Origin of the sequence: Rhodanobacter sp. Root179 (genome assembly GCF_001428465.1) — a bacterium.
Lineage (GTDB): Bacteria > Pseudomonadota > Gammaproteobacteria > Xanthomonadales > Rhodanobacteraceae > Rhodanobacter.
On record NZ_LMHR01000055.1, the window covers coordinates 1 to 42342 of the forward strand.

Annotated in this window: 40 protein-coding genes and 1 tRNA gene; 27 read left to right on the forward strand and 14 right to left on the reverse strand. The window is 65.8% G+C overall.

The window, feature by feature from the left end; translation table 11 throughout:
- A partial coding sequence (locus tag ASD82_RS18040) for a hypothetical protein (protein ID WP_235580631.1) occupies positions 1-189 on the reverse strand: 189 nt, incomplete at its 3' end.
- 77 nt (positions 190-266) lie between these two features.
- Between ASD82_RS18040 and ASD82_RS04165 the strand changes: the two genes are divergently transcribed.
- The gene (locus ASD82_RS04165; RefSeq protein WP_056715871.1) at positions 267-950 is read left to right on the forward strand and encodes a rhomboid family intramembrane serine protease; all 684 of its coding nucleotides are present in this window, start codon (positions 267-269) and stop codon (positions 948-950) included.
- Positions 951-954: 4 nt separating this feature from the next.
- On the opposite strand, the gene ASD82_RS04170 is transcribed toward ASD82_RS04165, so the two are convergent.
- Together ASD82_RS04170 and ASD82_RS04175 are read right to left on the reverse strand one after the other, a co-directional pair.
- Complete coding sequence (locus ASD82_RS04170; RefSeq protein WP_056715874.1) at positions 955-1683, reverse strand: glutamine amidotransferase; 729 nt, start codon at positions 1681-1683, stop codon at positions 955-957.
- Positions 1684-1707: 24 nt separating this feature from the next.
- The gene (locus ASD82_RS04175; protein ID WP_056715875.1) at positions 1708-3528 is read right to left on the reverse strand and encodes a GspE/PulE family protein; all 1821 of its coding nucleotides are present in this window, start codon (positions 3526-3528) and stop codon (positions 1708-1710) included.
- A gap of 93 nt (positions 3529-3621) precedes the next feature.
- Between ASD82_RS04175 and glyQ the strand changes: the two genes are divergently transcribed.
- Positions 3622-4545, forward strand: coding sequence for a glycine--tRNA ligase subunit alpha (gene glyQ / locus ASD82_RS04180; RefSeq protein ID WP_056715876.1), 924 nt, complete (start codon positions 3622-3624; stop codon positions 4543-4545).
- The gene (gene glyS / locus ASD82_RS04185; protein WP_056715877.1) at positions 4542-6689 is read left to right on the forward strand and encodes a glycine--tRNA ligase subunit beta; all 2148 of its coding nucleotides are present in this window, start codon (positions 4542-4544) and stop codon (positions 6687-6689) included. The genes glyQ and glyS overlap by 4 nt, the downstream gene beginning before the upstream one ends.
- 52 nt (positions 6690-6741) lie before the next feature.
- Here glyS and ASD82_RS04190 read toward each other — a convergent pair whose 3' ends face one another.
- The gene (locus ASD82_RS04190; protein WP_056715885.1) at positions 6742-7314 is read right to left on the reverse strand and encodes a helix-turn-helix transcriptional regulator; all 573 of its coding nucleotides are present in this window, start codon (positions 7312-7314) and stop codon (positions 6742-6744) included.
- A 957-nt stretch (positions 7315-8271) separates the two neighbouring features.
- On the opposite strand from ASD82_RS04190, the gene ASD82_RS04195 reads away from it, so the two are divergent.
- Positions 8272-11316: a TonB-dependent receptor gene (locus ASD82_RS04195; RefSeq protein ID WP_082542837.1), complete on the forward strand. Its 3045-nt coding sequence runs from the start codon at positions 8272-8274 to the stop codon at positions 11314-11316.
- A gap of 256 nt (positions 11317-11572) precedes the next feature.
- The gene (locus ASD82_RS04200) at positions 11573-13447 is read left to right on the forward strand and encodes an MFS transporter (protein ID WP_056715890.1); all 1875 of its coding nucleotides are present in this window, start codon (positions 11573-11575) and stop codon (positions 13445-13447) included.
- A 9-nt stretch (positions 13448-13456) separates the two neighbouring features.
- Here the strand turns inward: ASD82_RS04200 and ampE are convergent, their stop codons facing one another.
- The 9 genes from ampE to ASD82_RS04245 all read right to left on the reverse strand — a co-directional run bounded on the left by ampE (position 13457) and on the right by ASD82_RS04245 (position 19289).
- A complete protein-coding gene (ampE, locus tag ASD82_RS04205; protein WP_056715894.1) occupies positions 13457-14326 on the reverse strand; it encodes a regulatory signaling modulator protein AmpE in 870 nt (289 codons plus the stop codon).
- 72 nt (positions 14327-14398) lie between these two features.
- Positions 14399-15091: a hypothetical protein gene (locus tag ASD82_RS18045; RefSeq protein WP_235580632.1), complete on the reverse strand. Its 693-nt coding sequence runs from the start codon at positions 15089-15091 to the stop codon at positions 14399-14401.
- Positions 15092-15157: 66 nt separating this feature from the next.
- On the reverse strand, positions 15158-16132 hold the full coding sequence (gene nudC, locus ASD82_RS04215) for an NAD(+) diphosphatase (protein ID WP_056715896.1): 975 nt from the start codon (positions 16130-16132) through the stop codon (positions 15158-15160).
- Between the two features lie 11 nt (positions 16133-16143).
- Entirely contained in the window at positions 16144-16512 is a 369-nt protein-coding gene (gene erpA, locus ASD82_RS04220; RefSeq protein WP_007806944.1) for an iron-sulfur cluster insertion protein ErpA, read from the reverse strand.
- Between the two features lie 46 nt (positions 16513-16558).
- Positions 16559-16996 carry a polymer-forming cytoskeletal protein gene (locus tag ASD82_RS04225; RefSeq protein WP_056715899.1) on the reverse strand — a complete coding sequence of 146 codons (438 nt, stop codon included), beginning with the start codon at positions 16994-16996 and terminating at the stop codon, positions 16559-16561.
- Complete coding sequence (locus ASD82_RS04230; RefSeq protein WP_056715902.1) at positions 16983-17738, reverse strand: DUF6776 family protein; 756 nt, start codon at positions 17736-17738, stop codon at positions 16983-16985. Before ASD82_RS04230 ends, ASD82_RS04225 begins: the two co-directional genes overlap by 14 nt.
- Before the next feature lie 101 nt (positions 17739-17839).
- On the reverse strand, positions 17840-18310 hold the full coding sequence (gene bfr, locus ASD82_RS04235; protein ID WP_056715904.1) for a bacterioferritin: 471 nt from the start codon (positions 18308-18310) through the stop codon (positions 17840-17842).
- Between the two features lie 133 nt (positions 18311-18443).
- Positions 18444-18641 carry a (2Fe-2S)-binding protein gene (locus tag ASD82_RS04240; RefSeq protein WP_040673053.1) on the reverse strand — a complete coding sequence of 66 codons (198 nt, stop codon included), beginning with the start codon at positions 18639-18641 and terminating at the stop codon, positions 18444-18446.
- Positions 18642-18731: 90 nt separating this feature from the next.
- The gene (locus ASD82_RS04245; protein WP_056715907.1) at positions 18732-19289 is read right to left on the reverse strand and encodes an RNA pyrophosphohydrolase; all 558 of its coding nucleotides are present in this window, start codon (positions 19287-19289) and stop codon (positions 18732-18734) included.
- A gap of 179 nt (positions 19290-19468) precedes the next feature.
- Between ASD82_RS04245 and ASD82_RS04250 the strand changes: the two genes are divergently transcribed.
- The 14 genes from ASD82_RS04250 to glmU all read left to right on the forward strand — a co-directional run bounded on the left by ASD82_RS04250 (position 19469) and on the right by glmU (position 30693).
- Positions 19469-19545: transfer RNA gene (locus tag ASD82_RS04250), tRNA-Met, on the forward strand.
- 221 nt (positions 19546-19766) lie between these two features.
- Positions 19767-20123, forward strand: a complete 357-nt coding sequence (gene queD / locus ASD82_RS04255; protein WP_056715912.1) for a 6-carboxytetrahydropterin synthase QueD — start codon at positions 19767-19769, stop codon at positions 20121-20123.
- Between the two features lie 264 nt (positions 20124-20387).
- Positions 20388-20774 (forward strand): phasin family protein, encoded by a 387-nt coding sequence (locus ASD82_RS04260; RefSeq protein WP_056715913.1) that lies wholly within the window; start codon positions 20388-20390, stop codon positions 20772-20774.
- 260 nt (positions 20775-21034) lie between these two features.
- Positions 21035-21400 (forward strand): ATP synthase subunit I, encoded by a 366-nt coding sequence (locus tag ASD82_RS04265; protein WP_056715914.1) that lies wholly within the window; start codon positions 21035-21037, stop codon positions 21398-21400.
- Positions 21401-21403: 3 nt separating this feature from the next.
- Positions 21404-22222: a F0F1 ATP synthase subunit A gene (gene atpB, locus ASD82_RS04270; RefSeq protein ID WP_056715915.1), complete on the forward strand. Its 819-nt coding sequence runs from the start codon at positions 21404-21406 to the stop codon at positions 22220-22222.
- 68 nt (positions 22223-22290) lie between these two features.
- Positions 22291-22584 (forward strand): F0F1 ATP synthase subunit C, encoded by a 294-nt coding sequence (gene atpE / locus ASD82_RS04275; protein WP_007807016.1) that lies wholly within the window; start codon positions 22291-22293, stop codon positions 22582-22584.
- A gap of 104 nt (positions 22585-22688) precedes the next feature.
- Positions 22689-23159: a F0F1 ATP synthase subunit B gene (locus ASD82_RS04280; RefSeq protein WP_056715917.1), complete on the forward strand. Its 471-nt coding sequence runs from the start codon at positions 22689-22691 to the stop codon at positions 23157-23159.
- Positions 23160-23162: 3 nt separating this feature from the next.
- The gene (locus tag ASD82_RS04285) at positions 23163-23696 is read left to right on the forward strand and encodes a F0F1 ATP synthase subunit delta (protein WP_056715920.1); all 534 of its coding nucleotides are present in this window, start codon (positions 23163-23165) and stop codon (positions 23694-23696) included.
- A gap of 149 nt (positions 23697-23845) precedes the next feature.
- Positions 23846-25396 (forward strand): F0F1 ATP synthase subunit alpha, encoded by a 1551-nt coding sequence (gene atpA, locus ASD82_RS04290; protein WP_056715921.1) that lies wholly within the window; start codon positions 23846-23848, stop codon positions 25394-25396.
- Between the two features lie 127 nt (positions 25397-25523).
- Positions 25524-26441 (forward strand): F0F1 ATP synthase subunit gamma, encoded by a 918-nt coding sequence (gene atpG / locus ASD82_RS04295; protein ID WP_056715922.1) that lies wholly within the window; start codon positions 25524-25526, stop codon positions 26439-26441.
- An 83-nt stretch (positions 26442-26524) separates the two neighbouring features.
- Positions 26525-27937: a F0F1 ATP synthase subunit beta gene (gene atpD / locus ASD82_RS04300; protein WP_056715925.1), complete on the forward strand. Its 1413-nt coding sequence runs from the start codon at positions 26525-26527 to the stop codon at positions 27935-27937.
- 124 nt (positions 27938-28061) lie between these two features.
- A complete protein-coding gene (locus ASD82_RS04305; RefSeq protein ID WP_056715927.1) occupies positions 28062-28487 on the forward strand; it encodes a F0F1 ATP synthase subunit epsilon in 426 nt (141 codons plus the stop codon).
- Positions 28488-28723: 236 nt separating this feature from the next.
- Positions 28724-29254 carry a hypothetical protein gene (locus ASD82_RS04310; protein WP_056715930.1) on the forward strand — a complete coding sequence of 177 codons (531 nt, stop codon included), beginning with the start codon at positions 28724-28726 and terminating at the stop codon, positions 29252-29254.
- A gap of 71 nt (positions 29255-29325) precedes the next feature.
- Entirely contained in the window at positions 29326-30693 is a 1368-nt protein-coding gene (glmU, locus tag ASD82_RS04315; protein ID WP_056715932.1) for a bifunctional UDP-N-acetylglucosamine diphosphorylase/glucosamine-1-phosphate N-acetyltransferase GlmU, read from the forward strand.
- Positions 30694-30733: 40 nt separating this feature from the next.
- On the opposite strand, the gene ASD82_RS04320 is transcribed toward glmU, so the two are convergent.
- Positions 30734-31726: a hypothetical protein gene (locus ASD82_RS04320; protein WP_056715935.1), complete on the reverse strand. Its 993-nt coding sequence runs from the start codon at positions 31724-31726 to the stop codon at positions 30734-30736.
- Positions 31727-31818: 92 nt separating this feature from the next.
- On the opposite strand from ASD82_RS04320, the gene ASD82_RS04325 reads away from it, so the two are divergent.
- The 8 genes from ASD82_RS04325 to ASD82_RS04360 all read left to right on the forward strand — a co-directional run.
- Positions 31819-32088, forward strand: a complete 270-nt coding sequence (locus ASD82_RS04325) for a phosphopantetheine-binding protein (RefSeq protein ID WP_056715942.1) — start codon at positions 31819-31821, stop codon at positions 32086-32088.
- Positions 32089-32190: 102 nt separating this feature from the next.
- Positions 32191-32907 carry a hypothetical protein gene (locus tag ASD82_RS04330; protein WP_056715943.1) on the forward strand — a complete coding sequence of 239 codons (717 nt, stop codon included), beginning with the start codon at positions 32191-32193 and terminating at the stop codon, positions 32905-32907.
- Complete coding sequence (locus ASD82_RS04335; RefSeq protein WP_056715944.1) at positions 32904-33209, forward strand: hydroxymyristoyl-ACP dehydratase; 306 nt, start codon at positions 32904-32906, stop codon at positions 33207-33209. The genes ASD82_RS04330 and ASD82_RS04335 overlap by 4 nt, the downstream gene beginning before the upstream one ends.
- On the forward strand, positions 33206-34162 hold the full coding sequence (locus ASD82_RS04340) for an acyltransferase (protein WP_056715947.1): 957 nt from the start codon (positions 33206-33208) through the stop codon (positions 34160-34162). The genes ASD82_RS04335 and ASD82_RS04340 overlap by 4 nt, the downstream gene beginning before the upstream one ends.
- On the forward strand, positions 34116-34745 hold the full coding sequence (locus ASD82_RS04345; protein ID WP_304437861.1) for a LolA-related protein: 630 nt from the start codon (positions 34116-34118) through the stop codon (positions 34743-34745). Before ASD82_RS04340 ends, ASD82_RS04345 begins: the two co-directional genes overlap by 47 nt.
- Before the next feature lie 2 nt (positions 34746-34747).
- Positions 34748-37066: an MMPL family transporter gene (locus ASD82_RS04350; protein ID WP_200950211.1), complete on the forward strand. Its 2319-nt coding sequence runs from the start codon at positions 34748-34750 to the stop codon at positions 37064-37066.
- Complete coding sequence (locus ASD82_RS04355; RefSeq protein WP_056715956.1) at positions 37050-37514, forward strand: hypothetical protein; 465 nt, start codon at positions 37050-37052, stop codon at positions 37512-37514. Before ASD82_RS04350 ends, ASD82_RS04355 begins: the two co-directional genes overlap by 17 nt.
- Before the next feature lie 415 nt (positions 37515-37929).
- Positions 37930-42342, forward strand: a 4413-nt coding sequence (locus tag ASD82_RS04360) for an autotransporter-associated beta strand repeat-containing protein (protein WP_200950212.1), incomplete at its 3' end; no start/stop codon positions are given.

The window sequence follows — 42342 nt, forward strand, 5'->3', positions numbered from 1 at the left end:
CAGGTCACCGCCAGGGGCTTTATCCTGAAACACCCTCACCGGAAACGGTGGGGGTTTTTCTTTGGTGCTGTTGCGGTGGCGACCGCAGGTCGCGAACCGCAACAGGTCACCGCCAGGGGCTTTATCCTCCAAGGCCTCCCCATCGGGGAGGCCTTCGTCTTTGTGGCGTTTGAAGGATTGTTCTTCCATGTGGATCACCGTTGCCGGGCCAATCCATCGCCTATGATGAACCTCCTTCAGTCAGCGCCTCACGCCAGGAGCGGCTCTTGTTCATTCATGTGGAAACGCGGCGCCGTCCCCGCTGGCATTGGGCCACTCTCCTGGTGGTTTCGTTTTGCGTCTTGTGCTTTGTGGTTCTGGCGCTGACGCCGCCAGCGCAGCGGATCTCGTTGCTGCTTGAATGGGGCACGATTCCGGCGAACATCTTCGATCCCCACGAGGCGCTGCTGCCGCAGCTGACCGATCCGGCCCTGTTGCGGCTGTTCACCGCACTGTTCATTCACGTCACCTGGCTGCACTTGCTGAGCAACCTGCTCTTCCTGGTGATCTTCGGATTGCCTGGAGAGCGCGCACTGGGATCGTTTCGCTTCCTGCTTCTGTTCGTGGTGGGCGGCATCGTGGCGAATCTGATTGGCGCACTGTCGCTCGCCGGCGTGCGGCTGCCAATCATCGGCTGCAGCGGAGCCGTCTCGGCCGTGGTCGGCACCTACGTGGCACTGTTCCCGCGGGCGCGGCTGGGGCTGGTGCTGCCACTGGGTCTTTATCTGGAATTTGTCCGGGTCCCCGCTTTTCTGCTGATCGGCATCTGGGTGTTGCTGCAACTGCTGTTCAGCTATGCCGGACCCAGCTACGGCGCCTACGTGTGGTGGGCGCACATCGGCGGGTTCCTGTTTGGCGTGATGTTCGCCCTGTTTGCACGCGAAGGCATAGCGCGTCGCCTGCGGGGCTGATGCTTCAGAACGCGCCGCCATTCTGCAGATGGGTGTTGGCGAACTGGCGCAACAGGCGCCGAGCGAGCGGCGTGGCGCCGACTTCGCCGAACACGCGTTTCGGATCGCTGCCTTCGCGATGCATGTCGGAGTGCTTGCGCCGGATGTAGGCGCGCATCACTTCGGCGTTGAACTCCGGATGGAACTGCACACTCAGCGCGTGCGGACCATAACGCAGCCACTGATGCGGGTCCCTGGCCGAGCGGGCGAGCACGGCTGCTTCCGCTGGTGCTTCAAGCACGCTTTGTTCGTGCGTGGTAAGCGCCCGAAAGTGTGGTGGAAGGCCGTGAGCCAGCGAGTCGCGCTTGCCGGCGTCGGTGAGCTCGATGAGCTGGGTACCTATTTCGCGCCCGCCTGGAAGGTAACCCACCGTGCCGCCCAAGGCATGGGCCATCAACTGATGGCCATAGCACACGCCGAACAGTGGCAGGCTGACATCCATGGCATCGCGGATCCACCCCGCGGTGAGTTCGCTCCAGTGCGCCCGTTCGGTGACCATGGCTGCCGAACCCGTGATGATGGCTCCGGCGACTTCTTTCGGCGGGGGCAGGGCTTCGCCATTGGCGACATCGACAACTTGCAGCTGCCGTGGCTGCAGGCCGGCGCTCAGGCGGAACCAGTGCGGAAAGTCGCCGTGGCGGGCACGGATGGGATCCGGGGCACGGCCGGTGCGGATGATCAGGACGGGTTTCATGCAGGGATGAGGCTCGGGTTGTAGTCAGGGCTGTCCGTCTTCGAACGCGTCGATCGGCGGCAGCACGGTGAGGATTTCCTGCACGGTGGTCAGACCCGCCGCCACCTGGTCGGCGGCGGAGATGCGCAACGGGCGCATCCCCTCGGAAAGGGCGGCCTGGCCGAACCCGCTCAGGTCGAATTGGGCCGAAATCATCCCGCGCAGGCGGGGCGACAGTTTCAGCATCTCGTAAATGCCGGTGCGGCCGAGAAAGCCGGTATTGCGACATTCCAGACATCCGACAGGCTGGAACACCTGCGCCGGAAGTGGCAAATCCCAGCCATGGACGAGTACGTTCCAGGCGTGGGGGTCCTGCACGCTGGCCCGCTTGCAATGCGGGCAGAGGGTGCGCACCAGTCGCTGCGCCACCACTCCGGTAAGGGTCGACTGGATCAGATAGTGAGGAACGCCCAGGTCGAGCAGGCGCGTGATCGCGCTCGGCGCATCGTTGGTATGCAGCGTGGACAGCACCAGATGCCCGGTCAGCGAAGCCTGCACGGCCATTTGGGCAGTCTCCAGGTCGCGGATCTCGCCGATCATGATGATGTCCGGGTCCTGTCGCAGCAGGGTCCTGACGCCGGCCGCGAAATCCAGGTCGATCGCCGCATGCACCTGCATCTGGTTGAACTCCGGCGAGACCATCTCGATCGGATCTTCCACGGTGCACACGTTGAGCTCGGGCGTGGCCAGATGCTTCAGCGTGGAATACAGCGTGGTGGTCTTGCCCGAGCCGGTCGGCCCGGTGACCAGCACGATGCCGTGCGGTCGTTCGACCATGCTTCGCCAGTTCGCACCCTCGACAGGCGAGAAGCCCAGTTGCGCGAAGTCCTTCACCACCAGGTCGGGATCGAAGATGCGCATCACCACCTTCTCGCCGAACGCGGTGGGCATGTTCGAGATGCGCAACTCGACTTCGCGTCCGGAGGAAGAGCGTGTCTTGATGCGGCCGTCCTGCGGGCGGCGCTTCTCGGCGACGTCCATGCGCGCCAGGATCTTGATTCGGGCGGTGACTGCGGTCATCACCGGCGAGGGCAGCTCGAAAACCTTCTGCATGATGCCGTCGATGCGGAAGCGGATATGGCCCGTTTCGCGGCGCGGCTCCAGGTGGATGTCGGAGGCCCGCTGCTCGAACGCGTACTGCAGCAGCCAGTCGACGATATGCACCACGTGGCGATCGTCCGCACCGACTTCGCCGCTCTTGCCCAGTTCGACCAGTTGCTCGAAGTTGAGGATGGCCGACGAGGCGTCGCTGCCGTTCTTGGCATCCTGCGCCAGCTGGATCGAGCGCTGGACGCCGTAGAACTCCTGCAGGTAGCGATTGATGTCGATGGGACTGGCCACCACCCGCCGGATGTCCCGGCGCAGCATCTGGCTCAGGTCCGGTGCCCAGCCCGACTCGAACGGTTCGCAGGTGGCGAACGTCACTTCGCCGGGTGCGGCCGCGATCGGCAGGATGCGATGCCGCTTGGCATAGGCCTGGCTGACCACCTGGGTCGCCGCCGCGACATTGATCTTCATCGGGTCGATCTTCAGATACGGCAGCCCGGCATGGCCGGCCAACCATTCGGTCAGGCCTTCCAGACTCAACGGACGGCCCGGATCGCGCTGGTTGATCAGTTTGGCGTTGGCGATCACCACCAGCGGATGCAGCTCCACCGTGCTGCGACCGGCCCGGTTGCCGATGCGAACCTGCTTGGCGTCGTCGGCCAGCAGGTAGCCATCCACGACCAGGGCTGCCAGCAGTTCGTCCAGCTCCAATCGACCCCGGCGGCCAAGCAGTGAAGCGATTTGCGGTGAAGCGGCCATCCGGCGGTATCCCCCATGCATTTCCGGGCGCAGCCCAGTGCGAAAGCAAGCTGCAGCTATACTAACGCGCTTTAATCCAGGTCACGGAAAGCCATGTCCGCACGCACCTTCCAGGATGTGATCCAGACCCTCAACCGCTATTGGGCGGCGCAGGGCTGTGTGCTGTTGCAGCCGCTCGATACCGAGGTCGGCGCCGGCACCTTCCATCCCGCCACCTTCCTCCGGGCGCTGGGTCCGGAACCCTGGGCGGCCGCCTATGTGCAACCGTCGCGTCGTCCCACCGATGGTCGCTACGGCCAGAATCCCAATCGCCTGCAGCACTACTATCAGTATCAGGTGGTGATGAAGCCCAATCCCGAGAACATCCTGGAGTTGTACATCGGCTCGCTCAGGGAGCTGGGGCTGGATCCGCTGGTGCATGACCTGCGCTTCGTCGAGGACAACTGGGAGTCGCCCACGCTCGGTGCCTGGGGGCTCGGCTGGGAAGTCTGGTTGAACGGCATGGAAGTGACCCAGTTCACCTACTTCCAGCAGGCCGGCGGCCTGGAGTGTCGTCCGGTCACCGGCGAGATCACCTACGGCCTGGAACGGCTGGCCATGTATCTGCAGAACGTGGACAACGTCTACGACCTGATCTGGACCGATGGCCCGCGCGGCACGGTGACCTACGGCGACGTGTTCCATCAGAACGAGGTCGAGCAGAGCACCTACAACTTCGAACACGCCAACGTGCCCGAGTTGTTGCGCTGGTTCGATGTCTGCGAGGCCACCGCCAATCAGCTGATCGCCGCCAACCTGCCCTTGCCGGCGTACGAGCAGGTGATGAAGGCCAGCCATACCTTCAATCTTCTCGATGCGCGCCGTGCGATCAGCGTCACCGAGCGCCAGCGCTACATCCTGCGCGTACGCACGTTGTCGCGCGGCGTCGCCGAAACCTATGTGGCGCAACGCGAGAAACTCGGCTTCCCGGGTCTGAAGCAGACTCCCATTGCGGGCCACAAGGAGCAGGCTGCATGAGCGCCGCCAAGTCACTGCTGATCGAGCTGGGTACGGAAGAATTGCCGCCGAAGGCGCTCGACGAATTGTCCGCCGCGTTCCAGCGCGGGATCTGCGACGGATTGGCCAGGCGCAGCATCGGCGCCGCGCTTGACCAGGCGCAAGCCTATGCCTCGCCACGTCGTTTGGCCGTCCATATCCCCGCTGTGGTCGTGGCCCAGCCGGAGCAGGCGATCGAGCGCCGGGGTCCTGCGCTGAGCGCCGCGCTGGATGCCGAAGGCCAGCCTTCGAAAGCCCTGCTGGGGTTTGCACAGTCGTGCGGCGTCGGTGTGGACGAGCTGGAGAAACTTGAAACGGACAAGGGCAGCTGGTTTGTCTGGCGCAGCGTGAAGCCGGGCCAGCCGGTGGCGGCGTTGCTGCCGGAAATCGTCGACGAGGCGCTGAAGGCATTGCCGATCCCGCGCCCGATGCGCTGGGCCGATCACGATTACAGTTTCGTGCGACCAGCCCATTGGCTGGTGATCCTGCACGGGGCCGAGATCATCGATGGCGAAGTTCTGGGGCTGCGCAGCGGGCGCAAGTCACGCGGTCATCGCTTCATGCACCCGCAACCGGTGCACGTGGCCGATGCCGACGGCTGGCTGGATGCCATGCGTGCCTGCAACGTGCTGGCCGATCCTCGCGAGCGACGCCAGCGCATCCAGGACCAGATCCAACAGGTGGCGGGCGCCACCGGCGGGGTACCCCGACTGGACGACGCCCTGCTTGACGAACTGGCCAACCTCACCGAATGGCCGGTGGCGATCGCCTGCACCTTCGAACGCGAGTTCCTCGCCGTACCGCCCGAGGCGCTGGTCACCACCATGGTGGGGAACCAGAAGTTCGTTCCGGTGTTCGACGCCAGCGGCAACCTCACCGAGTATTTCATCGGCATCGCCAACGTCGAAAGCACGAACCCTTCCGAGATCCGCAAGGGTTACGAGCGCGTGATCCGGCCGCGCTTCGCCGACGCCAAGTTCTTCTGGGATGAAGACCTGAAGACTCCGCTGGCCAGCTACCAGGAGCAGCTCAAGGGAGTCACCTATCAGCAGGCGTTGGGCAGCCTGTGGGACAAGAGCGTGCGCGTGGCGGAACTGGCGCGGATCATCGCCAACCGGACCGGTGTCGACGCCGGCGCGGCCACGCGGGCGGCCAGCCTGGCCAAGTGCGACCTGCTGACCCGCATGGTCGGTGAGTTCCCCGAATTGCAGGGTGTGATGGGGCGCTACTACGCCAGCCACGACGGCGAACCCGCGGTCGTGGCCGAGGCGCTGGACAGCTATTACCAGCCACGCTTCGGCGGTGATCGCATTGCCGCGGACAAGCTGGGCCAGGTGCTGGCGGTGGCCGAACGGTTCGATACCCTGGCGGGCATCTTTGCCGTCGGCATGAAGCCCGGCGGCAACAAGGACCCGTTCGCCCTGCGCCGCGCCGCGCTGGGCCTGGCGCGCACCCTGATCGAAGGTGGCCTGGAGCTGGACTTGCGCGGAAGCTTCATCGAGGCACTGGAGCTGATCCCTGATGCAGCCCTCGCTGCAGGTCTCAAGCCAGGCAAGGACGGCAAGCCGCCGACACTCAACGCCGCCCAGCGGCGCGCCATCCTGCTCGATGAACTGTACGACTTCGTGCTCGATCGGCTGCGTGGCTATTACGCCGAGCAAGGCTTCGACCATAACCAGTTCGAGGCCGTGCTAGCGGTGCAGCCTGCCAGCCTGGCCGACTTCGATCGGCGCTTGCGGGCTGTTGCCGAGTTCGGTCGCCGCGCCGAGGCGATGAGTCTGGCTGCCGCCAACAAACGCGTTGGCAACATCCTGCGCAAGCAGGCCGAAGAGGCGGGCGCACCGTCGATCGGGCGGATCGTGGACCCGGCCCGCTTCGAAACCGACGCGGAACGCGAGTTGGCCGATGCCCTGGCCTCGGCGCAACGCGACAGCGCCGCTGCGCTGGATGCCGGAGACTATGCCGCTGTCCTGGCGCGCCTGTCCCATCTGCAGGCGCCCGTCGATGCATTCTTCGAGAGCGTGCTGGTGAATGCCGACGACCCCGCCGTGCGCGCCAACCGCCTGGCGCTGCTCAACCAGTTGAAGACGCAGTTCGGCGCGATCGCCGATATCGCGTTGCTTTGAAGGCGCTATAAAAAAAGCATGACAGCCGAGGGCTGTCATGCTTTTTATAGGATCAGGCCGCCTCGCGAACCTTGCGGATGCGCTCACCAAGTTGCTGGTTGAACGCCACCATGGCTTGAGGATCCACGTGCGAACCACTGGGACCCAGAATTTCATAGAGCTGGGTAAGCAGGTCGGCATTGTCTGTCAACGAAAGCTGGCTATCGGCCAGGCTCAGCTCCGACTGCAGGACACTTACCGCGGTATTCAACCGCTGCGCGTCTACCTTGTTCTCGACCAAGGCACCCGAAGGCTGTGTTGGATTCTGTAGCCGGTGTGAGATGACCCCTTCTGAATTGCGCTGTTCTTCATAAGGCGCCGAGTTCGCCTCGGTCTGCAAGCCGCCCTCGCCAGCCACCAGCCAGACCAGCGAGATTCCCAAGGTACGTGCCAGTGTGACGCAGCGTGCGCGAGAAGGGTCCGTATTGCCATCACGCCAGCTGCGCACGACGCCCTCTGAGAAACCACACATTCTTGCGATTGCCGTAGCACTGCCAACATGTTGTATGAGCAATTTGATCCGGTCGGAGAACGACGACGTGGCTGTTGTCTCGGTTGCCTGAACTGCAGTGATTTGCGTTTTCATGAGAAGCCCGACTTGGATGTGGGGGGAGGGTCTTTCTTCTATTTTCTATGAAATCAACGGGGTAAGTTTAGTGTGGAAGCGTGTGAAAGTGCGAATGTTCACCGTTCTGCCGCTCAACTCCCGGAGGTTGCTTGCAGTAGCTTCAACAATGCCTGGGTCAACGCTTCTGTGCAGCACCCTTCGAGTTGTACACGCTGTTGTACATGCATCACAGACAGCGATCGTACGCAAAAATTTCACGGGCATGATCGACGCGGATCCAGCCCCGGGGCGCCGCTGGTACGCACATCCCGTATCAGCCTCGGCTGGCCTTCGACCACGGAGCGTGTGCGGGAATGGCGTGGGTGCGGTGCTTCGCCCCAACCGTGGAAAACGTGTGGGAATTGTCCCCCGCATACAGAACCCATGCGTGGACAGGCTCACATATCGAGGATGACTTCAGTTGTAGTCGTAGTTGCCTGGCTCAGTCAGCCACTGTCCATGCTTCATGCAAGGCCGCCATCGGTCGATGCCACGTGTCCGAAGTCGTTGATATTTGCGAAATAGCAGGCGTTTTTGCGGAAGATCCACGCTCTCCCGGTCGGGGCAAACGCGACAAGTCTTCCGAAGAGCGTCTTCAGACGGCTCCGTGCGCCAGACCCATGCGCAAGAGTATGGTGGTGGAAATTTCTGCGCACGCAAGTTTTCACCACAAGAAATTGTTGACAAAATGTTATGGGCGCAGGTAGCGTCCGTAGTCGGGAGGTATCGCTGCACCCGGCAACGATGCGGTGATATGAGCCGCTCCAAGGTTTTCGCAAAGTGTTTCGAAGGGCATCGAAGCAGCAATCCTTGAGAAAGTGTCAGCAGCTTCTTGCGACATGACGATCAAAACGTTTTGTCGGTGATCGGTCATTTTTTAACATTGCCGACTTTTTGGCAGTCCGTTCTTTGGGTAAGTATGGGGAGACTATTCAAATGAAACTTCGTAACACGAGTAATCGTATTCACCTGCGCCGCTCGGCCTTGGCAATCGGCTTGGCGTTGAGCCTGGTCGGCGGCTCAGCCGTTGCGCAGTCACGCTCCGCTGGCTCCATTTTCGGCGACGCCGCTGCGGGCAGCCAGATCAAGATCGTCAATACCGATACGGGACAGACCCGTACGATCACGGCAGACGCCAAGGGGCGTTTCCGCGCGAGCGAGCTGCAGATTGGCAACTACACCGTTACCGCCAGCAATAACGGCGAAGAGACGGGCGGAAGCCGTAGCGTCTACGTCGGCGCCGCCGGTGGTACCGAAGTCGACTTCGTCGCCCAGGAATTGGGTGCCGTGACGGTGTCGGCCAACCAGCTGCCGTCGATCGACGTCAGCCGGGTAGATACCTCCACCGAACTGAGCGCGACCATCCTGCGGAACGTTCCGGTGGCACGTGACATCACCCAGGCCGCTGTCCTTGCACCCAGCGTCATCCCGGCGGACTCGCGCTACGGCAACTCGGTGTCCTTCGGTGGCGCAGCTGCTTCCGAAAACGCCTACTACATCAATGGCTATCCGGTCACCAACGCGCTGACCAACATCGGCTCCACCACCTTGCCATTTGACGCCATCCAGTCGGAACAGGTGCTCACCGGCGGTTACAGCGCCCGTTACGGCCGCTCCACCGGTGGCGTGATCAGCGTGGTGACCAAGTCGGGCAGCAACGAATGGAAATTCGGCGCCACGGCCACTTGGACTCCGGAAAGCCTCCGCGCAGGTCGCCGCAACATCTATTACGCCAACGATACGGGCGCATCGAGTGCCGGCCTGCTGTATTCGGATCGCGGCACCATCAGCGACAACAGCCTGACCTACGGCGCCTACGCTGCCGGTCCGCTGATCAAGGATCGCCTGTTCGTCTACGTCAGCGGTGAGTGGACCGATCGCAATTACGATGCAGGTTCCGTCCGCGGCGGTAGCCCGACCCAGGGCTACACCGAAAGTGAGTACAAGAGCCCGCGCTGGCTGGCCAAGATCGACTGGAACATCAACGACAGCAACATGCTCGAATTCACCGCGATCTCTGACAAGACCGGCCAGAGCGTGGACAACTTCGCGTGGAATTTCGCCGACAGCACCCACGGCACCAACAAGACCGGTGGCTACCGCTACAAGGATGGCGGCGAGACCTACATCGGCAAGTTTACGAGCTACCTGACCGACAACCTGACCCTGTCGGCGATGTACGGCAAGCAGGACAACGTGCACTATTCCTCGCCGTTCGGCTACAACCCGAACGATGTCGCCGTCACCGACTCCCGTCCGGCCCACTCCGCCAATCCGGTCACCGGCCTCCAGCCGTACACCACGCTTTCCGATCCGGAAGCCTATGACAAGACCGACGGTTATCGCGTCGACTTGGAATGGCATCTGGGCGATCACGATCTGAGCTTCGGCTACGACGTGTCGAACTCGGAATCGCAGGCTGGCACGGCGATGACCGGCCCCGGCTACAGCTGGATCTACTACCACACGGATGACGGCACCACCGAGCAGGGCGGCTACACCACCGCGCCGAACAGCGACTATGTCGACCAGTACGTGTTCACCAATGGCGGCAAGTTCAAGGTCGAGCAGAAGGCCTATTACGCCGAAGATCGCTGGCAGTTGACCGATCGCTGGTTGCTGTCGCTGGGCGTGCGCAACGACAGTTTCACCAACTACAATTCCGACGGTGTCGCTTACGTCGAGCAGAAGAACCAGTGGGCGCCGCGTCTGGGCTTCACCTGGGACGTCAACGGCGACTCCACGCTGAAGATCTACGGCAACGCTGGTCGTTACTTCCTGGCCATGCCGCTGAACGTGGCTGTCCGTGGCGCTGCCGGCTCCACCTACACCGAAACGTATTACACCTTCACCGGTATCGATCCGGTCACGGGCGCGCCGCAGGGCACGGCGTTGATCGGTGGACCGTACTCGTCCAATAACGAATTTGGCCAGGCTCCGGACCCGCGCACCGTTGCGGCGCAGAACCTGAAGTCGCATTACCAGGACGAATTCATCCTGGGCATGCAGCAGGCGATTGGTTCGGATTGGAACTGGGGCGCCCGCCTGCAGTACCGCGAGCTGAAGTCCGCGATCGACGACCAGTGCGACAACCGGCCGATGCTGAAGTACATGGTCGAGAACAACATCGCGATCGACCCGAACTACAGCTATTCGCCGGATTGCCGCCTGTTCAACCCGGGTGAGAACAACGTCATGTTGCTCGACATTCCGGACGCTGCCGGCAGCACCGACCTGGTCCCCGTGCCGTACTCCAAGGAGGACATGGGCATGTACTTGAAGCGCAAGTACATCGGCCTGGATCTCTTCCTCGAGCATCCGTTCGATGGCAAGTGGTTCGGTCGCGTCGACTACACCCTGTCGCACAACTACGGTAACGACGAAGGTCAGCTGAACTCCGACATCGGTCAGGGCGACGTCTCGCAGACCGTGCTGTTCGATCACAAGGAGCTGATGGAATACGGCGGCGGCAACCTGCCGAATGACCGTCGTCACGTCGTGAAGGCTTACGGCTTCTATCAGATCAACCCGGAATGGCGTACCGGTGCTGCCCTGGTTGCCCGTACCGGTCGCCCGAAGCAGTGCCTGGGTTACTACACGGGTGCAGGCGGCTACAACCCGCCGGGTGCTCCGAACGCCGACGGCACTGGTACGACGCAAAGCGGTCAGGAGTTCTGGGAGACTTACCTGAGCTACGGTCCGTACTACCACTACTGCGGTGGCCAAGCGACCCCGCGCGGTGCCAACGGCCGCACGCCGGTGGACATCCAGCTCAGCTTGAATGCGGCTTACATGCCGAACTGGGCTCCGGGCTTGGCGTTCAAGGTCGACGTGTTCAACGTGCTGAACAAGCAGGTTGCGCAGAACGTCACGGAGATTGGCGAGAACGGCGGCGTGAACGTGGTTTACTCCTCGCGTGATCGCGTGATCAGCTACGGCGCCCCGCGCTCCGTGCGTTTCACCATCAACTACGACTTCTGATGTCCTGAAGTCGGGAAGGTCCGCCGGATCAGTGATGGTCCGGCGGTCGACCCCAGGTTCGTTTTTCATTACCAGTCAGCAACACATCGCTGTGATTCAAAAGAAGCTGCCGGCATCCCCGGCAGCTTCTTTTTTTGGAGTCGGTGCCTTCGTCTTGTAAGCTGCGAACGCCGGCCCTTGGCCGAGAAAGCTCAGTCGGCATCGAATTCGGGCGGCAAAGCCCTTTGGCAAGATGCACATCAAGACAGGGAAACGCATGAGCCAATTCGCATTGCTGGGCAAGCGCCGCTTCGCGCCGTTCTTCTGGACCCAGGCGCTGGGTGCCTTCAACGACAATGCGTTTCGCAATGCGCTGGTGATGCTGGTGGCCTACCAGATGGGCCTGAGCGATCGCGTCGCCTCGATCTACACGAATCTTGCGCCGGCGCTGTTCATCATTCCGTTCTTCCTGTTCTCCGCCACCGCCGGACAGCTGGCCGAGAAGTACGAGAAGACGCGGATCATCCGCTACGTGAAACTGTTCGAGATCGGCGCGATGGTGCTGGCCGCCTATGGCTTCTACACGCACCACACTTCGTTGCTGCTGGTCGTGCTGTTTATGATGGGCATGCACTCGACCATGTTTGGGCCAATCAAGTACGCGATCCTTCCCCAGGCGCTGAAGCGCGACGAACTGGTCGGTGGCAATGGCCTGGTCGAGATGGGCACGCAGATGGCGATGCTGGTGGGCATGATCGCCGGCAACTCGCTGATGCTGGTGGCGGGTATCGGTCCGTTGCTGGCCTCGGGCGTGACCATTGCGGTGGCCGTGGCGGGCTATCTGGTCTGCCGCAGGATTCCGCCTGCGCCGGCGACCGCGCCGGAGCTGAAGTTCAACTGGAACATGTTCAGCGAAACGGCCCGCGTGCTGGCGATAACCCGGGCCGACCGTGCAGTGTTCAACGCGATACTGGGCATCTCCTGGTTCTGGTTTTTCGGCACGGTCCTGATCGCGCAGTTGCCGATCTATACGCGCGAGACGCTGGGTGGCGATGGTTCGGTCAATACACTGGTGCTGACCCTGTTCTCGATCGGCACTGGCGCCGGGGCGTTGCTGTGCGAGCGCATGTCGGGACGCCGGGTGGAAATCGGCTTGGTTCCACTGGGCGCTTTCGGGCTGACCGCGTTTGGTGTGGACCTGTACTTCGCGCGTCATGGCGTGGCCACGGTGCGCGGACTGGACTGGCTGGGCTTCCTGCATTCGGCCGGAAGCTGGCGGATCGCGCTGGACCTCACCCTGATCGGCGCGTTCGCGGGGTTCTACGTGGTGCCGCTGTTTGCCTACGTGCAGGCGCGCGCGCCGCGCGAGAAGCTGTCGCGGATCATCGCCGGCACCAACATCCTCAACGCCTTGCTGATCGTGCTGGCGTCCGGCTTCGGACTCGGCCTGGGCTTGCTGGGCTTCGGCGCGTCGCAGATCTTCCTGGCGGCCTCGCTGCTCAACGTGCTGGTGGCCTGGTACATCTTCACCCTGGTGCCCGAGTTCGTGATGCGCTTCATCACCTGGGTGCTGGTGAACACCTTGTACCGGGTGCGCGTGGACGGCAGTGAAAGGATTCCCGAGGAGGGTCCCGTTCTGCTGGTGTGCAACCACGTCAGCTTCATGGATCCGCTGCTGCTGATGGCCAATCTGCGCCGTCCCATGCGTTTCGTGATGTATTACAAGATCTTCCGGATCCCCGTGCTCAGCTTCGTGTTCCGTACGGCCAAGGCGATCCCGATCGCCGGTCACCGGGAAGACTCTGCCGTGCTGCAAGAGGCCTACGATGCGATCGACGCCGCGCTGGCCAATGGCGAGGTGGTCTGCATCTTCCCCGAGGGTGGACTCACCGGTGATGGCTCGATAGCGCCGTTCCGGGCGGGCGTCGAGAAGATTCTCGCCAGGCGGCCCGTGCCGGTGGTGCCGATGGCCCTGCGCGGCCTGTGGGGCAGCGTATGGAGCCGGCGTGACTCGATGCTGGGCCGTTCCCGCCTGCCTCGCCGTTTCCGCGCACGAGTGGAGCTGGTGGTTGATGCGCCACGGCAGCCGGAGAACGCCGGCGTCGCGGCACTGGAGGCGCGGGTTCGTGAGTTGCGCGGCGACCTGGCCTGAACGAGTCGCTCAACCCACCCAGCTGCCGATCACCACCAGGGCCACCACGCTCAGCCACGCCAGCAACGCCCGCAGCAGGGCGCCCTGTAGCCGCCGCAGTTCGCCCAGCGGATCGCTGTGTTCCTCGGCGTAACCGTCGCCCGCCTCGATGTCGGTGACCACGTCGGCCCTGGCTGCAGCGCCCAGAAAGCCGGGGCCACTGCTGTACCAGCTGGTTGGCGCCGCCTGGCTGTGCCAGCGGCGCCACGCGTCGATCACGGCATCCCAATGGCCGACCACGGCCAGGGTAAAAGTCAGCAGCTGTGCCGGCAACCAGTCCAGCGCATTGGCGACCTGGTCGGCAACGCGCCGGGTGGTCGTGTCGAGATGCAGCGAGTCGTTGCGGCCCAGCGTCTGCCCCAAGCGGTAGAGCAGGGCGCCCACGGGCCCGAGCAGGAAAAACCAGAACAGCACCGCGAAACGCCGGCGCAACGCGGCGTAGGCCACCGCCTCGCCGAGCGCGGGAGCGTTCCAGGCGACCGGGTTGCCATCGTCGGCCAGAGCCTGTGCCGCTGCCTCGCGGCTGGCGTCGTCCGGGGCGCGCAGAATCGCCTCCAGATCCACTTCGAACTCGCGCGGACCGAAGCAGTACAGCAGCACGGCCAGCGCGAACAGCAAGCGCAACAGTTCGCCCAGCGGCGACCATCCCAGCATCCACACGACCAGCACGCACAGCGCCGCGGGCAGCAACAGAGCCACCGCCACCCGGGCCGCGCCGCTGGTGTCACCCAGCTGGGCTATCCAGCGGCGGAACCAGCCGTCACCGCGCCAGCGCGCCAGTTGCGGCGCGACGTGCAGCAGACCAAGGGCGATCAGGACGACAAGCAGACGAATGGCCATGGGGAAGCAGCTTCGCAGGGACTGGGGCCATTGTATGCGACTGCCCGTGCGCCTCGGTGCCTCGTCGTGCGTTCAATCGCCGAAGATGGCCTGATGCGAGATCGCTTCGACGGTGTGGTCGTCGGCCGTCTGCGGAACCTGCGGGCCGCACCCATCAGCCTCCAGCGCGCGGTCCATCAACTGAGCGGTGACGAACTGGTTGGCGCTGCGTTCCATCTTCATGCGGACGTACTTGCAACGGCTGGCTCCGGCCATTCTGCGCACCACCTGTTGCAGGCCTGGCTTGTCGTCGAGGGAAATGCCACGAATGCGTGCGATGTCCGTTCCGGGAAGGCGTACCTGGGTGGGCGGTGATCCCGTACCGCTGCGGCCACCCTGGATCGGCGACTGATAGTCGTCCGCAACCGCTGACGCCCCGATCAGCCTGACTGCCGGAGCCGGCTCCGCTGCCTGGACCGGCGTGGCCGTGGTGAGCGCAAGCGATGGCGAGGCCGGCCGCGCCTGGCGCGAGCGCCGCGGCATCGGGCGCGCGGGGGAATGCGCGCGAATCTGCGTCAGCAGCCGGATTCGCAGCACGCCCTGGTTTGCGGGCGGCGCGTATGGAGGGGGCGGGCGTGGCGCGACCGGTCCGAACAACAACGCCAGCAGACCAAGATGCAGCGAGATCACCAGGCCGAGAATGCCACCGCGCCGAAGCGCCGTCCGCCAGTCAGGGCGAGGGGCGGGCGTTTCCCGCGCCTGCAGAGGGGTGCTTCCATGCGCCATGTCCGATTCCCTGATGAGGTGCGGCGAATCAGACCGCCAGCGCGTCACCAAGTTCTCGGCGGGGGCTCAAGGTGCTGCGGCCGCCTCCACCAGCGAGGCCAGATCGAGGCCGGCACGACATTGCAGCCAGTACGTCAGCAACTGGTAGGACACCGACAGCTGCGTGGACGGGAGGAAACTGCCGTCGGCGATGCCATCGACGATCTGCTGCGGAATGAACCAGCGGGCATCTTCCAGCTCGTGATCGCGCCGAGCGATGTGTCTTGAGCGCGCCGTGGCGATGAAGCCGACCATCAGCGAGGCAGGCATCGGCCACGGTTGCGAGGAGTGGTAGCGGACCTCGTCGACGATCACGCCGGCTTCCTCGGCCACTTCGCGGCGCACCGCGTCCTCCAGCGCCTCGCCCGGCTCGACGAAGCCGGCCAGCGTGGAATAACGCCCCGCGGGCCAGCCCGCCTGGCGCCCGAGCAGGCAGGCGCCCTCGTGCTCGACCAGCATGATCACGGCCGCGTCGGTGCGGGGGAAATGCAGGCGCGCGCACTCGGCGTTGGTGCATTGCGCGCGATGCCCGGCGGCCACCAGCAGCAGCGCCGCGCCGCAGTGTGTACAGAATCGCGTCTCGCGTTGCCAGTGCGACAGACCCTTGGCGTAGGCAAACAGTCCGGCTTCGTCGGCATCCAGCAGTAGGCCGGCGCTGCGCAGGCTTTGGCGACGTGCGTCGAGGGCACGCTCCAGTTCATCGATGCGCCCGGGATCGTCCGCCACCAGCAGGAAATGCGGGCGCTCGTACGCCATGCCGAGCAGGCTGGCCCGCGTGTCCCCCAGCCAGCGCTCGCGTTCGTCGACGTCGAGCCAGCGCAGCCGGTCGCCATCGCGGCGCAGGAAGGCTTCGCCCGCGGCATCCAGCAATAGATAGCGCGCCGCAGGCGAGCGGGCCTGCTCGACGATCCACGTCGATTCGTCGCGCGACTCGGCGACCCGGTCGAGCACCAGGCTGAGCCCGGCGAAGGTGTTGGTGGGGGCAAGCCAGGCCCGGTCCATCGGCAACTTCCTCAGGCGGAGAACGAGGAGCCGCAGCCGCAGGTGGTTTTCGCGTTCGGGTTGCTGATCACGAACTGCGCGCCGCTGAGATTCTCGGCGTAGTCGATCTGCGCGCCGCCCAGATACTGCAGCGACAGCGGATCGCACAGCAGGGTGACGCCGTCACGCTCCACCGCCAGGTCGTCTTCGGCCTGGGCTTCGTCGAAGGTGAAGCCATACTGGAAGCCCGAACAACCGCCACCGGAGATGTAGACGCGCAGCTTCAACGCCGGATTGCCCTCTTCGGCAATCAGCTCATGCACCTTGTGCGCGGCCGCTGCGGTGAAGATCAGCGGCGTGCCGCTGCTCTGGTAATCGGGGATCGAGACGATGGTTTCCATGGCTTTCGAAGTGGGGGCGTGGCGGGGTCTGCGCAAGCATAGCGCGTCAGGCGGGCACTGCCTCGTCCACGCCGGCATCCTGGGCCGGCGCGGGCAGGTTGCGCTGGGCTTCCTCGGCCTGGCGCGTGATGCGTCCGTTGACCTGGGCGCCGGCGGCCATCTCCAGGGTGTGGTAACGCAGGTCGCCATCGATACGCGCCTGCGGCGCCAGTTCCAGCCGCACGCTGACATTCACGTCGCCGGTCACGTGGCCGTTGATCACCGCCTGCGGCACGTGGATTTCGCCATGCACCTGGCCGTGCTCGCTGAGGGTGAACATGGTGTCCTCGCCTTCGCCGATCACGCTGCCTTCGATGCGCCCATCCAGGTGCAGTGCGCCACTGAAGCGCACATCGCCGCGAATCGACGTGCCACGGGCAATCAGGCTGGTTTCGTTGTGGCTGTTGTTGCGATCGTTGCGGTCGCTGCGTCTACGGTTGAGCATCGTGATCCCCTTGTGCGGTCGTGATATTGCCACTGAGCGCGTCGCCCCAGGCGACGGCGCGGTTCACCGTCTCCCCGTCGGCAGGCTTCACGCTGATGCGCAGTCGTGTCGGGCGGAAATCCGCCGGCAACACGATCGTGCCGTGCAGTTGCTGGAAATAGGTGAAGCGGAACGGCATGCCGTCCTTTTGCGCGGCGTCGCCCAGTGCGTTCCAGTCCAGCCGCGTCACCTTGTCGCCGCGCAGGCCTTCCACGCTGACCAGGGCATTGCCGGAAACCTCGTCGCCCCGCTTGGCGTTCTGGGTCAGGCTGAGGCTGAGGTTCCAGCCGCGTGAACCGACGATCGGCTGCAGCTTCACTTCCTGCAACTTCAGTCCCTGCCGCTGGGCATCGCCGCCGACCAGCCGCGAGTAGAAGCCGAGGTCGGCGCGCAGGCCGTTGAGTTCCTCTTCGCGCTGGGCCAGCGTGCCCCGCAGCGAACGCGTGGCCACTTCATTGACCTGGGCCGAGCGCTGCAGATTGGCCAGCTGCTGCTTCAGGTCGTCGATTTGGGCGAGCAGGGCGCGTTGTTGCCGGTTGTCCACCACAGCCGGTGCGTTGGCGTGCCGGCCGAACAAGGCTACGACAAGGCCGACCACCAGCAGGCTGGCCAGCCAGCCCAGGCCCAGCCACCACCAGCGTCGGCGATGGCCGGTATCGTCGTGGCGGCGCACGACGAAACGTGGTGGCGGTCGTGAACCCATGCGGCTGTTCCGGGGAAAACCCAAGGTATAGCCCCGGCGTGATGAAAGCGTCAAGGAACGGCAGCACGAATCGGGCGGCGGCTCGTCCCGGTGCGGCGACGTCAGCTGGTCATCTTGTTCTGCAGATAACGCTCCGCACCGATATCCCTGATCAGGCTGAACTGGGTCTCCAGCCAATCGATGTGCTCTTCCTCGTCGTGCAGGATGTCCTTGAACAGGTCGCGGCTGATGTAGTCGGCGATGCCTTCGCTGTAGGCGATGGCCTCGCGCAGGTCCTTCACAGCCGCCAGTTCCAGGTCGAGGTCGCCCTGCATCGACTCGATCGCGTTCTCGCCGATGCGCAGCTTGCCCAAGTGTTGCAGGTTAGGCAGGCCATCGAGGAACAGGATGCGCTCGATCAGGTGATCGGCGTGCTTCATCTCCTCGATCGACTCCTTGTATTCATGCGCGGCCAGCTCGCCATAGCCCCAGTCCTTGAGCATGCGGTAATGCAGGAAATACTGGTTGATCGCGGTCAGCTCGTTGTAGAGCACCTTGTTGAGGAATTCGATGACCTTCGCATCACCCTTCATGGCTTCCACTCCTCTCGAAAATCAGTCCCGACTATACAAACTCCGCGTTGGCGGCGACGGAATGAGAATGGAACGCCTTTGCCCGGCGTGCGGAGCGGACTCCGGCCGGGTTGCGCATGAAACGAAGGGGGAATCAGGCCGTGACGAGCGGCAACTGGCAGATCACCTGCGAGCGCGCCTGGTCGAACGTGGCGCGTGCCTCGGCATCGCAGCAACCGCAGCAGTCCGAGCAGCCGGTACGCGCCTGCAACTCGGCGAACGTCTGTACGCCGGCAGCCGCCTCGCGGCGGATGTCGTGATCGGTGACGGCATTGCACATGCAGATATACATGACGCGTATGAGAACGCGAATGCGAACGATTGTCAACAAGTGGGCGGCCGCCGATTGCCCGGAATTCAGCCGAGCGTCCGTTCAACCGGTTCAGGCCACCGCGCGACCGCCCTGCGGCCTGGAGGGTGTGTCGGGCTCGTCGCGCGGCGGCAGGGTGCCCAGCTGCACGCTGAACAAGTCCTCCACCAGTGGCGCGAAATGGCGCAGCGCCCGTGCGTACACGTCGCGCTTGAAGTTCACCACGTGCGCCGCGGGGTACCAGAAATCCACCCAGCGCCAGATGTCGAACTCCGGCTTTTCGCAGGCATCCAGCTTCAACGCTTCCTCGCCGCCGACCAGCTTCAGCAGAAACCACACCTGCTTCTGACCGATGCAGGTCGGCCGCTGGTGGTGCCGCACGTAGCGACTCGGCAGGCGGTACTTCAGCCAGCCGTGGGTGGCGGTGATCACTTCCACGTGATGCGCCGCCAGCCCGGTCTCCTCTTCCAGTTCGCGATACATCGCCTCCAGCGGCGTCTCGTCCGAGCGCATGCCGCCCTGCGGGAACTGCCAGCCGTCACGATTGACCCGGCGCGCCCAGAACAACTGCCCGTCTGCATTCAGCAGCACGATGCCGACATTCGGGCGGTAGCCATCTACATCAATCATGTCGCCTCCTGGAGCCGAACGACGCAGTTTTCCGCCACGCCACGCCGAATTCCTGAAGCCGATTCAACCACAGCCCGCGAAGCAGCGGCAAGCCGCAGGCTTGAACCTTCGTCCCCGGCCCACTACACTTCCGCGCCCCGCCCGTGATCGTTCCGATCCAGCCTGGCGGAATTCCTCAAGGCTATGTAGCTCAGCTGGTTAGAGCACAGCACTCATAATGCTGGGGTCGGTGGTTCGAGTCCACCCATAGCCACCAAACACCTCTCTTTGCAAATCGCGGAAGTCGGTCGCAGACCTTGCACAGCCAAGGTGCCCGACTGCACCTGGCGCCTGCGTGTCCTACCTGCGTTCCGGCCAGTCATGCTGTTTGATGGAAGATGGCGCATGTTTGCAGGGTCATTGCAGCGCCAGGCGGGTTCGGAATGTCGTCCTTCTACTGATGCTGGGCGGCTTTCCCGAGGGCTGTACAATCCGCCGATGAACATCTTCAAAGTCTTCACCCTCGAAGCCGCTCACCGCCTGCCCAACGTGCCGGAGGGGCACAAGTGCGCGCGGCTGCATGGGCATTCGTTCCGGGTCGAGTTGCATCTGACCGGCGAGCTCGGGGTGGAGTCGGGGTGGGTGATGGATTTTGGCGACGTCAAAGCGGTGTTTCAGCCGATTTACGATCAGCTCGATCATCACTATCTCAATGACATCGAGGGGCTGGAGAATCCGACCAGCGAGCGGCTGGCGGTGTGGATCTGGGATCGGCTGAAGCCCGCGCTGCCGCTGCTTTCCGAAGTGGTGGTGCATGAAACCTGCACGTCGGGATGTCGATACCGGGGCACGTGAGCCGGCCCGGACGCCTGACTTCGCCAGGCGAGCTTTTCCCGGTCACCGGGCGCCAGGCTCTGCAGTCTTCGGTCGGGGCGGAGTTGACTGGGCTCGGGATGATCGCTTTGACGCGGCGCGATGTGGTTCATGGCGACTCCAACAGATCGTTTTTCCAGAATATTTCCCCGCTGGTCTGGTTGTCGTCCGGAAATATATATTGCACTGCACAAAATCTTTCGCTAGAATGGCTGCCACTACCCCATCCTCAACGAGGACCAAGCCATGACGCAGCAGTTCAACAACCAGCTTTTCGCTTTCACCAAGCAGTTCACCGACAGCGCGTTCAAGGCGCAGTCGCTGGCCTTGAAGGGCCTGGAGACGGTCGCCGAGCTGCAGCTCAAGGCGCTCGAGGAGCAGTCCAAGGTCTCCGCCCAGTTCGTCGCCGAGGCGATGGAAACCCGCGGCATGGACGGCCTGCGCAGCCTGTGGGAAAAGGGCAGCAGCCTGAGCCGCGAGAATGCCGAGCGCGCCGTGGCCGTTTCGCAGGAAGTGATCGCCGTGACCCAGAAGACCGCCGAGTCGCTGAATGCCCTCGTGCAGGAACAGCGGCAGGCTGCCAATGACGCGGTCGCGGCGCCGGTGGCCGCCAAGAAGGCTTCGGCCAAGTAATCCAGCGGTATCGTTGCGCTTCACGCGGCGTGAGCAGGGCCGGACTTTTGTCCGGCCCTGCTCGTGTGTGGCTTCGAAAGATTTTGTGGCGTGGCCGGTGACGGCTCCACAATTCAATGCGTTAAGTGCGCCGCGGGACACGATGCCGCAGCTTCCACGGCTTGTCCCTGCAACTTTTCAACTGCTATACTTTTACGGATTGGATCGTGGCCCGCAGCTGTATCGGTGCCGCCTGCTGCAGGCCGCGCGGAGAAGCTACGTTGCTCAACAGTCTTGCCTCCGGTCGACGCATCGCGCTGCGCATTGTCCTGCTGCAGTTGCTGGTGGCGTTGCTGGTCGGCCTCGTGTTTCTCGCATTGGGACCGCGTGAAGCGGTTTCGGCTGCTGCGGGCGCGACGATGGTGGCGCTGGGTACCGCGCTGATGTCGGCGCGATTCTTCAGCGGCGTGACGGGCGCGGGTCAGGCGTTGGGCCGGTTGCTGACGGGCGTGTTCCTGAAATGGATCGTGATCGTCGGAGGGCTGATCGTGATCCTGTTCCAACTCAAGTTGCCACCGCTGGCCGCCATCACGGGGTTGGCGGCGGCTTACGCGGTTTATCTGCTGGCGTTCAGATTCAAGGGTTGATCCATGGCAAGCGAGCCGACTGGCGGTCTTACCGAATACATCCAGCACCATCTCAAGCACCTGACCCCGCATACCAGCGAGGGCGGGTTCTGGGCGGTGCACGTCGACTCGGTCACCGTGTCGCTGGTGCTGGGCGTGTTGTTCTGTCTGTGGTTCTGGCTGAAGGCGCGCAAGGCGACGGCCGGAGTGCCGGGCAAGGGCCAGGCGTTCGTCGAGATCATCCTCGAGTTCGTCGATGGCCAGGTCAAGGACGTGTTCCATGGTGATCGCCGCGTGCTGGGGCCGCTGGCGCTGACCGTGTTCGTCTGGGTCTTCCTGATGAACGCGATGGACCTGCTGCCGGTCGACCTGCTGCCGTGGATCACCGAGAAGTTCGGCATCGGCCACTTCCGCGCCGTGCCCACCGCCGACATCAACATGACGTTCGCGATGTCGCTGACGGTGTTCGTGCTGATCATCTTCTACAGCTTCAAGGCCAAGGGCGCCGGCGGCTACATGAGCGAGCTGTTCACCGCACCGTTCGGCAAGCACCCGCTGCTGTGGATTCCCAATTTCGCGCTGAACCTGGTCGAGCTCGCCTCCAAGCCGGTGAGCCTGGCGATGCGACTGTTCGGCAACATGTATGCAGGCGAGCTGGTGTTCATGCTGATCGCCGGCCTGTTCAGCGCCGGTGCCGGCCTGGCGGGCTGGGCGCTGTATGGTGCGGGCATCATCGGCTACACGGTGTGGGGCATCTTCCACATCCTGATCATCTCGATCCAGGCGTTCATCTTCATGGTGCTGACGATCGTGTACATCTCGATGGCGCACGATCACCACTGATCGGCGTTCTCGAATCATCTGCTGCAACCGCTTTGTCTATTCCAGTTTGAATTTCTCAGGAGACTACCGTGGAACATCTCGTCCAGTTTGCACAAATCCAGGGCTTCACCGCCATCGCGCTCGGCCTGATCATCGGTTTTGGTGCGCTCGGCGCCTGTATCGGTATCGGCATCATGGGTTCGAAGTTCCTTGAAGCCGCCGCGCGTCAGCCGGAGCTGGTGCCGCTGCTGCAGGGCCGCATGTTCCTGCTGGCTGGTCTGATCGACGCCGCGTTCCTGATCGGCGTGGCGCTGGCGATGTACTTCGCCGTGGCCAACCCGCTGTTGGGCAAGGTGCTGTCCGCCGCCGGCGCGGGTCAGTAAGAAGCACCCTCGCGATGGCGCCCATCGAGGCGCCATCGCGTATCTGGCGCGGGTTTCCCTGATTCCCGCGTTTGTCTTGTTCCGTATTTACAGGTAACGCAGCGATGGATTTCAACGCGACCTTGATTGGCGAAATGATTTCGTTCGCCATCCTGATCTGGTTCAGCGTCCACTTCATCTGGCCGCACATCAACAAGGCCATCGAAGATCGCCAGGTCAAGATCGCCGAAGGGCTGAATGCCGCCGAGCGCGCCCATGCCGAGCTGAAGAGCGCGGACGTGAAGGTGGCTGGCGAGATCAAGCAGGCCCGCCTGCAGGCGTCGGAGATCATCGACAAGGCCCAGCAGCAGGCCAATCAGATCATCGACAAGGCCCGTGGCGAAGCGATCAGCGAGATCAACCGTCTGAAGGCCGCGGCGCAGGATGACATTGCGTCGATGGCGCAGCGTGCGCGCGACCAGCTGCGTGAGCAGGTCGGTGCGCTCGCGGTGCAGGGTGCCAGCAAGATCGTGCAGCGCGAGGTGGATGCCTCGACGCACAAGGCCCTGCTCGACCAGCTTGCGGCCGAGATCTGATCGATGGCCCAGGCAATCACCCTCGCCCGTCCGTACGCCCGCGCCGCCTTTGAGGTGGCGCACGCGTCCGGCACGCTGGCTTCGTGGTCGCAGTCGCTGGCGTTTGCTGCGGCGGTGGCGGGCGATGCGCTCGTGGCCGGCCTCGGCAATGATCCGCGGGTGCTGCCGGCTCAGCTGGTGGCGCTGCATCTGCCGGCCGGCATGGCGGTCGATGCGCCGTTCGGCCAGTTCCTGACCGAGATGGCCGAGCAGCGCCGCCTGGTTCTGCTGCCCGAAGTGGCCGAGTTGTTCGAGATGCTGAAGCGCGAGTCCGAATCGCAGCTGCTGGTCAAGGTGACCAGCGCGATGAGCCTGGACGCCGCGCAGTCCGAACAGCTCAAGGCTTCGCTGAAGCGCCGCTTCAAGCGCGAGATCGAACTGGAAACCTCGGTCGATGCCTCGCTGCTGGCCGGTGTGGTGATCGATACCGGCACGGAAGTGATCGACGGTTCGGCGCGCGGACGTCTCGCGCAGCTGGCCGGCGCGTTGAGCCAATAAGTTTCACGCGAAGTCCGTTTCGCGAAGAGCAAAACCGGCCACTGTTGGCCGGACAAATTGATTAAACGCGAAGTCCATTTCGCGAAGGGCAAAACCGGCCATCCATGGCCGGACTCTTCAACAAAGCTTTCGATTTTGGGATAACAACCATGTCCAGCAGCACACTGAATCCGTCCGAGATCAGCGAACTGATCAAGAGCCGCATCGAGCAGTTCAAGCTCGGCGCGGAAGCGCGCAACGAGGGCACGATCATCAGCGTGTCCGACGGCATCGTGCGCATCCACGGCCTGGCCGACGTGATGCAGGGCGAAATGATCGAACTGCCGGGCAACGCGTTTGCGCTGGCGCTGAACCTCGAGCGCGACTCGGTCGGCGCGGTGGTGCTGGGCGAATACCAGCACCTGCGCGAAGGCGACACCGCCAAGACCACCGGCCGCATCCTCGAAGTGCCGGTTGGCCCGGAACTGCTCGGCCGCGTCGTCGACGCGCTGGGCAACCCGATCGACGGCAAGGGCCCGATCAACGCCAAGCTCAATGCCGAAGTCGAGAAGGTCGCGCCGGGCGTGATCTGGCGCAAGTCGGTCGACCAGCCGCTGCAGACCGGCTACAAGTCGGTCGACGCGATGATCCCGGTCGGTCGTGGCCAGCGCGAGCTGATCATCGGCGACCGCCAGACCGGCAAGACCGCGTTGGCGATCGACGCGATCATCGCGCAGAAGGGTTCGGGCATTAAGTGCATCTACGTGGCGATCGGCCAGAAGCGCTCGTCGGTGGCCAACGTGGTGCGCAAGCTGGAAGCGCACGGCGCGCTGGCGCACACCATCGTGGTGGTCGCCTCGGCCTCCGAGTCGGCCGCGCTGCAGTACGTGGCGCCGTATTCGGGTTGCGCGATGGGTGAATACTTCCGTGATCGCGGCGAAGACGCGCTGATCGTGTACGACGATCTTTCCAAGCAGGCCGTGGCGTATCGCCAGATCTCGCTGCTGCTGAAGCGTCCGCCGGGCCGCGAAGCGTATCCGGGCGACGTGTTCTATCTCCACTCGCGTCTGCTCGAGCGCGCTTCGCGCGTGTCCGAGGAATACGTCGAGAAGTTCACCAACGGCGAAGTGAAGGGCAAGACCGGTTCGCTGACCGCGCTGCCGATCATCGAGACCCAGGGCGGCGACGTTTCGGCGTTCGTGCCGACCAACGTGATCTCGATCACCGACGGCCAGATCTTCCTGGAAACCGACCTGTTCAACGCCGGTATCCGTCCGGCAGTGAACGCCGGTATCTCGGTGTCCCGCGTCGGCGGTGCGGCGCAGACCAAGATCGTCAAGAAGCTGTCCGGCGGCGTGAAGCTGGCGCTGGCGCAGTACCGCGAGCTGGCCGCATTCGCGCAGTTCGCCTCGGATCTGGACCCGGCCACCCGCGCCCAGCTGGACCGCGGCCAGCGCGTCGTCGAGCTGATGAAGCAGGGCCAGTACGCGCCGCTGTCGATCGTCGAGCTGGCGCTGTCGGTGTACGCCGCGGAGAAGGGCTATCTGGACGACCTGCCGGTGAACAAGGTGCTGGCGTTCGAGAAAGGCCTGCACGCCTTCATGCACCAGAACCACGAAGAGCTGATGAAGAAGATCGTGGCCACGGGCGACTGGAACGGCGAGATCGAAGCCACCTTCAAGGCCTCGCTGGACGAGTACAAGAAGACCGGTAGCTGGTGAGAGGAGCCGGGAACAGGGAATAGAGAATCGGGAATAGGAAGAGCCACGGCGCATCGCGCTCCGCTTTGAACCATTCCCCATTCCCCATTCCCGATTCCCCCGAGTGAGCAAAGCGAGCGAGTAAAGCATGGCCAGCGGACGCGAAATCAAAACCAAGATCAAGAGCACGCAGAACATGCGCAAGGTGACGCGCGCGCTCGAAATGGTCTCTGCCGCCAAGATCCGTCGTGCGCAGGACCTGATGAAGGCCTCGCGTCCGTATGCCCGCTCGATGCGCAAGGTGATCGCGCACGTGGCCCAGGCCAGCACCGATTTCAGCCATCCGTTCTTGACCCAGCGCGACAACGTGGCGCGGGTCGGTTTCATCGTGGTCTCGACCGACCGCGGCCTGTGCGGCGGCCTCAACTCCAACCTGTTCCGCCGCCTGCTGCCGGCCATCGTCGAGTGGCAGAAGCAGGGCGTGCAGGTCGACGTGGTCGCGGTGGGCCAGAAGGCGGTGGCGTTCTTCCGCCGGCTCAAGGGCGTCAACCTGATCGGCAGCGTGACCCATCTGGGCGAGAAGCCCAAGCTGGAGCAACTGGTCGGCGTGATCAAGGTGATGATGGACGCCTATACGTCCAACGGTCTGGATCGCGTGTTCCTCGCCTACAACGACTTCGTCAACACCATGACGCAGAAGCCGACCATCGATGCGCTGCTGCCGCTGCCGCTGGTGGCCACGGAAATGGAAGCCCATCAGGCGGCCGGCGAGTCGGCCTACGCCGGCGTGAAGCTGGAAGCTAGCCACGACTGGGACTACATCTACGAGCCCGACGCGCAGACCGTGCTGGAGCACGTGCTGGGTCGCTACATCGAGTCCGTGGTGTACCAGGCGGCCCTGGAGAACCTGGCCAGCGAGCACGCCGCCCGCATGGTCGCGATGAAGAGCGCGTCGGACAACGCGAACAAGGTGATCGGCGAATTGACGCTGGTCTACAACAAGGCCCGCCAGGCCGCGATCACCCAGGAAATTTCCGAAATCGTGGGAGGAGCGGCTGCGGTGTAACCGCGGCAGCTCTTGAAAAAAATTCATGGCGACGCGAAGCGGCGCCGCAACAGACCTAAAGAGATTCATCCGGAGCTATCAGCATGAGCCAGGGCAAAGTTGTTCAGATCATCGGCGCGGTCGTCGACGTGGAATTCCCCCGCGATCAGGTGCCGCAGGTGTATGACGCACTGAAGATCGACGGCACCGAGATCACGCTGGAAGTCCAGCAGCAGCTCGGCGACGGCATCGTGCGCACGATCGCGCTCGGTTCCACCGAAGGCCTGAAGCGCGGCCTGCAGGCGCGCAACACCGGCGAAGGCATCAAGGTGCCGGTCGGCAAGGCGACCCTCGGCCGCATCATGGACGTGCTCGGCAACCCGATCGACGAAGCCGGCCCGATCGGCGAGCAGGATCAGTGGGTCATCCACCGCGAAGCGCCCAGCTATGACGAGCAGGCGGCTGCGACCGACCTGCTGGAAACCGGCATCAAGGTCATCGACCTGGTCTGCCCGTTCGCCAAGGGCGGCAAGGTCGGCCTGTTCGGCGGCGCCGGCGTCGGCAAGACCGTCAACATGATGGAGCTGATCAACAACATCGCCAAGGCGCACTCGGGTCTGTCCGTGTTCGCCGGCGTGGGCGAGCGTACCCGCGAGGGCAACGACTTCTACCACGAGATGAAGGACTCCAACGTCCTGGACAAGGTCGCGATGGTGTACGGCCAGATGAACGAGCCGCCGGGCAACCGCCTGCGCGTCGCGCTGACCGGCCTGACCATGGCCGAGTACTTCCGCGACGAGAAGGACGAGACCGGCAAGGGCAAGGACGTGCTGCTGTTCGTCGACAACATCTACCGCTACACGCTGGCCGGCACCGAAGTGTCCGCGCTGCTCGGCCGCATGCCGTCCGCCGTGGGTTACCAGCCGACCCTGGCCGAGGAAATGGGCGTGCTGCAGGAGCGCATCACCTCGACCAAGACCGGCTCGATCACCTCGATCCAGGCCGTCTACGTGCCCGCCGATGACTACACCGATCCGTCGCCGGCCACCACCTTCGTGCATCTGGACTCCACCGTGGCGCTGTCGCGCGACATCGCCAGCCTCGGCATCTACCCGGCGGTGGATCCGCTGGCCTCGACCAGCCGCCAGCTCGATCCGCTGGTGATCGGCGAAGAGCACTACAACGTCGCCCGCCGCGTGCAGGGCACGCTGCAGCGCTACAAGGAACTGAAGGACATCATCGCGATCCTCGGCATGGACGAGCTGAGCGAAGAGGACAAGCAGGCGGTGTCGCGCGCGCGCAAGTGCGAGCGCTTCTTCTCGCAGCCGTTCCACGTGGCCGAAGTGTTCACCGGCTCGCCGGGCAAGTACGTGTCGCTGAAGGAAACCATCCGCGGCTTCAAGATGATCGTGGACGGCGACGTCGACCACCTGCCGGAGCAGGCGTTCTACATGGTCGGCGGCATCGACGAGGCGATCAAGAAGGCCGAGGACATGGGCGCCAAGAAAGCCGCCTGAGGCGGCTTTCGGGAATCGGGAGCAGAGAATGGGGAATCGGCAAAGCAAAAGCGCCGGTTCCTACCGCTCCTGACCATTCCCCATTCCCGATTCCCCATTCCCTTCGAGCGTAGCGAGAAAAGCCATGACCCAAACCATTCGCGTCGACATCGTCAGTGCCGAAGCCGAGATCTTCTCCGGCGACGCGACGATGGTCGTTGCCACCGGTGAGCTCGGTGAGCTCGGCATCACGCCGCGCCACGCACCGCTGATCACCCGCCTGAAACCCGGTCACGTCGACGTGCTGCTGGACGGCGGCGAGCGCCAGCAGTTCTGGGTCTCCGGCGGCATTCTGGAAGTGCAGCCGCAGGTGGTCACCGTGCTGACCGACAGCGCGGCTCGCGCCGCCGATCTGGACGAGGCCTCCGCGCAGCGCGCCAAGCAGGAAGCCGAGGCGGCCCTGGCCAATCGCACCGACGCGATGGAAATTGCCGAGGCGCAGGCCAAGCTGGCCGAAGCGATGACCCAGCTGCAGGCACTGGAACGTCTGCGCAAGAATCTGAAGCACTGAGTTTGTGCGCTCGTCCATGAGCGCAGAGCCAGGATCAAGAAGCGCCCGTCCATGGCCGCACTCGCGGATGAAGCGGTTGCTTCGATGGACATTGCGAACTGCGAACGCCGGCCTCGTGCCGGCGTTTTCGCGTGTGGAACAGATGAATCCGGGACAGCCATGCCGTGGTGACGGCAGTATATATTACACGTGTAATCTGATAGCTTCCGAGGCCTTGTCCATGGCAGGAGCCCATCATGATCCGATTCGCGCGCAGGTTGTCACTGGCCGTTCTGGCCGCATCGCTGGCCGGCTGCGCCAGCACGTCCCGGATTGCGCCGCCGCCGCCCAGTGGCGATGCCTCATGGCGGATGGTGGCGCCGCCCGGCACGGTGCGTTACCAGTTGGCGATGGGCGAGGTGTCCAGCGGCGCGACGCCGTTCCGGCGCGTGAAGCCGGCGTATCCGCCGGGCTTGCTGGCCATCTGCCCGCCGCCGCAGGAGGTGCCGGCGCTGTTGATCATCGATGACCAGGGCGCGGTGGCCGAGGTGCGCGTGAGCGGCGAGCAGCAGGCCGATGCGAGCCGGCACGCCTTCATCGATGCGGTGCGTGCCGCCGCGCGGCAGTGGCAGTTCCAGCCACTGAGCATCAGCCGCTGGGCCGCGGATGCCGAGGGCAACAGCCATGTGGTGGACAGCGGCACGCGGCCATTCAGCCTCACCTACGTCTTCCGCTTCGAATGCCACGCGGGCCAGTCCACGGTTTCGGCCGCGGCGGCGCAGTCCTGAGTCATGCCTGCCGGCAATGGCGCCGAACCGGCTGCTATGCTTTTCGATCGAAACACGTCAGGGCCGACAGCATGAATCACGCACCACTCCACGTCATCATCCTCGCGGCAGGCGCCGGCACGCGGATGAAATCCAGCCGCCCCAAGGTGCTTATGCCGTTGGCCGGAAGGCCGTTGCTGGCGCATGTCATCGAGGCCGCGCGGGCGTTGCAGCCGGCAGCGTTGCACATCGTCTACGGCCATTGCGGCGAGCAGGTGCAGGCGGCGTTCGCCGACCAGGCCGACCTGCGCTGGGCACTGCAGGCCGAACGCCTGGGCACCGGCCACGCGGTGGAGCAGGCGCTGGGCGAGGTGCCGGACGACGCGCGCGTGCTGGTGCTGTATGGCGATGTGCCGATGACCCGCGTCGAGACGCTGCGGCAACTGGTGGAAGCCGAGGGCGGCTTCAGCCTGCTGACCATGCGGCTGGCCGAGCCGCGCGGCTACGGCCGGGTGCTGTGCGACGGCAATGCCCGCGTGCGGGCGGTGGTCGAGGAAAAGGATGCCGACGACGTGCAGCGTGCGGTGAACCTGGTCAACACCGGCATCCTGATCGCCGGGGCCGGCGCCTTGCGCGGCTGGATCGGGCGGCTCGATCGCAACAACGCGCAGGGCGAGTATTACCTCACCGACATCTTCCGCATGGCGGCCGAGGAGAGCCATCCCGCGTTGAGCGTGGAGTGCGCCGATCCGGTCGAGGCCGCCGGCGCCAACAATCCGCTGCAGCTGACCGAACTGGAGGCGGCTTTCCGCCAGCGCGCCGCGCACGCCCTGCTTGGCGACGGCGTGCGGCTGGCCGACCCGCTGCGCATCGACGTTCGTGGCGTGGTCACGGCCGGGCGCGACGTGGAGCTGGACATCGACGTGATCCTGGAAGGCGACGTCGCGCTGGGCGATGACGTGCGCATCGGCGCCTTCACCCGCTTGCGCAACGTGCAGCTGGCGGCCGGCACCGTGGTGCAGTCGCACTGCGACCTCGATGGCGTGGTCACCCACGGTCCCTGCACGATCGGCCCGTTTGCGCGGCTGCGCCCGGGCACCGAGCTGGATGCCGGCGTGCACGTGGGCAACTTCGTCGAGACCAAGAAGGCCCGTCTCGGCGAAGGCAGCAAGGCCAACCACCTCACCTATCTCGGCGACACCGAAGTGGGCCGTGGCGTCAACATCGGCGCCGGCACCATCACCTGCAACTACGACGGCGTGAACAAGCACCTCACGCGGATCGGGGACGGCGCCTTCATCGGCTCGAACAGTTCGCTGGTCGCGCCGGTGTCGATCGGCGCCCAGGCCACCATCGGCGCCGGCTCGGTGATCACCCGCGACGCGCCCGATGGCGAGCTGACCGTGGCGCGCGGCAAGCAGCAGACTTATGAGGGCTGGAAGCGGCCGGTGAAGCGGTAGTCGGTCGGAACGGGGATGCTCTAACCGTTCCCCCCGTTCCTCAGACGTACCGCCAGCCGTCGATCTCGAACAGCAGTTCGCTGCGGCAGATGTCGCCGTGCAACAGCAGCACCGGCACGCCGGGCAGCCGACTGCCGAGAAACTCGCGCACGCGGACGGCGTCGCCGCGATGGCGAACATACGCCTTCAGCGGCGAGTGGCTGTCGAACCCGCTGGCCATGCCGGCATTGGCCAGCAAGGCGTCGAGATTGACCATGGTTTCGGCGAGCTGGGCGTCCAGGTCGTGCTGGTGCGCCGACGCATGGCCGACCACGGCGGCCGTGCCGGAAATGGCCAGCACATCGCCGGCTGGCAGGCTCATCGCGCGGGCGAAACTGGGCGGGGTCCGGCCGTACTGGCGGGGGTAGCGCCAGGCGCTGACCTGGCGCGGGTTCTCGACTTTCTGGCCGGGGCGATCGCAGGCCAACAGGTAGACCTGCAAGCGATGCGCGTCGCCGTGGTGACCGATCGCCGTGGCGGCCGGAAAACCTTCGCTGAAGAAATCGCCCATGCCGCTGGCGCGGCCATCGCAGAAGTGCTTGTAATGCTCGGCGTCGCCATCACCGTGGTTGATGGCCCCGAGGTAGTTCCACACGCGCTGCACGTGATGCTCCGTCCGCGCGGCTACCAGCTGGTGCAGCTGCCGATAGGCCAGCTCCGCGGTGGCCGTGGCGCCGCCATGCTCGCGCTCGTCCAGCTCGATCGAGGCAAACAGCCAGCCACCGCCGGCCGCCCAGTGCATCGCACCGTCGCGACCGCTGCTCACCGACGCATCGACCTGCCACAGCTCCAGCGGTGCCGGGCCATCGAACGCTTCCAGCGGTACCTGCAGATAACGCGGATCCCCGCTGCGCGGGGCGTGTTCGCCGAAGCCGAACACCGCCAGCGTGCCGGGTTCGGCAAGCACCGCGGCGGGTTCGGCCATGCGATAGGAAACCCGCGGCGCGCGGCGCGCCAGCGAGTCGATTTGCGGGTTTTCACTTCCCTGAACCATTCTCGACAACCGGGGACGACAAGGGCGCTATGTTACACTCCGCGCCCACTGCCACCGGGGGGAGGCAATGAAAACACCGTACGGAATCGAGCATGGCAGAGCAGACCGCAGCGCAACACGAATTGGCCACCCTGGTGGTGGAATGCCTGAACCTCGAGTCCGTCACGGCGGAGCAGATCGAGCCGGATGCACCGCTGTTCGGCGGCGAACTGGGGCTGGATTCGATCGACGCGCTGGAGATCGCCCTGGCCGTGTCCAAGCACTACGGTTTTCAGTTGCGCTCGGACAACCCGGAGAACCGGCAGATCTTCACCAGCCTGCGCAGCCTGTCCGACCACGTCGAGCAGCATCGCGCCGGCTGAGGTTGGCCGACGTTCGCAGTTGCTCCGCCATGGTTTCGTCACGCGGTCTTCCCGTGGGGATGGCAGGGTGGCCATCCGGATGAAGCTCACGCGGAACCTGGCATGACGGCATCCCCTCCATCGTCCGACCATGCGCGGCGCCTTGCGCTGTGCCTGTTGCCGGCGTATCCCCTGCTGGCGATCGCCGGTGCGGTGAGCCATCGACAGATTTTCGCGCTGCTGGCGCTGGCGCTGCTGCTTACCGTCCTGCTGCTGCCAGCCATGCTGGCGCGACGAGCTGCGGCATGGCTGTCGTGGTGCGCCGTGCTGACCGGCCTGCTGCTGGTCTGGATGCGCGGATTCGCCGACCTGCTGCTGGAAGCGGTGCCGGTGCTGATCAATGTGCTGCTGGCGATCTGGTTCGGCCGCACCCTGGTAACCGCCGAGCCGCTGGTGGAACGCTTCATCATCGCCATCGAAGGGGCCGAGCGATTGCAGCAGCCGGGTGTCGCGGCCTATGCTCGACAGCTCACCTGGTTCTGGACCCTGTTGCTCGGCGCGCAGGCGCTGCTGCTGACCGTGTTGCTGCTGTGTGCCGATCACGGCGGCCTGCTGCAGCGCTTCGGCGTCGCCTCGCCGCTGCAGGTGCCCGAGCGCTGGGCGGCCGCATGGCTGCACCTGGGTTGCTACGCGCTGCTGGGCGTGGCGTTCCTGCTGGAGTATCTCTACCGGCGCTGGCGCCTGCGCCATCTCAGCCATCCGGGCCTGCACGACATGATGCTGCAACTGGCGCTGCACTGGCCGCAACTGGTGCGCGGCAAACGGGTGATGCCGTCATGAGCGAGCGCTTCGAACAATGTGTGCGGATCGACGCGGCGCATCCTGCACTGCCGGGGCACTTCCCCGGCCATCCGCTGGTTCCCGGCGTGGTCTTGCTGGAACAGGTTGCGCTGGCGCTGGGCCGCTGGCGCGGGCAGCGTCTGGCGCGGGTACTCGAGGCGAAGTTCGTGGCACCGTTGCTGCCCGATGAAACGGCCACGCTGTGTCTGACCGGGGTCGCGACGGAAGGCTCGCGGGCCCGCTTCGAAATCCGTCGCGACGGTTGCTTGCTGGCGCGCGGCGTGGTCGAGGGATCTGCATGAGCAACGACGAACACTGGCAAAGCCGGCCCGAGGGCGGCGGCCGCTTCGCGATCTGGCTGATCCGCAGCATCGCCCTGTACGGCGGCCGCCGGCTGGGCCGGTGGTGCCTGTATCCGATCACGCTGTATTTCTACCTGCGTCGCGGGCCCGAGCGGCTGGCCTCGCGGCAGTACCTGGAACGCGCGCTGGGCGGCCCGGTGTCATCGTGGCAGGTGCTGAAACACATCCATTGCTTCGCCGCCACGATCCTGGACCGGATCTTCCTGCTCGCGCATGGCGAGCAGCCGTTCGAGATCGAGACCGAAGGCCTGGAGTTGCTCGACGAGCGCTACGCGCGCGGTCATGGCGTGCTGCTGTTCGGTTCGCACCAGGGCAGTTTCGAAGCCCTGCGTGCGGTGGGCGCGCGCAGACCCGACATGCCGCTGCGGGTGGTGCTGGACAAGCAGAAGACGCCGGCGATGACCGAGCTGCTGGAAGAGCTGGCGCCGGAAGTGGGCAAGTGCGTGATCGATGCGGCGCAGGATGGCACCAGCATCGCGCTGGCGATGGCCGAAGCCTGCCGCAGCGGTGCGCTGGTGGCGATGCTGGCCGATCGTGGTCGCGGCCATGAGGTGCTGCGTCGTACCGAGTTCCTCGGTTCGTCGGCGCCGTTCCCGATCAGCCCGTGGCTGCTGGCGCATACGCTGCAGGTGCCGGTGGTACTGTGCTTTGGCTTGTATCTGGGCGGCAACCGCTATCGGCTGGTGTTCGAGCCATTCAGCGAACGGGTGGAGATTCCGCGGCATGATCGAGGCCCGGCGCTCGATGCGCTGATTGCCCGCTACGCGAAACGACTGGAGCACTACATTCACGTCGCTCCCTACAACTGGTTCAATTTCTATGATTTCTGGCAAGACGCACCTCCTGTTGCCGAGCCTGCTGCTGACGCTGTGCGCGAGCGCGTCGGCGTCTGAGCCGGCACCCGCGTCTTCCCCGGCGCATGCGCTGATCGCCGCGCTGGGCCAGCCGGCGCCCGCGCATACGGCGTTCGCCGAGGCGCGTTTCCTGCAGGTGTTGCAGCAGCCGCTGGTGGTGTCCGGCGAGTTGTCGTGGCTGGGCGGTGACCAGTTGCAGCGGCGCGTCGACCGGCCGCAACGCGAGACTTCCACCATCGCCGACGGCGAGGTCACCCAGCAGCGCGAGGGCAGGAGCGCGCGGCACTTTTCGCTGAAGCGCGCGCCGCAGCTGCAAGTGCTGCTGGACAGCTTCGTGGCCCTGCTCAGCGGCGACGCGGCGCGTCTGCAGAAGTCCTTCGAAATCACCCAGACGGGCAAGGCCGACGGCGCCTGGACCCTGAGCCTGGTGCCACGCGACGCGCGCGTGGCGAAGACCGTGGCCAGCATCCGCATCGACGGCGTCGGCAAGCAGTCGCGCTGCATGCACATGCAGGAGGCCGACGGTGATCTCGCCGTCGACCTGCTCGGTCCGCTGGCCGCGAAGATGCCCGCCGATCCGACCCGCGAGGCGCTGCAGGCGCTGTGCCAGGGCGCGCCCTGAGCATGCGCCGGGGTGCCCGTGCGACCTTGCTGGTCGTGTGGTTGCTGGCGCTGGCCGCGCTGGGCTGGATGGTGGCGCAGCGGCTGAAGATCAGCACCGACCTGCGCAGCTTCATGCCCGCGCCGACCACGCCCGACCAGCGCCTGCTGATGGAGCAGGTCGGCGAGGGCCCGGGTTCGCGATTGCTGTTGTTGTCGATCAGCGGCGCTCCCGACGAGAAGCTGGCCGCGTTGAGCCAGGGTCTGCTCGCTGCGCTGAAGAAGGACCCGCGCTACAGCCAGGTGGTCAACGGCAGTTTCGATCTCGGCGCGCTGGACAGCAGCCTGTTGCCGTACCGCTTCCTGCTCTCGCCCACGCTGGACACGCAGCCGCTGGACGAGGCCTACCTGGCCGATCAGCTGCAACAGCGCCTGGATGATCTGTCCTCGCCCGCCGCCAGTCTGCTGAAGGGCCTGCTGCCCCGCGATCCCACGCTGGAAGTGTTGAAGCTGGCCGAGTTGTGGGCGCCGGCGAAGTCGCCCGAAGTGCGCGAAGGCGTGTGGTTCTCGCCGCAGGACGAGGCGCTGCTGCTGGTGCAGACGGTGGCCGCGGGCTTCGATCCGGGTGCACAGGAACAATCCATCGACGGCATCCGCCAGGCCTTCGCCGCGCTGCCGGGCAGCGCGGCGGCGAAGCTCGATCTCAGCGGTCCTGGCTATTTCAGCGTGGTCGTGGGCGCGCAGACGCGGCACCAGGCCGACTGGATCGGGCGCATCTCCACCGTGGGTTTCATCGCGCTGCTGCTGCTGGCCTATCGCAGTTTCAGTTCGCTGCTGCTGGGCGCGCTGCCGATCGCCAGCGCGGCGCTGGCCGGCATCGCGGCGCTGACCCTGGCGTTTCCCGACGTGCACGGCATCACCCTGGCGTTCGGCTTCACCCTGCTCGGCGTGGCGCAGGAGTACCCGATCCGCGTGCTCAGCCATCGCCGCGCCGGTGAGGATGCGGTGCAGAGCGTGCGCGCGTTGTGGCCGCTGCTGCTTACCGCGATTGCGTCGGCGTGCATCGCCTACCTCGCGTTCTACGCGTCCGGCGTGAACGGCCTGAAACAGCTGGCGGTGTTCACCATCGTCGGCCTGCTGGTGGCTGGCTTCAGCACGCGCTACTTGCTGCCGCACCTGCTGCCTCGGCGCGTGCGCGACGTGGCCGACATGGCCTGGCTGGCGCGGGCGCGACGCTTCGTCGACCAGCTGCCGCGACCGCGCTGGATTCCGCTGCTGGTCGCCGTCGCGATCGTGGTGATGCTGGCCCTGGCGCGTGGTTCGTTCTGGCAGAACAACCTGGCCGCGCTGACCCCGCTGCCGCAGGACCTGCTGCAGCACGACGCACGCCTGCGCGAGGCGCTGGGCGCGCCCGACGTGCGCTACCTGCTGGTGCTGCAGGCATCGACTGAGCAGGGCGTGCTGGCGTTGTCGGAGCGGTTGCAGCCCCAAGTCGACGCGCTGGTGACAAAGCATGCCGCCGATGCGCTGGAACTGCCGTCGCGTTACCTGCCCAGCGTCGCGGTACAACGCGAGCGGCAGGCGAAGCTGCCTGATCGCGCCACGCTGCAGCGTGCACTGGATGAAGCGCTGCATGGCCTGCCCTTCCGCGCCGACCTGTTCCAGCCCTTCGTCGACGACGTGGAAACCGCACGCAGCCTGCCGCCGCTGACGCCCGAGCGCTACGCGCAGACCCCGCTGGGCCAGCGCCTGGCCGCGATGCTGGTCGAGCGCGACGGTCACTGGCTGGGCCTGGGCACGGTCAGCGGCGTGCACGACGTGGCCGCGCTGCGTTCGCTGGGCGCCGGCAGCCAGGGCAGCGTGCGCCTGCTGGATCTGAAGGCCGCCTCCGAATCGCTGGTGGTCGACTACCGCACGCGCATCCTGCAGGCACTGCTGGCGGCCAGCCTGCTGCTGGTGCTGACGATCAGCTTCGCACTGCGCAGCGTGCGCCGCGCCTGGCATGTGCTGGCGCCGATGACTCTGGCCACCTTCCTGGTGCTGGCGGTTGAGCGGGTGATCGGCATCGAGATCTCGCTGTTCCACTTGGTGGCGCTGATCCTGGCCGGCGGGCTGGGCCTGCACTACGCGCTGTTCTTCGAGCGCGACACCGGCGACCCCGCCGAACAGCGGCGCACCCTGCACGCCACCATCGTCTGCGTGCTGTCCGCGCTGCTGGTGTTCGGCATGCTGGCGTGGGCCACGATCCCGGTGCTGCGCGCGATCGGCCTCACCGTGAGCCTGGGCGTGGCCTTCCACTTCTGCCTGTCGATCCTGATGGCGCCGCATGCTGCCGAAGAGTGATTGGGAAAAACTGATTCCCCATGCGGGCACGATGTGCCTGCTCGACGCCGTGCTCGCGTGGGACGCACGCACGATCCACGCGACCAGCGCCGGCCATGCGCGCGCCGACAATCCGCTGCGTGGCGAACACGGCCTGCACGCGGTGCACCTGGCCGAATACGGCGCGCAGGCGATGGCCGTGCACGGCGCGCTGCTGGCCCGCGCGCGCGGCGACGAACAGGTGCGGCCGGGCATGCTGGTCAGCCTGCGCGACGTGCAGTTGTTCGAGGAGTACGTCGATCAGCTGGACGGTCATCTGGACGTCCATGCCGAATGCCTCTACGCGGACGATGGCGGTGCGCAGTATGCGTTCCGTGTCGAACACCGCGGTCGCATGCTGGCCCATGGGCGCGCGGCCGTCATCCATCCGTCGATTGCGGATGCGGGAGCCGCCGGCCCGCTGGCGTGACCCGGGTCGGCGTCACCCGGCGGAGTCCGCACCGCGCGTGATCGAAACGCAATACGGCGATGATCAGGTTGCCCGGCGAGCCGGTTGACCGCCATCGCGATTGAACATCGCAAGCCATCTTCGCTTATGCTTTGCGGTGCGCCCGGCGTCACGCTGCCCGCGGTGCCGAGTGACCAAGGGAGATCCTGCGCAATGGACATGCTGACGGGCGACTGCCGGACGGAAACCGCAAGCGCCGCGACCCCGCAGCGCCCCTGCCCCTTGCGCCACGCACATCCGATCGACTCTTTCCGTGCCGGGCCACGCCGACCTGTACGCCCGCCGCCGCCCCGTCGCGGCGCTATCCCCGCTTCCTTCTTCCGGTGACCGCATTGATGCGACCGCCGCCCCGTTCTCTTGCCAAGGACCTCGCGCCATGAACCATACCTACCGTCTGATCTGGAACCGCGCCCTGCGCGTGATGCAGGTGGCTTCGGAGCTGGCTGTCACGCCACATCGGAGCGGAGTCACCGCCGCGGCCACGCGCGCCCGCACGCCGCACCGCTTGGTGGCGGTGGCTTGCGCCGCGGCGCTGTCGGTCAGCCTGGTTCCGCTGCCGGCATGGGCCACCGTGGGCGGCAGTCTGGGTGGTGCGGGTGGCGCGGGCGGCGGCGCCTACGGCGGCAGCGGCGGCAACGGCAACGGCACGGGTGGCCAGGGTGGCAGCGGTTTGGCGGGCGATGCCGGCAGCAATGGCAATGGCGGTGATGGCGGCCACGGCGGCTCGGCCATCAGCGCCGGCGGTGCCGGCGGCAGCGTGGGCGCCACCGCCATCGGCAATACCTCGATCAGCGGCGGCGACGGCGCGGACGGCCAGACCGATCCGGGCGTCACCTTCATGAGCGGTGGCGGCGGCGGTGGCGGCGACGGCGTGTACACCGCAGGCACCAGCCTCACTCTCGGTGTCGGCTTGGGCATCACCGGCGGCAATGGCGGCAACGGCGGCGACGGTGACCGCATCGGCGGCGGCGGTGGTGGCGGCGGCGCCGGCCTGGTCGTGTTGACCGATGGCAGCACGCTCGGCAACGCCGGCAGCATCACCGGCGGCAACGGCGGTAACGGCGCCACCGGCCAATGGAGCGGCGGCGGTGGCGGTGGTGGCGACGGCATCCTGGTGGCGGGCGCGAACGGCAACCTGAGCAACAGCGGCCAGATCACCGGCGGTGCGGGCGGCGCTTCGGGCGGTCCGGGCAGCTTCAGCGGCGCCGCTGGCGAAGGCGGCGCCGGTGTCGACCTGGCCGCTGACGGCAGCCACGTCACCAACAGCGGCGACATCGCCGGTGGCGACGCCTTCACCATCGCTGGCGCCGGCATCGTGGGTGGCAACGGCAGCCAGGTCACCAACCAGGCCAGCGGCAACATCATGGGTGGCGCTACCCTGAACAGCGGCACCACTGGTGGCAACGGCATCACGGCCACCACCAGCGGTGCGGCGAGCTTCGTCATCGACAACGCGGGCAGCGTGAGCGGCGGCGTGGGCGCCCAGGCCGCTCCCGGTTTCAGCGGCAACGGCGTCGGTGGCAGCGGTATCCAGGCCACCGGCAACGTGACCATCGGCAACAGCGGCCGGATCGCAGGCGGCACCGGCGGCTTCGGTGGCGGTGGCGGCACCGGCGGCATCGGCATCGCGGCCACCGCTGCCAGCGGCGAGCAGATCAGCATCACCAACCGCACCGGCGGCATCATCGAAGGCGGCTACGGCGGCGTGTTCCATCTCGGCAACATCGGCGGCCAGGGCATTCATGCCAGTGGCAACGTGAGCATCGTCAACCAGTCGGGCGCCTCGATCCTCGGCGACGAAGGCGGCCTCAGCGACATCAGCACCACCGGCGGGGCCGCGATCGTCGCCGTCGACGGCGTCAGCATCGACAACAGCGGCACCATCGCGGGCACCGGCGGCATCATCGCCGGAACCGCCGTGATCGCGAACGCGACCAGCATCGTCAACCGCGCGGGCGGCACGATCCAGGGCGGCAACGGCCAGGGTGCCAACGCCGGCGCCGCGGCCATCGTCGCCAACGGGCAGACATCGATCGACAACGGCGGCAGCCTGGTGGGCGGCGTCACCTCCGACGATGGCACCCAGGCCATCGCGGTGCTGCTGTCCGGCGGCGGCAATTCCCTGCTGCTGCGCGCGGGCTCCAGCATCACCGGCGCCGTGATCAGCAGCAGCGGCACCGGCGTGGGCGGCGACAGCCTCATCCTCGGCGGCGACGTCGATGCCGTTGGCGGCAACACCTTCGACATCGGCTCCGTCTTCGGTTTTGCCAGCCACCGGAAGAGCGGCGCCAGCACCTGGACGCTCAGCGGCAACGGCTCCGCGGCGCAAACGTGGTCGATCACCGGAGGTACCCTGGTCGGCGACAGCAGCAGTCTGGTCGGCAACATCGACGACGGCGCGGCGCTGGTTTTCGACCAGGCCAGCGACGGCAACTACGCGGGCCTCGTCAGCGGCGCCGGCAGCCTGACCAAGACCGGCGCCGGCACGCTCACGCTGAGCGGTGCAAACAGCTATAGCGGCGGCACCTTCATCAACGCCGGCACGCTGTCCGTTGCCGCCGACGGCAACCTGGGCGACAGCAGCGGCGCGGTGAGCATCGGAAATGCCACGCTGCAGGCCGGCGCCTCGTTCAGCTCGTCGCGTGCCATCGAGATCACCAATTCCGCCCACATCGACAGCCAGGGTTTTGACGTCACCCTGGCCGGTCCGATCACCACGGCCAGTTACGGCAACCTCATCAAGGACGGCGCGGGCACGCTGACCCTCACCGGCAACGCCAATTCGTACCAGGGCACCGGCATCGACGCCGGCACGCTGGCGCTGTCCGGCGACGGTGCGATCAGCGGCACCCTGAACATTGCCAGCGGCGCCTTCTTCGACCTGTCGCAGACGAACGCGGGAGCCCAGGTCGCGACCCTGTACGGCGACGGCACCGTGGCGCTGGGCGCGCAGACGCTCACCATCAGCCTGGGCTCCTCCAACTGGAGCTTCGGCGGTGTGCTGGCAGATGGCGGCATCGCCGGTGGCACTGGCGGCAGCGTGGTGTTTGCCGACGACCGCGGCAGCGCCACCTTCAGCGGCATCAGCACCTATACCGGCAGCACCACCATCGCGGCCGGCACCTGGGCACTGACCGGCGCAGGCAGCATCGCCGCATCCAGCGGGCTGACCGACAACGGCATCTTCGACATCGCCGGCACCAGCGCCGGCGCCAGCATCGCCAGCCTGGGCGGCGGCGGCGCGGTGACCCTGGGCAGCCAGACGCTGACCCTGAGCGATGCCCACGACAGCTTCGCCGGGACCATCGGGGGCAGTGGCGGCCTGGTGATGGCCGACGGCCGCCAGGTGCTGAACGGCGTCAACACCTACGCCGGCCTCACCGAGCTGCGCGGTGGCACCCTGCTGGTGGGCGACGCCGCGTACGCTTCCGCCGCGATTGCCGGCGATACCCAGGTGGACAGCGGCGCCACGCTGGGCGGCCACGGCCGCATCGACGGTGATGTCGCGCTGCAGTCCGGCGGACACCTGGCCCCGGGCGGTTCCATCGGCACGCTCAGCATCGGCGGCAATCTCGGCGCCGCATCCGGCAGTGTGCTGGATTACGAGTTCGGCGCCCCCGGCGCGGACCTGCATACCTTCGGCGCGGGCGACAGCGTGCAGGTCGACGGCGACCTCACGCTGAACGGTGCCGTGCTCAACGTCGTCGACGCCGGCGGCATGGGTGCCGGCCTCTACAACGTGTTCCGCTGGGGCGGCGCCCTGGTCGAGAGCAACGGCGGTCTTGCCTTCGGCGCCACGCCGGCCGGCAGCATCCTGCAACTGCAGACGCTCCTCGCCAGCAAGCAGATCAACCTGCTCAACACTGCCGGCCTGACGCTGAACTTCTGGAACGCCAATGGCCAGGCCACGGCCACCCGGATGGGCGGCGGCAGCGGTACATGGTCGACGACCGCGCCGTTGTGGACCGATGCCATCGGCTCCGTCGACGCGGCGATGCAGCCGCAGCCGGGCTTTGCCATCTTCGGCGGCGATGCAGGCACGGTGACGGTGGATGGCGGCAACGGCGCCGTCACCGCCAGCGGCCTGCAGTTCGCCAGCGATGGCTATGTGCTCGGCGGCGACACGCTGACCCTGGTCGGCGGCCAGGGCGCGACGCCGGTGATCCGGGTCGGCGACGGCAGCAGCGCCGGCGCGGACTGGACGGCCACGATCAACAACGTGATCGCCGGCAGCGACGGCCTGGACAAGGCCGACGCCGGCACCCTGATCCTGGCCGGCAACAACACCTACACCGGTGGCACCACGGTCAGCGGCGGCACGCTGTCGGTGTCCGCCGATGCCAACCTCGGTGACGCCGGCGGCGCCCTGGTGCTCGATGGCGGCGTGCTGCAGGTGACCGGCAGCAGCTTCGCCAGCACCACGCGCGCATTGTCGATGACTGCCGCTGGCGGCGGCTTCGACATCGTCGATGCCGGCCACACCTTCACCGTGGCGCAGGCATTGGACGGCAGCGGCAGCCTGCGCAAGCTCGGTGCCGGCAGCCTGCTGCTGGGCGGCGCCAACAGTTACAGCGGCGGCACCGTCATCGAGGCCGGCATCCTGCAGGTCGGCGACGGCGGCACCAGCGGATCGCTGGGCAGCGGTGCGGTGACCAACAACGGCACGCTGGTGTTCGACCGGAGCGATGACGTGGGCGTTGCCGGCGCGATCTCCGGCAGCGGCGCACTGGTCAAGGATGGCGCCGGCGTGCTCACCCTGACCGGTGCCAACAGCTACGCCGGCGGCACC

Excerpts from the sequence above, each read along its gene's own strand:
- ASD82_RS04285 (WP_056715920.1), top strand. The coding sequence starts at position 23,163 with ATGGCCCAGGCAATCACCCTCGCCCGTCCGTACGCCCGCGCCGCCTTT.
- bfr (WP_056715904.1), bottom strand. The coding sequence starts at position 18,310 with ATGAAGGGTGATGCGAAGGTCATCGAATTCCTCAACAAGGTGCTCTAC.
- ASD82_RS04245 (WP_056715907.1), bottom strand. The coding sequence starts at position 19,289 with ATGATTGATGTAGATGGCTACCGCCCGAATGTCGGCATCGTGCTGCTG.
- atpG (WP_056715922.1), top strand. The coding sequence starts at position 25,524 with ATGGCCAGCGGACGCGAAATCAAAACCAAGATCAAGAGCACGCAGAAC.
- glyQ (WP_056715876.1), top strand. The coding sequence starts at position 3,622 with ATGTCCGCACGCACCTTCCAGGATGTGATCCAGACCCTCAACCGCTAT.
- ASD82_RS04305 (WP_056715927.1), top strand. The coding sequence starts at position 28,062 with ATGACCCAAACCATTCGCGTCGACATCGTCAGTGCCGAAGCCGAGATC.
- ASD82_RS04260 (WP_056715913.1), top strand. The coding sequence starts at position 20,388 with ATGACGCAGCAGTTCAACAACCAGCTTTTCGCTTTCACCAAGCAGTTC.
- atpB (WP_056715915.1), top strand. The coding sequence starts at position 21,404 with ATGGCAAGCGAGCCGACTGGCGGTCTTACCGAATACATCCAGCACCAT.
- ASD82_RS04190 (WP_056715885.1), bottom strand. The coding sequence starts at position 7,314 with ATGAAAACGCAAATCACTGCAGTTCAGGCAACCGAGACAACAGCCACG.
- ASD82_RS04350 (WP_200950211.1), top strand. The coding sequence starts at position 34,748 with ATGCGCCGGGGTGCCCGTGCGACCTTGCTGGTCGTGTGGTTGCTGGCG.
- glyS (WP_056715877.1), top strand. The coding sequence starts at position 4,542 with ATGAGCGCCGCCAAGTCACTGCTGATCGAGCTGGGTACGGAAGAATTG.
- ASD82_RS04200 (WP_056715890.1), top strand. The coding sequence starts at position 11,573 with ATGAGCCAATTCGCATTGCTGGGCAAGCGCCGCTTCGCGCCGTTCTTC.
- ASD82_RS04320 (WP_056715935.1), bottom strand. The coding sequence starts at position 31,726 with ATGGTTCAGGGAAGTGAAAACCCGCAAATCGACTCGCTGGCGCGCCGC.
- ASD82_RS04330 (WP_056715943.1), top strand. The coding sequence starts at position 32,191 with ATGACGGCATCCCCTCCATCGTCCGACCATGCGCGGCGCCTTGCGCTG.
- atpD (WP_056715925.1), top strand. The coding sequence starts at position 26,525 with ATGAGCCAGGGCAAAGTTGTTCAGATCATCGGCGCGGTCGTCGACGTG.
- ASD82_RS04335 (WP_056715944.1), top strand. The coding sequence starts at position 32,904 with ATGAGCGAGCGCTTCGAACAATGTGTGCGGATCGACGCGGCGCATCCT.
- ASD82_RS04170 (WP_056715874.1), bottom strand. The coding sequence starts at position 1,683 with ATGAAACCCGTCCTGATCATCCGCACCGGCCGTGCCCCGGATCCCATC.
- queD (WP_056715912.1), top strand. The coding sequence starts at position 19,767 with ATGAACATCTTCAAAGTCTTCACCCTCGAAGCCGCTCACCGCCTGCCC.
- ASD82_RS04355 (WP_056715956.1), top strand. The coding sequence starts at position 37,050 with ATGCTGCCGAAGAGTGATTGGGAAAAACTGATTCCCCATGCGGGCACG.
- ASD82_RS04230 (WP_056715902.1), bottom strand. The coding sequence starts at position 17,738 with ATGGGTTCACGACCGCCACCACGTTTCGTCGTGCGCCGCCACGACGAT.
- erpA (WP_007806944.1), bottom strand. The coding sequence starts at position 16,512 with ATGGAAACCATCGTCTCGATCCCCGATTACCAGAGCAGCGGCACGCCG.
- ASD82_RS04195 (WP_082542837.1), top strand. The coding sequence starts at position 8,272 with ATGAAACTTCGTAACACGAGTAATCGTATTCACCTGCGCCGCTCGGCC.
- ASD82_RS04325 (WP_056715942.1), top strand. The coding sequence starts at position 31,819 with ATGGCAGAGCAGACCGCAGCGCAACACGAATTGGCCACCCTGGTGGTG.
- ASD82_RS04240 (WP_040673053.1), bottom strand. The coding sequence starts at position 18,641 with ATGTATATCTGCATGTGCAATGCCGTCACCGATCACGACATCCGCCGC.
- ASD82_RS04340 (WP_056715947.1), top strand. The coding sequence starts at position 33,206 with ATGAGCAACGACGAACACTGGCAAAGCCGGCCCGAGGGCGGCGGCCGC.
- ASD82_RS18045 (WP_235580632.1), bottom strand. The coding sequence starts at position 15,091 with ATGGCGCATGGAAGCACCCCTCTGCAGGCGCGGGAAACGCCCGCCCCT.
- atpA (WP_056715921.1), top strand. The coding sequence starts at position 23,846 with ATGTCCAGCAGCACACTGAATCCGTCCGAGATCAGCGAACTGATCAAG.
- ampE (WP_056715894.1), bottom strand. The coding sequence starts at position 14,326 with ATGGCCATTCGTCTGCTTGTCGTCCTGATCGCCCTTGGTCTGCTGCAC.
- ASD82_RS04310 (WP_056715930.1), top strand. The coding sequence starts at position 28,724 with ATGATCCGATTCGCGCGCAGGTTGTCACTGGCCGTTCTGGCCGCATCG.
- ASD82_RS04225 (WP_056715899.1), bottom strand. The coding sequence starts at position 16,996 with ATGCTCAACCGTAGACGCAGCGACCGCAACGATCGCAACAACAGCCAC.
- nudC (WP_056715896.1), bottom strand. The coding sequence starts at position 16,132 with ATGGACCGGGCCTGGCTTGCCCCCACCAACACCTTCGCCGGGCTCAGC.
- glmU (WP_056715932.1), top strand. The coding sequence starts at position 29,326 with ATGAATCACGCACCACTCCACGTCATCATCCTCGCGGCAGGCGCCGGC.
- ASD82_RS04280 (WP_056715917.1), top strand. The coding sequence starts at position 22,689 with ATGGATTTCAACGCGACCTTGATTGGCGAAATGATTTCGTTCGCCATC.
- ASD82_RS04175 (WP_056715875.1), bottom strand. The coding sequence starts at position 3,528 with ATGGCCGCTTCACCGCAAATCGCTTCACTGCTTGGCCGCCGGGGTCGA.